Here is a 57,671-nt window from a genome sequence, read left to right on the forward strand (position 1 = left end):
CGACGCCCCGGGCGCCGCCGACCTGGCCGCCGAGCTGACCGGGCTCGGCGCGGAGGTCACCGTCGCCGCCTGCGACGTCGGCGACCGCGCCGCCCTCGCCGGCCTGCTCGCGGCCGTCCCCGACCGGCACCCGCTCACCGCGGTCGTGCACGCCGCCGGGATCGTCCGGGACGCCACCGTCCCGTCGACGACCCCCGAGCAGCTCGACGCCGTCCTGCGCGTCAAGGCCGACGGCGCGGCCCACCTGCACGAGCTGACCCGCGACCTGGACCTGTCCGCGTTCGTGCTGTTCTCCTCGGTCGCCGGGACGATCGGCGGCGCGGGCCAGGGCGCCTACGCCGCGGCCAACGCCTTCCTCGACGCGTTCGCCCAGCATCGGCACGCGCTGGGCAAGCCGGCGACGTCCCTGGCCTGGGGCCTCTGGGAGGAGGACACGGGCATGTGGGGACGGCTCAGCGAGGTCGACCGCGCCCGCCACACCCGGACGGGCGTCGTGGGGATGAGCGCCGAGGAGAGCCTGGCCCTGCTCGACACCGCCCTGGCCGACGGCGCCCCCGTGCTCGTGCCCGTCCGCCTCGACCTGGCGCTGATACGCCGCCAGGCCCAGGCCCACGAGGTGCCGGCCGTGCTGCGGCACCTCCTCCGCGGTGCGGCCCCGCGGCAGAGCGACACCACGGCTCCGTCCGACCTCGTCCGCAGGCTGGCCGCGCTCTCGGAGGCCGACCGGGAGCGGACGGTGCTCGACCTGGTGCGCGGCAACGTCGCGCTGGTCCTCGGGCATGCCGGCGCCGACCAGGTCGCCGCCGCGCAGCGGTTCCAGGACCTCGGCTTCGATTCGCTGACGGCGATCGAGCTGCGGAACCGGCTCTCCGCCGCCACCGGGCTGCGGCTGCCCGCCACGCTCATCTTCGACCACGCCGACCCCACGGCGCTCGCCCGCCACCTGCTCGCCGAGCTCGACCCGCCGGAGGCCGACCCGCTCACCCCGGTGCTCGGCGAGGTCGAGCGGCTCGAACGCGCGCTGCTGGCGGTCGCCGCGCAGGACGGCGCGGCCCACGAGACGCTGACCGGCCGGCTGCGAAGCACGCTGGAGCGGCTGGAGGGCCTGGACCGGCCGGAACGGCGGGGCGGGGTCGCGGTGGCGGAGGCGACCGAGACCGACCGGATCGAGGCGGCCAGCGCCGACGAGCTCCTCGCCTTCATCGACCGCGACCTCGGACGAGGCACCACCACGGGAGAACCAGTTGAACAGAGCGCTGACCAGTGAGCGGGGCCGCAAGGACCTGGCCCTGGAGCACTGCCGCCGGGTGAACGCCGGGGACGTGGACGCGATCCTGGAGCTGTACGCCGACCGTGCCACGTTCGCCGACCCCGTCGGATGGAACGTGCGGACCGGCCGGGACGCCCTGCGCGCCCACTTCGAGGAGGCGGTCGCCGCGGGCCTGCGGGAGGTCCCCGGCGAGCCGGTCGCCGGACAGGACGGCATGCACGCCTTCATCCCGGTCACCGCCGTGATGGACTACCTCCCCCGCGGACCCGTCTACGCCGAGCGGGGCTGGCTGGTCCCCCCGGCCGATCCCGCGGGCAAGCGCCTCAAGCGCCGCTGCATGCTGCTGCTCCAGATCGACGAGACCGGCCTCATCCGCGAGTCGCAGGCGTTCTGGGGAAAGTCCGATCTCGACGTCATCGGCTGATCCGCTCGGGCCGGTCGACCGAAACCTGGAGGTTCCGATGCCCGACGAGGCGTTCCGCAAGGCGATGGTGCAGGAGTACGCGCGACGGCTGAACGCGGGCGACGTCGAAGGCGCCCTGGACCTGTTCACCGACGACGTCGTCTTCGAGGACCCCGTGGGACGGCCGCCCACGGTGGGCCGGGAGGCCCTCCGCCGGCACCTGGTCCTGTCCGTCGAGAACCACGTCGAGGAGACGCCCGGGGAATCGGTGACGTCGATGTGCGGCCGGTTCGTCGTCACCCCGGCCAGGGTCGTCCTGCGGACGCCGGCGGTGATGAGTCTGTACATCATCGGCATCGTCGAGTTCAACGACGAGGGCCTGGGATGCCACGTCCGGGCGTTCTGGGGGATGACGGACATGACCGTCGGAGTGGCACGGCACCCCGACGCCACCGCCCAGGCCGACGCAACCCGCCAGCACGCATAACGACGCGCACGTAACGGCCGCCGCGTAGGGCGGCGCGCGTAGGGCGGCGCGCATGACGGCGGCGCGCATGACGGCGGCCCGCATGACGGCGGCGCGCATGACGGCGGCCCGCATGACGGCGGCGCGCATCACGGCAGCGCGCATCACGGCAGCGCGCTTGACGGCAGCGCGCATGACGGCCGCGCACGTAACGGCGGCGCGCATGACGGCAGCGCGCGTAACGGCGGCTGCGTAAGGCGGCGCTGGCGTGCGGCGCCGTTGCCGTCCCGCTCATGGCGAACCGCCCGGCGCATGCCGCCGGGCGGTCTGCCACGCGCCGGGCGTCAGGCGGGGTCAGGCGGTGTCAGGCGCCCAGCTCGCGGTCCAGCAGCGCGAACATCTCGTCGGCGGTCGCCTTCGTCAGGTCCGCCGAGTCCCCGCCCGGCTCGGAGCCGGCCACAGCCGGATCGCCGTACTTCCACAGCAGCGTCTGCAACCGGTCGATGAGGCCGCTGCTCCGCAGATCCTCAGGCGGCAGGGCGGCCAGCGCCGCCTCCAGGTCGTCCAACCGGCCGAACGCCGGAAGCGCGGCCCCCATGCCCGCCGGCAGCACCTCGCCCAGCAGCCATCCCGCCAGGGCGTCCGGAGTCGGATAGTCGAACACCAGCGTCGCGGGCAGCCGCAACCCGGTCGCCGCCCGCAGGCGGTTCCGCAGCTCGACCGCCGCGAGCGAGTCGAACCCGAGGTCCTGGAACGGGCGGTGCGGGTCCACCTCCTCCGGCCCCGCGTGCCGCAACGCGGCCGCCGCGTGCGAGCGCACCAGCGCCAGCAGCACCCCGTGCCGCTCGGCCTCGGGCCGCGCCGCCAGCTCGCGCCGCAGCGCCTCGACCGCCTCCGCCGCCTCCTCGCCGGATCCTCGCGCGGTCCCGATGACCTCCATCGCCGCGGGCAGCTCGTCGAACAGCCGCGTCCGGCGCTCCAGGGTGAACAGCGCCGCGAACCGCCGCCACGCGATGTCGGCCACCACCGTGTACGGGTCGTCCCGTTGCAGGATCCGGTGCAGGGCGGTGAACGCCGTCCCGGGCCGCATCGGCACGAGCCCCTGGCGCCGGGCGCGCTCGATGTGCGGACGGACCCGCCCCGCCTGCTCCGCCTCGTCGTCCGGAACGTCCCACATGCCCCACGCCACCGAGACGGCGTGGACGCCGCTCGCGCGGCGCCGCTGTGCCAGCGCGTCCAGATGGGCGGCCGCGGCCGCGTACGCGCCGTGATCCCGGCTGCCCCAGGTGGCGGCGACGGACGAGAAGTGGACGACGGTGTCACCGGCCCGCAGGCCGCCTCTCTCCTCGACGTCGAGCACGGCGCCCAGGCTCGCGCGCACCGCCTCCGCCAGAGCCTCCGGGGTGGTCTCGCAGAGCGGCGCCAGCGCGCCGGACGCCGTGGCGTGCACGAGCATCCTGATGTCGGCGTCGGCCGGAACGGAATCGACGACGGTCACGCCCGGCGTCTCGGACGCCGCCCCGGCGGGGTCGAGGACGAAGACGGGTTCCGCGCCATGCTCCGCCAGCCACCGCGCGACCCACCCGGCCGGGCCGTCCAGGCCGCCGTTGACGAGCACCGCACCGGCCGGCCGCCACTCCAGGCGCGGCTGGTCGGCCCCGAGCGGGTCCTCGACCAGCCGGCGACCGAGGACACCGGCCGGGCGCAACGCCATCTGGTCCTCGCCGTCCTCGCGGCCGAGCGCCTCCCGCAGGTGGACCGGGTCAAGGTCGGACGGCGCGGGCGGCAGGTCCACGAGCCCGCCCCAAACGGCCGGGTGTTCGAGCGCCGCCACCCGGCCGAGTCCCCACAACCGCGCCTGGGCGGGACGCTCCGGACCGCCGTCGTCGCCAGCCGAGACCGCTCCGCACGTCACCGCCCACAGCGACGTCTCCGCTCCGGCGTCCACCAGCGCCTGAAGCAAGGTGAGACTGGCCGTGAGCCCGCGGAACCCGTCCTTGCCCTCATCGAGCGCCAGCAACGACAGCACGCGCAGCGGCGGCGCGTCCACCGCGGCGAACCGCTCCCTAAGGGCGGCACCGAGGTCGGCCCTGCCCACCTCGGGGTCGATGTCGAGGTGGCTCACCCGGCAGCCGCCGGCGTCCAGCGCGGCCGCGCACGCCCGCGCCCAGTCGCCGGCGACGTCCCGCGGCCGGACGATCAGCCACGACCCCGCCGGCGGGCGACCGGCAGGCCCGGCGGCAACCCGCCGCCACTCGACGCGATGGCGCCAGGAGTCGGCCGCCGACCGGTCCCGGCGCTCCCGCCGCCACCGCGACAGGACGGGCAGGACCGCGTCGAGCGAAGACCTGCCGTCGTCGTCCTCGGCGAGCGCGAGTGCGTCGGACAAGGCCTCCGCGTCCCCGCGCTCGACGGCCGTCCAGAATCGGGCCTCCTCCTCGTCCTGCGGTCCGGGCACCGCGAGAGACGGTGTGCCGTCCGGGAGCCAGTACCGCTTTCGTTGGAAGGGGTAGGTGGGCAGGTCGATGAGGGTGGGTGGGGGGTCGGTGAGGAACCAGCGGGTCCAGTCGATGGGGGTTCCGGTGGTGAAGAGGGTGGCGGCTGCTCGGGTGATCTGGGTGAGGTCGCCGTGGTCGCGTCGCAGGGTGGGGGTTGTGGTGACGCGCAGGTCCGTCCGGTCGGCGCAGTCTTCGATCGCTGGAGTCAGGACCGGGTGCGGGGAGACCTCGATGAACACCCGGTAGCCGTCGTGCAGGAGGGTGGTGAGGGTGTCGGCGAAGCGGACGGGCCGGCGCAGGTTGGTGACCCAGTAGGCGGTGTCGAGCAGGTCGCCGTCTTGTCGTTGCCCGGTGACGGTGGAGTAGAAGGCGACCTGGGTGGCGGCCGGTTCGATGCCGGTCAGGGTGTGGGTGAGGTGGTCGGTGATCTGGTCGACCTGCGGGCCGTGGGAGGCGTAGTCGACGTCGATGACCCGGGCGCGCAGTCCCTGTTCCTGCGCTGCGGTCACCACCTGCTGGATCTGCTCGGGCGGGCCGGAGATGACGGTGGCCGAGGGACTGTTGACCGCCGCGACCTGCACCCCGTCCTGCACCCCGTCCTGCGCTGTGGTGTTGAGGAGTGTTTGGGTCTGCTCGGCGCTGAGGCCCAGCGAAGCCATCGCGCCGCCGCCCGACAGCTGCCGCAGTGCCTTGCTGCGCACCGCGACCACCCGCGCAGCGTCCTCCAAAGACAGCGCCCCGGCCACGCACGCGGCGGCGATCTCACCCTGGCTGTGCCCGACCACCGCAGCCGGAACCACGCCATGATCGGCCCACACCGCCGCCAAGGACACCATGATCGCCCACAGCACCGGTTGGACCACATCCACGCGAGCCAGGTCAGCTCCGTCGCCGCCGATCACCTGGCTCAGCGACCAGTCCACATGCGGCGCCAAGGCTTGTTCGCACTCGGCCATCCGCGCCGCGAACACCGCAGACTGCCCCAGCAGCTGCGCGCCCATGCCCACCCACTGCGAGCCCTGACCGGGGAAGACGAGTACCGGGCCCGGGCCGCTTTCGCCCACCACACCGGCCACCACATCCGGATGCACCTGACCCGACGCCAACGCCGCCAACCCCGGGCCTGGATCGCCGCCGACCACGACCGCGCGGTGCTCGAACACCGACCGCGACCTGACCAGCGACCACCCCACGTCGGCCGGCGAGAGCTCCGCATGCGCCGCCACATGCTCCGACAGACGCTGCGCCTGCGCGCGCAATGCCTCCTCGCTGCGTGCTGACACCACCCACGGCACCACACCAGCGCCCGCAGCAGCTCCCCGCCCGGAGTCTGCCTCAGGCTCGGACTCAGGCTCGGACTCAGGTTCGGGGGCCTCCTCCACGATCAGGTGCGCGTTGGTCCCGGAGAAGCCGAACGACGACACCCCCGCACGCCGCGGCCGACCGGCCTCAGGCCACGGCCGGGCCTCCGACAGCAGCCGCACCCCACCGCCATCCCACTCCACGAACTCCGACGGCTCATCGATATGCAACGACGCCGGCAACACCCCGTGCCGCAACGCCATCACCATCTTGATCACACCCGCCACACCCGCCGCCGCCTGCGTGTGCCCGATGTTCGACTTCACCGAACCGAGCCACAAAGGGCGCTCCTCGGCACGACCCTGCCCATAGGTCGCCAGCAACGCCTGCGCCTCGATCGGATCACCCAGCTTCGTGCCGGTTCCATGCGCCTCCACCGCGTCCACCTCGGACGAGGGCAGGCGGGCGTCGGCCAGTGCCCGCCGGATCACCCGCTCCTGGGCGACGTCGTTGGGTGCGCTCAGGCCGTTGCTGGCCCCGTCCTGGTTGATTGCCGACCCGCGAATCACCGCCAGCACCCGGTGACCGTTGCGCTGCGCGTCCGACAACCGCTCCAGCAGGAGCAGACCCACCCCCTCGGCGAAACCGGTCCCGTCCGCCGACGCCGCGAACGCCTTGCACCGGCCGTCCGGGGACAGTCCCCGCTGCCGTGAGAACTCGACGAAGACCGTCGGTGTGGCCAGCACGGTGACGCCTCCGGCCAGCGCGAGGTCGCATTCGCCTCGGCGCAGCGCGTTGCAGGCGAGGTGGATGGCGACCAGCGACGAGGAACAGGCCGTGTCCACCGTGACGGCGGGGCCCTCCAGTCCGAGGGTGTAGGCGACCCGGCCCGACACGACGCTGCCGAGGCTGCCGGTGGCGATGTAGCCTTCGACCTCGTCGTGGGGGCCGAGGCCGGTGTGGTAGTCCTGGCTGGAGATGCCCGCGAAGACGCCCGTCTCCGTCCCCTTCAGGGAGTTCGGGTCGATCCGGGCGCCTTCCAGCGCTTCCCAGGCGGTCTCCAGCAGCACGCGCTGCTGCGGTTCGGCGGCCAGGGCCTCGCGGGGGCTGATGGAGAAGAAGCCGGCGTCGAAGTCCGTGGCGTCGGGCACGAAGCCGCCGTGCCGCGTGTAGCTGGTGCCGGGGTGGTCGGGGTCCGGGTGATAGAGGTTCTCCAGGTCCCAGCCGCGGTCGGCCGGGAACTCGCCGATCGCGTCCCGGCCGGAGGACACCAGGTCCCACAGGTCCTCGGGCGAGCGGACGCCGCCCGGAAGGCGGCAGGCCATGCTCACCACCGCCAGCGGCTCCCGGGACCGCTCCTCGGCCTCGCGCAGGCGCTGACGCGTCCGGCCGAGGTCGAGGGTGACCCGCTTCAGGTACTGGCGGAGCTTGTCCTCCGTGGTCGACATCAGTCCTCGCTCCCCATGGCGGATCCCAGTTCCCGGTCGATGAGCTCGAACATCTCGTCGTCGGACGCGGACTCCAGCGCGCCGTCGTCGACGGCCGTGCCGTCCGCTCCGGAGTCGCTCAGGCGCCACAGCAGGGCCTCAAGCCGCTTGGCCAGCCGGCCGCGCGTGGGCCCGTCCGGGCCGAACCGGTCGATCAGCGCCTCCAGCCTGTCGACCTCGCCGAGGACGGGGGCCGACGGGTCCGCCTGCGCGGGGACGAGGCGCTCGCGCAGATGACCGGCGATGGCCGCCGGGGACGGATAGGTGAAGGCGAGCGCGGCGGGCAGCCGCAGACCGGTGGCCGCCGACAGCCGGTTGCGCAGTTCGACGGCGGTCAGGGAGTCGAACCCGAGGTCCTTCATCTGGGTGTCGGCGCGCAGCGCGTCCGGGTCGGCGTGCCCGAGCACGGACGCGGCGTGCGTCCGGACGAGGCCGAGCAGCATGGCCTGCTGGTCCTCGGGGGACAGCCCGGCGAGCTGCCCGGCCCAGTCGACCTTCCGGTGCCCGTTCGCGGCGGCCCGGTGGGCGGTGCCCGCGTCCGGCGCCAGGCTCCGCAGGAGGGGCGGCAGCGTGTCGGCCGGGCGCCCGGCGACGTCCAGGTCGGCCGCGACGAGGTGCGCCGTCCCGTGTTCGAGCGCGCCGTCCAGCAGCGCCAGCCCCTGCTCGGCGCCGAGCGGGGACATCCCGCCGGTCCTCATGCGGCGCAGGTCGGTGCCGGTGAGCCCGCCGGTCATGCCGCCTGCCGGTTCCCACAGCCCCCACCCGATCGACAGGCCCGGCAGCCCGGCGGCGCGGCGCCGGGCCATGAGGGCGTCGCAGTAGGCGTTCGCGGCGGCGTAGGCGGCCTGGCCGGGGCTGCCGGAGGTGGCGGCCAGCGACGAGAACACCACGAAGAGGCCGAGCCTGAGGTCGGCGGTCGCGGCGTGCAGGTGGGCGGCGCCGCCGGCCTTGACCCGCCAGACCTCGGCCATCCGCTCCGGGGTCAGGGCGGTCACCAGCCCGTCGTCGACGATGCCCGCGGCGTGCACCACTCCGGTCAGCGGATGCGCCGGGTCGATCCCGGCGACGAGGTCGCGCACGGCGTCCGGGTCGCCGACGTCGGCCGCGACGACGGTGACCTCCGCGTCCAGGCGGTCGGCCAGCTCCGCGGCGCCGGGCGCGCCGGGACCGCGGCGGCCCACCAGCGTCAGGTGCCGGACGCCCCAGTTCCGGACGAGGTGCTCGGCCACGAGCGGGCCCAGGGCGCCGGTGCCGCCGGTGATCAGCACCGTGCCGCCGGGGTCGATCGCGGCGGGGACGTCCAGGACGAGCTTGCCGGTATGGCGGGCCTGGCTCATGTGGCGGAGGGCCTCGCGGGCCCGTCCGAGCGGCCATGCCTGCACCGGCAGCGGGCGTAGCCGACCTGAGACGAACAGCTCGCGCAGCTCGGCGAGCATGGACGCGATCCGGTCGGGGGCCGCGTCGGTCACCAGGTCGAACGCCCGGTACCAGACACCCGGGTCCTCCCGGACGTCGGTCTTGCCCATCTCCAGGAACCGGCCGCCCTCGGCCAGCAGGCGCAGGGACGCGTCGGTGAACTCGCCGGCCAGGCTGTTCAGCACCACGTCCACGCCCCGGCCGCCGGTGGCCGAGCGGATCCGGTCCTCGAAGTCCAGGTCGCGGGAGGAGGCGCGGTGCGCCTCGTCGATCCCCATCTCCTCCAGCAGCGCGTGCTTCGCGGGACTGGCCGTCGCGTAGACGTGCGCGCCCAGATGCCGGGCGATCTGCACGGCCGCGCGGCCGACACCGCCGGTCGCGGCGTGGACGAGCACCGACTCGCCCGGCCGCAGCCCGGCCAGGTCGACCAGGCCGTACCAGGCGGTGAGGAACGCGACCGCGACACCGGCGGCGTCCCGGAAGTCCCAGCCGTCCGGTACCGGGACGATTGCGCGTGCGTCCGCCACCGTCAACGGACCGAACGCGCCGCCGAACAGGCCCATCACCGAGTCGCCGGGCGCCACGCCCGCGACGCCGGGCCCGACCTCCACGACCACCCCGGCGCCTTCGCCTCCGATGCCGCCGAACCCCGGGACCATGCCGAGCGCGATCAGCACGTCCCGGAAGTTGATCCCGGCCGCGCGGACCTCGATCCGCACCTGCCCGGCGCGCAGCGGCTCCAGCACCTCGGGGCAGGCCTCGGCCGACACGTCCTCCAGCGTCGAGGTGTTCTCCGCGGTCAGCCGCCACGCCCGTGCCCCGGCGGGGCCCGCCAGTTCCCGGGGCGCACCGGCCCGCACCAGGCGCGGCACCAGCACGCCGCCGTCGCGCACCGCCGCCTGCGGCTCGCCGGCGCCGAGGGCCGCCGCGACGGCGGTCGCGACGTCCGCGCCCTCGGCGACGTCGAGCAGGACGAACCGCTCGGGATTCTCCAGTTGCGCGCACCGCACCAGGCCCCAGACCGCCGCGGCGTCCGGGTCGGGGCGCTCCCCCACGGCGCCACGCGTGACGATCACCAGCGGCCGTTCGTCGCCGGGTCCGGCGCCGGCCAGCCGTTCCCGCACCCGCCGCAACGCCTCGTCCGCCGTGCCGACCTCGGCGACCAGCGGCTCGTCCGCGGGCACCGGGGCCGAGGCGGCCGGTTCCCGCGCCGGTGTCCACGCGACCTCGAACAGTCCGTCGACGCCGCGCGACGGGGAGCGGAACTGCGCGGGATCCGCGGGACGCAGCACGAGCCGCTCGACGCCCAGCACGGGAGCCCCTGCCGCGTCGGTCACCGTCACCCGGAGCCCGTCCGGCTCCACGGGGGTCAGCCGGACCCGCACGCTCCGCGCCTCCCTCGCCCAGAGCGACACCCCGCTCCAGATGAACGGGAGGTAGGCGCCCTCGCCGCCCGGTCCGCCCGGTCCGCCCGCCAGCAGCGCCGGGTGCAGCGCGGCGTCCAGCAGGGCCGGGTGGAGGGCGAAGCCGCCGGGCTCCCCGGCCTCCTCCGGCAGGACGACCTCGGCCAGCAGGTCCGCTCCGTCCCGCCAGACCGCGCGCATGCCCTGGAACGCGGGGCCGTACGCGTAGCCGGCCGCCGCGACGCGCTCGTAGAAGCCGTCCACCGGGAGCGGTTCGGCGTTCGCCGGAGGCCACTGGCCGCCGAGTGCCTCCGCCGTGCCGGACGGCTCCGGCGCCAGGACGCCCTCGGCGTGGCAGACCCACTGGTCGCCGGGACGGGAGAACAGCCGCATCGGCCGGCGCCCGTCGGCCTCGGGCGGGCTCACCACGACCTGGATCGGGAGGCCGCCGGAGGCGGCGAGCACCAGCGGCGCCCGCAGGGTCAGCTCCTCAACTCCGGAGCACCCCGCCTCGCCGGCCGCCCGGAGGGCGCACTCGACCAGCGCGGTCCCGGGCAGGAGGGCGGTGTCGAGGACGCGGTGCTCGGTGAGCCAGCCGCCGCCGTCGGCTGCGGGCAGCCGGCCGGTCAGGACGTGCGTGTCCCCGTCCGCGAGCCGCATCGCCGCGCCGAGCAGCGGGTGCCCGGCCGGGTCCAGGCCGAGGCCGGTGGCGTCGCCGGTCCCTCCCCGGGCGGCGGCGAGCCAGTGCTTCCGGCGCTGGAACGGATAGGTGGGGAGGTCGACGAGGCGGGGCGGCGGGTCGGTGGGGAACCAGGGGCTCCAGTCCACGTCGATCCCGCCCGCGTGCAGCCGCCCGAGGGCCTGCCCGAGGGCGGTGGCGTCCGGCCGCTTCCGGTCGAGCACCGCCAGCGCCCGCGCGTCGTCGACGGTGTGCTGCACCGCGGTGGCGAGCACCGGGTCCGGGCCGAGTTCCAGGAACACGCCGGTCCGGTCGGCGAGCCGGGCGACCGCCGGATGGAACCGCACCGGTTCCCGCACCTGCCGCACCCAGTACTCCGGGCCGGCGATCCGCGCGTCCGCCGCCTCGCCGGTCACGTTGCTGATCAGCGGGATGGACGGCGCGGCGAACGGCAGGCCGCCGATCGCGTCCGCGAACTCCTCCAGCATCGGGTCCATCAGCGCCGAGTGGAACGCGTGGCTGACCCGCAGCCGCCTGGTCTTGCGTCCCCGTTCACGCCAGCCGGCCGCGACGCGGTCCACCAGGTCGGCCGGCCCGGAGAGCACCGTGCTGTCCGGGGTGTTCAGCGCCGCGACGCTCACGCCCTCCGGGACCGCGACCTCGTCGATCCCGGCCTGGACGGCCACCATGGCGCCGCCCGCCGGCAGCCGCCCCATCAGGCTCGCTCGCGCCCCCACCAGCCGCGCGGCGTTCTCCACGTCCAGCACCCCGGCCACGTGCGCGGCGGCGATCTCACCGATCGAGTGGCCCACGACCGCGTCCGGCCGCAGCCCCATCGAGCCCAGCAGCCGCGCCAGCCCCACCTGGACGGCGAACAGGGCCGCCTGCGCGTAGGCGGTGTGGTCGAGGACCTCGGCGGGACCGGAGAACGCCACCTGCTTCAGCGGACGCTCCAGATAGGGGTCCAGCAGATCGCACACCTCGTCGAAGGCGGCGGCGAACAGCGGGAACCGCTCGTAGAGTCCCGCGCCCATCCCCACCCGCTGGGAGCCCTGCCCGGAGAACAGCCACACCTGCTCCCCGGCCACCGGTTCGACCGGCGTCCCGGCGGCCGCCGCCAGCTCCGCCGCCAGCTCCTCCCGCGCGGACCCGACCGCCACCGCGCGGTGCTCGAACGACGCCCGCGACCGCAGCAGCGACCAGCCCACGTCGACCGGTTCGCCCTCCACGCCCGCCAGCAGGGCCGCCTGCGCCTCCAGCGCCGCCCGGCTCCGCGCCGACACCACCCACGGCACCGCACCGGCCGGGCGCCTCTCGACCGGTCCCGTTCCGGCCGGCCCGGCCTCGTCCCCGGACGCGGCGCCGCCGGCCTCCTCGATGATCACGTGCGCGTTGGTGCCGGAGGCGCCGAACGACGAGACCCCGGCGCGGCGGGGGCGGTCGTCCCCGGTCCAGGGCACCGGTTCGGTCAGCAGCCGCACCTCGCCCGAGGACCAGTCCACGTGCGGGCTCGGCTCGTCGATGTGCAGGGACGCCGGCAGCGTCCCGTGCCGCATCGCCATCACCATCTTGATCACACCCGCCACACCCGCCGCCGCCTGCGTGTGCCCGATGTTGGACTTGATCGACCCCAGCCACAGCGGACGCTCCGGCGCGCGGCCCTGCCCGTAGGTCGCCAGCAACGCCTGCGCCTCGATCGGATCACCCAGCGTCGTCCCCGTGCCGTGCGCCTCCACCGTGTCCACGTCGGCCGTCGTGAGCCCCGCGGACGCCAGCGCCGCCGCGATCACCCGCTCCTGGGACGGGCCGTTCGGCGCGGTGAAGCCGTTGCTCGCGCCGTCCTGGTTGACCGCCGACCCGCGCACCACCGCCAGCACCCGGTGCCCGTTGCGCCGCGCGTCCGACAGCCGCTCCAGCAGCAGCAGGCCGACGCCCTCGCCCCAGCCCGTGCCGTCCGCCGCCGCCGCGAACGACTTGCAGCGGCCGTCGGGAGCCAAGCCTCCCTGCCGGGAGAAGCCGACGAAGAGCCCCGGGGTGGCCATCACCGCGACGCCGCCCGCCAGCGCGAGGTCGCACTCGCCCCGGCGCAGCGCGTCGGCTGCCAGGTGCACCGCCACCAGCGACGACGAGCACGCCGTGTCCACCGTCACCGCGGGCCCCTCCAGGCCGAGCGTGTAGGCGACCCGGCCGGGGACCGCGCTGCCCACGCCGGGCATCACGTAGCCCTCCAGCTTCGGGTCCCCGTCGGCCGCCCCGCTGGCGTAGTCGTGGTACATGACGCCCGTGAACACGCCGGTCGGCGTCCCCGCGAGCGAGGTCGGGGCGATCCCCGCCCGCTCGATGGTCTCCCAGGCGGTCTCCAGCAGCAGCCGCTGCTGCGGATCGGCCGCCAGCGCCTCGCGGGGACTGATCCCGAAGAACGCGGCGTCGAACTCCCCCGCCTCGTACAGGAACCCGCCCTCGCGGGTGCGGCTCGTCCCCGCCCGGCCGGGGTCCGGGGCGAAGAGCCGCTCCAGGTCCCAGCCGCGATCGGACGGGAAGCCGCCGATCGCGTCCCGTCCCGAGGCCACCAGTTCCCACAGGTCCTCCGGAGACTTCACGCCACCCGGGTAGCGGCAGGCCATCGACACGATCGCGATGGGATCGTCCGTGCGCGCGGCCGCTCGCGCCGGAACGGCCGGGGCCTTCACGCCGTCCAGCCGCATTCCCAGGTGCCGGGCCAGAGCCCGGGGGGTCGGATGGTCGAAGACGAGCGTGGCGGGCAGGCGCAGCCCGGTCGCCGCCGCCAGCCGGTTGCGGAGCTCCACGGCCGTCAGCGAGTCGAACCCGAGCTCCTCGAACTTGGCCTCCTCGCGCACCTCGTCCGGGGAGGCGTGGCCGAGGGCGGCCGCCACGTGCTCGCGGACGATGCCCGAGAGCGCCTCGGAACGCGCGGCGGCGTCCAGGCCGGCCAGCCGCGCGGCCAGGGCGGGCGCGCCACCGCCGGACGCGGCCCGCCGCCGGACCCGCCCCGCCAGGCCGCGCAGCGCCGGAGGCAGCTCACCGGCGGTGACGTCGGCGACGTCGACATCCGCGGCCACGACGTTGGCCTTCCCGGACCGCCGGGCCGCGTCCAGCAGGGCCAGGCCGTGCTCGGCCGACAGCGGGCGCATCCCGCGGAGCCGGGCCCGGTCGCCCCTCCTCAGATGGGCGGTCATTCCACTCGCCTCGGCCCACAACCCCCACGCCACGGCCATACCGGGACGGCCGGCGTCCGCGCGGCGGGCCATCAGCGCGTCACAGAACGCGTTGGCCGCCGCATAGCCCGCCTGCCCGGCGTTGCCGATGACGCCGGCCGCCGACGAGAAGACCCAGAAGAACTTCAGCGGGACGTCGCGGGTCAGCGCGTGGAGGTTCCACGCGCCGAGGGCCTTCGGCCGCCACACGCGCTCCAGGCTCTCCGCGGTCTGCGACGTCAGGACCGCGTCGTCGAGCGCCCCCGCCGCGTGGACCACGGCCGCCGGCGGGCGCCCGTCCGGGATGGACGCCAGGGCCTCCGCGAGCGCCTCCCCGTCGGCGACGTCCACCGAACGCACGCCGACGTGCGCTCCCAGGCCGCCGAGCCTCTCGCGAAGCTCCGCCGCGCCCGGCGCCCGCTCGCCCTGCCGCGACAGCAGCAGCAGGCGGCGCGCGCCGTGCCGCCGGACGAGATGCTCGGCCACCAGCCCGCCGAGCATGCCCGTACCGCCGGTCACCACCACGGTGTCGTCCTCGGCGAGCGGCACCGCCGAACCGGCGTCACCACCGGAGCCGGTCACCCGGACGAGGCGGGGCACCAGAACCCGGCCATCGCGCAGCCGCACCTGCCCCTCCCCCGCGTCCACCGCCCGCCGCACGGCGTCCGCCACGGCATCGGCACCGGAGTCGGCATCGGCGTCCACGAGCACGAAGCGGTCCGGATGCTCGGCCTGGGCGCTGCGCACCAGCCCTTCCACTCCGGCGCCCGCGAGTCCGCCTCTGGTGACGAACGCCAGCGTGACGTCCGTCAGCCGCGGTTCGGCGAGCCATGCCTGAGCCGCTTCGAGGACGCGCGCCACCGCGGCCCGCCCCTGCTCGGCGGCGTTCTCCTCGGTCCCGGTCGCGCCGACCTCCGCCAGCAGCACCGATGAGGACGGCGGGCCGGTCCGGAGCGCCGCGTCCACCACGCCCGCCCCCGCCGGCTCTGAACCGAGGACGACCACACCTTCGGCCGCGGTGTCGGTTGCGGTACCGGCCGCGGTACCGGCCGCGGCGAGCGGCGTCCAGTCCAGCGTGAACAGGCCGCTCGGGGCACCACCCGCGACGGCCGCCCGGAACCGCCGGCCATCGACCTGCCGCAGCCACAGTGCATCGACGGCCAGCACCGGCGCGCCCGCCGGATCGGACACCAGGAGGCGCAGCACACGCCTGCCCTCGTCCTGCTCCTCCCCCGGCGACAGGCGCACTCGCACGCTCCTGGCCCCGACCGCGTGCAGAGACACCCCGCTCCAGTCGAACGGAAGCCAGACCCGAGCGCCGCCGTCGCTTCCGTCGCCCTCGCTGCCGTCGCCTCCGCCGCTCGCGCCGCCGTTCGCGCCGCCGGAATGGTCGGCGAGCAGCGCGGGATGCAGCGCGGCGTCCAGCAGTGCGGGATGGATGCCGAACCCGTCCTCACCCCCGGCCGCTTCGGGCAGTTCGACCTCCGCCAGCAGGTCGTTCCCGTCCCGCCAGACGGCGCGCACGCCCCGGAACGCGGGACCGTAGCCGTACCCGGCCGCTGCCGCCCGCTCGTACAGCCGCTCGGCGTCCAGCGGCTCCGCGCCCGGTGGCGGCCACGCCTCCGGCGGCACCTCCCCGGACACGGGATGCGGCGCAAGGGTTCCCGAGGCGTGACACTCCCACTCACCGGCGGCCCCGCCGTCCGGCCGCGAATAGATCTGCACCTCGCGGCGGCCGTCCGCGTCCGCCGCCCCAACCGCGACCTGGACGCGCACCCCGCCCGATTCCGGCAGCGGCAGCGGCGCACGCAGCGTCAGATCGTCGATGCTCGCGCAACCGACACCGTCGGCGGCGCGCAGTGCCCATTCGACCAGGACCGCACCGGCCAGCACCGGCGTCCCCGACACCACGTGATCGCTCAACCACGACCCGGCGGAGGCCGCGAGACGACCGGTCAGCAGGAAGGCGTCGCCTTCGGCCAGCTCGACGGCGGCACCGAGCAGAGGATGCCCCGCCGCACTCAACCCGAGGCCCGTGGGATCGGCGGCCTTCAGCCAGCCCGTGGGCCAGAACCGCTTCCGCTGGAACGGATAGGTGGGCAGGTCGACGAGGGTGGGGGCCGGGTCGCTGGGGAACCAGCGGGTCCAGTCAACGCTGGTTCCGGCGGTGAAGACCGTGGCGGCCGCCCGGGTGATCTGGGTGAGGTCGCCATGGTCGCGTCGCAGGGTCGGTGCCGCGGTGACGCGCAGGTCCGCCCGGTCGGCGCACTCTTGGATCGGTGGCGTCAACACCGGATGCGGGCTGGCCTCGATGAACACCCGGTAGCCGTCGTGCAGGAGGGCGGTGAGGGTGTCGGCGAAGCGGACGGGCCGCCGCAGGTTGGTGACCCAGTAGGCGGTGTCCAGCGCGGTGGTGTCGATGCGCTGGCCGGTGACGGTGGAGTAGAAGGCGGTGTCGGTGGGGGTGGGGGTGATGTCGGCGAGGGCGTGGGTGAGGTGGTCGGTGATCTGGTCGACCTGCGGGCCATGCGAGGCGTAGTCGACATCGATGACCCGAGCGCGCAGCCCTTGTTCCTGCGCTGCGGTCACCACCTGCTGGATCTGCTCGGGCGGGCCGGAGATGACGGTGGCCGAGGGACTGTTAACCGCCGCGACCTGCACCGCGTCCTGCGCTGTGTCCCGCACCGTGTCCGGCGCCGCATCCGGCGCCGCGTCCCGCACCGCATCCGGCGCCGCGTCCCGCCCCATGTCCGGCGCCGCGTCTCGCGCTACGTCCTGCGCTGTGGTGTTGAGGAGTGTTTGGACTTGGTCGGCGCCCGCGCCGATGGAGGCCATCGCGCCGCCGCCCGACAGCTGACGCAGTGCCTTGCTGCGGACGGCGACCACCCGCGCAGCGTCCTCCAAAGACAGCGCACCGGCCACGCACGCGGCAGCGATCTCGCCCTGACTGTGCCCGATCACCGCCGCCGGAACCACGCCATGATCGGCCCACACCGCCGCCAGCGACACCATGATCGCCCACAGGACGGGCTGCACCACATCCACCCGGGCCAGCTCGGATCCGTCACCGCCGATCACCTCCGACAGCGACCAGTCCACATGCGGGGCCAAGGCCTGCTCACACTCGGCCATCCGCGCCGCGAACACCGCAGACTGCCCCAGCAACTCCGCACCCATCCCCACCCACTGCGAACCCTGACCAGGGAACACCAGTACCGGGCCCGGGCCGCATTCGCCCACCACACCGGCCACCACATCCGGATGCACCTGACCCGAAGCCAACGCCGCCAAACCCGGGCCTGGATCGTTGCCAACGACAACCGCGCGGTGCTCGAACACCGACCGCGACCTGACCAGCGACCAGCCCACCTCAACCGGCGAGAGCTCCGCACGCGCCGCCACATGCTCCGACAGACGCTGCGCCTGCGCACGCAGCGCCTCCTCGCTGCGTGCCGACACCACCCACGGCACCACACCAGCACTCTCGGCAGGCCCCCGCCCAGGCTCGGACTCAGGCTCGGGCTCAGGTTCGGGGGATTCCTCCACGATCAGGTGCGCGTTGGTCCCGGAGAAACCGAACGACGACACTCCCGCACGCCGCGGCCGGCCGACCTCAGGCCACGGCCGGGCCTCCGACAGCAGCCGGAGCCCGCTGGTCTCCCAGTCCACGTACTGCGACGGCTCGTCGATGTGCAGGGACGCCGGCAGCGTCCCGTGCCGCATCGCCATCACCATCTTGATCACACCCGCCACACCCGCCGCCGCCTGCGTATGGCCGATGTTCGACTTCACCGAACCGAGCCACAAAGGACGCTCCTCGGCACGACCCTGCCCATAGGTCGCCAGCAGCGCCTGCGCCTCGATCGGATCACCCAGCCTCGTGCCGGTTCCATGCGCCTCCACCGCGTCCACCTCGGAGGCCGCCAGTCCCGCACCGGCCAGTGCCGCGCGGATCACCCGCTCCTGCGAAGGACCGTTCGGCGCGCTCAGGCCGTTGCTGGCACCGTCCTGGTTGACCGCCGAACCCCGAATCACCGCCAGCACCCGGTGACCGTTGCGCCGCGCGTCCGACAACCGCTCCAGCAGGAGCAGACCCACCCCCTCGGCGAAACCGGTCCCGTCCGCCGACGCCGCGAACGCCTTGCACCGGCCGTCCGGGGACAGCCCCCGCTGCCGCGAGAATCCGGTGAACACTTCGGGTGTGGACATCACCGTCACACCACCTGCCAAGGCGAGCGTGCAGTCGCCTTGGCGGAGAGCGTGGACCGCCAGGTGCGTCGCGACCAGCGACGAGGAGCACGCGGTCTCGACCGTCAGCGCCGGGCCTTCGAGCCCGAGGGTGTAGGCGACCCGGCCGGAGAGGACGCTCGGGGCGTTGCCCGCGTACCCCTCGGTCACCCCTTCTCCACGCGCGCCGTCGCCGGTGGTGGCCGTCCCCACGTAAACGCCGGTCGGGGTGCCTTTCAGCGAGGTGGGCTGCACACCTGCCCGCTCCAGCAGCTCCCACGCCGTCTCCAGAAGCAACCGCTGCTGCGGGTTGGCGTCGAGGGCCTCGCGTGGGTTGATTCCGAAGAACGCCGCGTCGAACAGATCCGCGCCCTCGATGAACCCGCCCTCACGCACATACGACGTCCCCGGATGATCAGGATCCGGATGATAAAGCGCCTCCAAATCCCACCCACGATCCACCGGAAACCCCGAAATCACATCCCGGCCCGCCGCCACCAGACCCCACAACTCCTCCGGCGAACCCACACCCCCCGGAAACCGGCACGCCATCCCCACCACGGCCACCGGCTCCCGATACCGCTCCTCCACCTCGTGCAGGCGCTGCCGCGTGTCGTGCAGGTCGGCCGCGACCCGCTTGAGGTAGTCGACCAACTGTCCTTCAGTCGCCATTCAAGGTCACCCAGCCATGAGCACGGTTCGTGACGGCCCGAGTCCCGTTGCGGCCGGCGCGGCATTTCCGCAACCGCCATAAAAGCAGCGGCAGTCACATCCCGCGCCGATCGAAGGAATACGAACCCGTCCCCGCCGGTGAGCGCGCGTCACTTCCGGTGGGGTCCTCGCCGGCTCCATCGTTGATGGCGGTTCTAAAGCAGCACCAAAGGTCGGCGGAAGGCGATGCGGGTTCCGGCGTAGGCTCGGCACGGAGGCGGTCGCACACTCCGTGTTGCCGCATGATGTAGCGATGTAGCCGACGGACCACGTAGGTGAGGACAGGGTGATGAGTGCTGCCAAGAAACTGTGGCTCCGGCGTTTCCACGAAGGCCCGGAGGACGGCGTCCGGCTGATATGTTTCCCGCATGCGGGAGGCGCGGCGAGTTGTTTCCGCCAGTTCTCCGGAGACCTTTCCGCGAGGCTGGAAGTGTGGAGCGTGCAGTATCCGGGACGCCAGGACCGGCATCGCGAAGAACCGATCCCGGACATCCTCGAACTCGCCCGGCGCGTCTCCGATGTCGTCGGCGCCCTCGACGACCGTCCGTTAGCGCTCTTCGGACACAGCATGGGGGCCACGGTCGCCTTCGAGGTGGCCCGCCGGCTGGAGGCGGAGGGCACCCCGCCGGTCGCGCTGTTCGTCTCGGGTCGGCGCGCCCCGTCGATCCGGCGTCCGGAGAGCGTGCGCCGGCGGGACGACCACGGTCTGATCGCCGAGATCAAGTCCCTGGACGGCACCGACGCTCGCCTGCTGGAGGACGACGACGTCCTCCAGATGATCCTGCCGGCCCTCCGCGCCGACTACCGGGCCATCGACGGCTACGAGTACCGGCCCGGCGCCCCGCTCCGCGTCCCCCTCGTCGCGCTGACCGGGCAGGACGACCCCCGGACCGGCCGGAGCGACGTCGAGGCGTGGGCCGGTCACACGACGGGCGCGTTCTCCCTCCACGTCATGCCGGGCGGGCACTTCTTCCTCGACGCCCAGCACCGCGAGGTCGCCGAAATCGTGGCCGACGCGCTGTCCCGGACGGCCGCGGAGCCCCGGTCCGCAGCGTCCTAGGCCGAAGTGCGGCGGAGGCCAGGGGACGCCCCGACCCGGCTGAACCGACCCGGCCGGGTGGTTCCGGCCGGGTGGTTCCGTTGATCGGTCAGGGGCCGACGTCGCGGCGCCGGAGCCCGAGGTAGCCGCCGGCCAGGAGCGCCGCGGCCACGGCCGTGAGGGCGAGTACCGGGACGGCGGAGAAGTCGTCGGAGGGGAGCTGGGGGGCGTCCTCCAGCGGGGAGATCTTCCCCGTCCAGTCAGGCAGGTCGATCGCGTCGGCGAACATCGCGATGAACGTGCTGTACCCGACCAGCGCCCAGGCCACGACGGCGGCGAGCCGGGGCGCCCAGCCCAGGCACAGTGCCGCCAGGCCGACGAACAGCCAGACCGCGGGCAGGTAGGCGAGCGCCATCACCGTCATGCGCGGTATCTGGCCGGCGTCGGAGACGGCCAGCGCGTACCCGATCCCGGTCCCGAAGCCGGTCGCGACCATCATCACCGCCGTCCCGCCCAGCGGCACGGTGAGGTGCCCGGACAGCCAGGACGAGCGGCTGACACCGGTCGCGAGGATCGGCTCGGCCCGTCCGGACGTCTCCTCGGCGCGGAGTCGCAGCGTGCTGACGACCCCGAACGCCGCCGCCAGCAGAGCGTTGATCACGAAGGCGAGGGCCAGGAACGAGTCGATGAGGTTCGCGCCGCCGCCGAGCACGTCGGCGACCTTCGGGTTGTCGGCGACGAACTCCTCCGTGCTGTCCACCATCGACCCGAAGGCCAGGCCCATCAGCAGGACCCCGGCGGCCCAGGCGACCAGCGTCCACCGCTGGAGCCGCCACGCCAGCCCGGTCGGCGTGCCGAGGCTGGGGGACGCGGCGGCCCGCCCGGGGCGCGGCGGCAGCAGCCCGGCGGCGAAGTCGCGCCGCTCCAGCAGCGCGAACGCCGCCACGGTGAGCACCGCGGCGGCCAGCAGCGGGAACAGCAGCGGCCACCACCGGTTCTCGGAGTAGGGGAAGGTGCGCTGCGCCCAGCCGATCGGAGAGGCCCAGGACAGCGCCCCGTTCCCGACGTCCCCGATGGCGCGCAGCACGTACGCGGCGCCGAGCACCGCCGTGACGACCCCGTAGGCGGCCCGGACGCCCTCGAACACCTGGACCACGGCGGCCGTCAGCGCCGCGAAGAGCAGGCCGTACGCGGTCATCGCGGCTCCGACCAGCAGCGACCCGCCCGCCGGGAGGCCCGTCGCCACACCGGTGACGAACAGCAGCACGCCGGTGATGACGTTGGCCGTCAGCGCCAGGTACAGCGCGGCCACCACCGGGGCGCGCCGGCCGACCCGCGCCGACCGGATCAGCTCGGCCCGGCCGGTCTCCTCCTCGGTCCGGGTGTTCCGGCCGACCAGGAACATGTTCATCAGCGCGACCACGATCGCCACGTAGGTGAGGATCTCGAAGAGGACCTCCCCGCCGATGGTCTCAAGCAGGCGGGGCGGTCCGCTCATCGCGATGACCGCGGTGTTGTCGCCCATCGTCCGGCGCAGGTCCGCCAGATCCTGGGGGGTGTCGTAGAGCTTCTGGCTGCCGAGGGACTGGTAGCCGAACAGGAACACGATGCCGTACAGCCAGCACGGCAGCGCGCGCCGCTCGCGGCGCAGCAGGAAGCGCAGCAGCGCGCCCGCGCCGGTGGTGCCGCCTCCCGCGGGACGGGGCCGTGCTCGCTCGGTCGAGGGATGCTCTCGCGTACTGGTGGTCACTGGTCTTCTCTCCGTCCGGTTCTGGACCGTCCAACGCCGGGAAGGCGATCTGCTGCCGGTCGTCCGCGCTCACCGGAGCCGTTCCGCGGCCGTGGGGTGCGGCCGCCGGGGACGCCATGGCGGGCGGGCCGGCATGGCACCCGGGAACAGCGCCCGGAGCGGCGCGTCAGGACCGGTCGCGGCGGCGGGTCCGCCGGTTCGGGCGGCCCGCGCCGGTGCGGGCGGTCAGCGCTCCGCGTCCACCTTCTCCGCGTCCTGCGCGGGAAGCTCGTCCTGGTAGTGGCGCAGGAACAGCTGCTCCAGCGTCGGCGGGTGGCTGGCCAGGCTGCGCACGCCGGACTCGGTGAGCCGCCGCAGCACCTCGTCGAGCCGGTCGGTGACGACGTCGAACCGGACGCGGTTGCCGTCCACCTCCACGTCGTGGACGAACGGCAGGTCGGACAGCCCGCGGGGCGGCGCGGCCAGCTCGGCGTCGATGGAGGTGAGGGTCAGGTGCCGCATCTCGTCCAGCGACCCCGACTCGACGGCGACCCCGTTGCGGATGATGGTGACCCGCTCGCACAGCGCCTCGACCTCGGACAGGATGTGGCTGGACAGCAGGACGGTGCGGCCGTTCCGCCGCTCCTCCCTGATGCACTCCTGGAAGACCTCCTCCATCAGGGGGTCCAGGCCGGACGTGGGCTCGTCCAGGATCAGCAGTTCGGCGTCGGAGGCCAGCGCGGCGATCAGGCCGACCTTCTGCCGGTTGCCCTTGGAGTAGGCGCGGCCCTTCTTCTTCGGGTCGAGTTCGAAGCGCTCCAGCAGCTCGGTGCGGCGCTTCTGGTTCAGCCCGCCGCGCATCCGGCCGAGCAGGTCGATGACCTCGCCGCCGGAGAGGTTGGGCCACAGCGTGACGTCGCCGGGGACGTAGGCGAGCCGCCGGTGCAGTTCGGTGGCGTCCCGCCAGGGGTCGCCGCCGAGGAGGACGGCGGTGCCCGAGTCGGCGCGCAGCAGGCCGAGCAGCACGCGGATGGTGGTGGACTTGCCGGCGCCGTTGGGGCCGAGGAAGCCGTGCACCTCGCCGGCGCGGACGGTCAGGTCGAGGCCGTCCAGGGCGCGGGTCCGGCCGAAGGTCTTGACGAGACCGGTGACGGAGATCGGGGTGTCATGGGCGGCTGCGGGCATGGTGAGCACACCTTCGATGTCTGGGGTGAGAGGGGACGCACGGCGGGTGGACGCCCGCCGGCTCGTTCTGGCACGTGGGAGCGCGGCGATCGTGCCGCTCATGCGGGAGCGGGACGGGCGGCGGGTCGGAGCCGGCCTCGCGCGCCGCCGCCCGCGAGGTGGGGATGCGCCCGGCGCTAAGCACGGCCGCCCCCCTCCATCCGGTCGAGCGCCTCCTTGTTCCGCCCCACCAGGTCCGGGTCCATGATGTTGTCGGTGAAGATCTCCATCAGCGCCTTGGCGAGCCGCGGGTAGCCCTCCGCCGAGAGGGTGTCCTCGCCCAGCGCGCGCGACAGGTGCTCGTGGAGCGCGACGACCCCGAAAGCGATCGAGGTCATGGCCGCGGCATAGGCGTCCAGGTCGGTGGTGGCGGGTTTGGAGAGGCCCGGCGGCGGGGCCTCCAGCATCTCCTTCGTGAACTCGACCGACTCGTCGAAGAGTTTGGCCGCCGCGGGTGAGCCCTCCACGAGGGTACGGGCGAGGTACCGCCGGATCGGCACGCTTGCCCGGACCACGGCCGACAGGTAACCGGGATCGCCCGTGCCGGTGTCGAGCGCGTCCATCTTGATCCGACGGATCTCGCGCATGACGTGCTCGTCGCACACCTCGCGCAGCTTCTGCTTCGACCCGAAGTGATGCTGGACGAGGCCGGGCGACACCCCGGCGGCCTCCGCGACGCCCCGGATCGTCGTGCCCTTCAGGCCGTGCGTCGCGAACTGCTCCAGCGCCGCGTTCCGGATCCGCGCCCGGGCGGTCAGGTCCTCCACCGGGGGCTCCTGCGCCTCCCCTGCCACGATGCCCCCCTCGCCAGACTCTGGGACGCCGTTTGGACAATGTCCAATACAACTGTTCAGCTTCCAATTTCGTTGTACACCCGTGCGCAGGCGGAGGGCAATACCGGCGCCATCGATATTCGAGAAGATCTTTCATCAAGGTCGGCGAGCGCGCGTTCGTCCCGCGAGCACGCCGGAACGGGCGCGAGTACGGCCGCCGGTTCCCGGCGCGCCCGGCACGGCCGGAGCGATATCGCCGGTCCGGATCCGGCCCGCGGATCAAGATTCCCACTCCCGGCCATTCGGGAAGAAAACCGCTAAACCAGTTGAAGATGGTCAGACGCCCCTCATGCGTCCGCACCGCCAGCTGAGCCGAGAACGAACGCCAGGCATCCCAGCGGACAACTCGCCTGAACGAGTTCCTCCAGTTCGAGGAAGGTTCGCTGGTGGTCCAGTTCCACGCGGTGATCGTGGTGCGCAGTAGGCGACCCGCGCTGGACAGGTGGCCGTCGGTGGCCCAGTAGAGGTTCACTCGGGGTTCGGTCACCGGAATCGGCCAGAGCGACATCAACGTGGAGTGCTCGGCCATGATCGCGTGGTGCGGATCAAGGCGCTCGCTCAGCGCCTCAAGTCGCCGGCGTCGCTCGGCTACCCCGCCGGGGAGGGCCGTGTGCGGGTGCGGCTCCCTGGGAGAGTGGCCAGGACGGTGCGGAGGGCGATGCCGCCGATCAGCACGGTGATCGCGGTCAGGGTGAGGTAGCCGTAGGCCAGGTGTCCGGGCGGACGGAGGATGCCGCCGCCGCGACCAGGCAGCCGGCCACCGTGGGCAGGAAGTACCCCGGATGCAGCCGCTCGAAGGCGAGCGGTCCGTAGATCCACTGGCCGGTGAACCAGCCGCCGAGCAGCACCGTCAGGACGAGGAAGACGTCGAAGACCACGGTTCCGGCTCTGGGGGCGTAGGGAAGGAGGCCCTGTGCCGCGAGCAGCATCCGTCCGACCCACAACGGAGCCTGCCCGTCGTGCGCCGCGACCAATCAGGTGCCCGCCAACCCGGCGACGCCGAACGGCATACCGAAGAAGTTCAGCGGCACTCGGCGGACCACTGCGGCGGCGTGGCCCTCGTCACCGGCGGGCATGGCGGCTCCTTATTGTGCCGAAAAGTGCAGGTCAGCGCCAGAATCATGGCGCCGCGCCACTTCACCGGACATCGATCGGATCACCCGCGCCCTCGCGGCGAGGCTCGCGACGCGCAGTCCGGCCCCAGGGTGCCGCCCGGACGCGCCTCAGCAATCGGCGGAACCACCGGAGCGGAACCCGGTGCGGCCCCCGCCGCCTCGCCAGATTCGGGCGACGGTCATGCCGGTGAGGTGGAGGGTGAGAGCGGCGTCCAGTTCGGCCAGCACCCGAACCGTCCCGGCCGGCTCGGTCGTCTCCTGGGGATCACCGGTGTGAGCGTGCTGGACGGCGTTGGTGACCAGCGCCCCGGTCGCGTGCAACGGCCTGGATACGTCCTCGGCTCCGACGCCCGCCTCGGTCAGCCAGGATTTGAGACCGGTCGGACGGCGGCTCCGGTCGTCGCTCCGCCGATGCTTGCGGCCCCCGAGGCTGGGAACGACCGCAGTGGTCGCCGGCCTGGAAAGGCTGACTCAGCCGCTGATGCGCGGGGCGCCCAGGTGCGCGACGGTGGGGTTACGATGCGATCTGTTGGTCGCCGGTGTGGTTGACGGGAGGCCAGGCATGGAACCTCCGGCCGGGGGCGGCGGTGCCCATCAGGGCCTGCTGTACGGCTCGCCTGAGGAACTGCTGGGGGCCGCCGTCCCATTCCTGCGCCAGGGCCTGGCCGCCGGCAACGCGGTGGTGCTGGCGTGCGGCAACGCCGGCAACGCGCTGCTGGCGGAGGCGTTGCCCGGCCGCGAGCGCGGGGACGTCGTCCTGGTCGACCGCGCGCAGGTCTACACCCGGCCCGCCGGAGCAGTGGCCGCGTTGCGCAGGTTCGTCCGCGCCGACCTGCAGCCGCACGCGCGCGGAGTCCGGCTGGTCGGCGAGGTGGACTTCGGCGCCGACCCGGCGTCGCGGCGCGAGTGGATGGGCTTCGAGGCGATCATGAACGTGGTACTGGCCTCGGTCCGGCTGCGGTGCGTGTGCGCCTATGACACGCGGGTGCTGCCCGAACCGGTGCTGGACGCCGCGGCGCGTACCCATCCCGAGTTCCTCGCGCCCGCCGGGGCGGTGCCCAGCCCGGGATATACCGATCCGGCCGCCTTCGTCGCCGGCCTGCCGCCCGCGCGTCCCGATCCGCTGGAGAGGACGCCACCGGTCTACCAGCCGGATCCGGTGACCGAGTCCGGTCAGATCCCGGCGCTGCGCACTCGCCTGCGGTCGGTCCTGGACGGGCTCGCGATGCCGGCGCCGACGCGGTCGAACCTGCTCGCCGCGGTGTCGGAGACCCTGGCCAACGGCATGCTGCACGGCACGCTCCCGGTACGGCTGTGCCTGTGGGCGGACCCGTCGCGCCTGGTGTGCACGGTCACCGACCAGGGGTCAGGGTTCGACGACCGGATGCTGGGATACGGCCCTCCGGGGGGTGACCTGCACGGCGGCGCGGGACTGTGGCTGGCCCGCCGTTGCTGCGATCGGGTCGAGACCTTCCACGGTCCCGACGGGTTCACAGTGCGGCTGGTGCTCGCGCTGCCGGCACGGCCCCGTCCGGCCGAGATGGAGGGCACCCGCGCGCGGGTGGAGAACATGCAGCACAGGGCGAACGCGGCGGCCATCCGAGCCGACCGGCTAGGTAGAAAGGCCGGCCACCTGAGCCGACGAGCCGGACGGCTGGCCTAGAGGACGCCTACACCAGAGCCCTCCCGAGTATCGACCGCGGCATGCAACGAAGCCATCGCGACGCCCCCGCAACACACCACCCGGTGCTCGCGCCGCGCCGAGCACAGCCCGTCCTCAGGAAGAGGCAACGTCCCTGACACCTCAACCCACCCCCTCGCCGACAGGCAGATTGACGAGCATGCCGCCCGCACCACCGCACAGCAATCAACCACCGACGACGAGCAACCGACGCACTCGCCCAGGTCAGGGTCCTCCACCCTGTCCGTGGACGGCGCTCGTCCCGCAAGCGTGACGCTTCGCCTACAGCGGCACCAGGCAGCAGACCCACCTTGCGGCGTTCATCGTGGCTACGTGCACCTTGGTCCCAGCGCGTGTTCAGACGAAGGCGGCCCCAGCATTCGGCTACTGCCCGGCTGGGCCACCGGGTGCGCTACACCGTTCGACGTCAGTCGGGCAGCGCCACGGTGAGATCGACCTCGACAAGTTGTCCGGAGAAACCCAGTTGGGCAACGCCCAATAGCGTGCTGGCGGTAGTGAACGCCTCACCCAAGGCAGACTCGGTGAGCCGACGCCATACGGCTCCGAGGTCGTCCCTTTCGTCGCTCCGCACGTAGATCACCGACCGCACCACGTGTGACGGCTGGGCACGCGCCGCTGCCAGGGCAGCGAGCGCGTTCGCGATCACCTGGTCGACCTGCTTTTCGAGGGAACCGGCACCGACGAGGTCACCGTTCCGATCAAGCGGGCACTGTCCCGCCAGGTAGGCCGTACGCCCCGCCTCCACCACCGTGATGTGGTGATAGCCGGGCGTCTCATGCAGCGGCTCGGGATTGATGCGAGTGATCCTCTCAGCCATGGCCGCAAGTCTGACGAACGTGGTGGCAACACGCACCGCGTTTTCCCCTCCGGCAGGCGCACCTCAAGAACCGGAGATCTATGACGCTGCCGACAGGCATCCACTTGACAAACCGCGGGCCGCTCGACAACAAGATCGTGGGCGTGACGATGCGTGTCAACGTCCTGCAAGGAGCGATGGCGCCGGTGAGGTAATTGCCGGAACTGGCCGACGTGCCGCCGGTGGTGGCGGTCCTTGACCTCGCTCGGCCCGGCACCAGGGCCGTGACCTTGCCCTCTGTCCGGACGCCGGAGGGCCGTCCCGAGTCAGTTGAAGGTGTTCACTGGCGCGGTGTGGGCGGCGAGCAGTCGCAGGGCCGTCTCGGACGGGGAGCCCGCCTCGACCGTGTGGGCGATGAGGGCCTGGTCGGCGTCGCCGGGCGGGCGCAGCGTCTCGAAGCCGAGGTCGAGGCGGCCGACGACCGGGTGCAGGTAGACGTAGCGGCCGTGGGTCTTGTCCTTGAGGTGGTGCTCGGCCCACACTTCGCGGAACTCGGGGCTGGCGGCCGACAGCTCCTCGATGAGCGCGGACGTCGCCGGGTCGTCGGGGTGCCGGCCCGCGTCGAGTCGCAGGTAGGCGGCCACGTCGCCGGCCTTGCCGCGCCAGTCCTCGTACAGGCTGCGCATGCCCTCGTCCAGGAAGACCAGGCGGGCCAGGTTCCGCTCGCGGGGCGGCAGCGCGCCGAAGTCGGTGATGAGCGCCGCGGCCAGGTCGTTCCACGCCAGGACGTCGGTGTTGCGGCCGACGATGTAGGCGGGGACATCGCCGGTCGAGTCGAGCAGGCGGCGCAGACCGGGCCTGACCTGCTGCGGGGCCTCGGCGGCGCCCTCGGGCCAGGGCCGCGCCAGCCGGTAGAGGTGCTGCCGCTCCACCTCGTCCAGACGCAGGGCCCGCGCGACCGCGTCCAGAACCGCCTCGGAGAAGTGCAGCGTCCGGCCCTGCTCCAGCCGGACGTAGTGGTCCACGCTCACCCCGGCGAGCTGCGCCAGCTCCTCCCGGCGCAGCCCCGGGACACGCCTGCGCCCGCCGTAGTCAGGGAGGCCGAGTTCTTTCGGGTTCAAACGGGCCCTGCGTGACCGGAGGAATTCGCCGAGTTCCGCGCGCCTGTCCAAAGCCATGACTCGATTATCCCGTCCGGCCGGTGGCCTCAGCCTGGTCATGCGGTGCCCAGGCATCGGCCGCCACTGGGGCGGTGCCGCCGTCCCGGCCAGAGTGACGGCCATGGAGATCACCACCCGCCCTCTGGGCGACACCGGAATGGACATCACCGCCGTCGGCTTCGGCTCCTGGGCGATCTCGGGATCCGGCTGGCGGTTCGGCTGGGGCCCCACCGACGACGCCGAGTCGGTCGCCACCATCCGGCATGCGATCGCGTCCGGCGTGAACTGGATCGACACCGCCGCCGTCTACGGCCTCGGGCACTCCGAGGAACTGGTCGGCAGGGCCATCGCCGGGCTGCCCGCCGCCGACCGCCCGCTCGTCTTCACCAAGGCCGGCCTCGTCTGGGACCCGGACGACCCCGCGGCCGCGCCCCGCCGCATCATGCGGCCCGACAGCGTCCGGCGCGAGATCGAGGACTCGCTGCGCCGCCTGGACGTCGACCACATCGACCTGTACCAGGTGCACTGGCCCGACACCGGAGAGTCCCTGGAGTACGCCGGCGACGGGTCCGGCGCGGTCTCTCCCAACGCCACGCCGCTGGAGGAGTACTGGCAGGTCATGGCCGATCTGAAGGCCGAAGGCAAGGTCCGCGCGATCGGCCTGTCGAACCACTCGGTCGCCCAGTTGGAGGCCGCCGAGAAAGTCGCGCACGTCGACGCGATCCAGCCGGCGTTCTCGGCGATCAACCGGTCCGCCGCCCCCGAGATCGACTGGGCGCGGACGCACGGTACCGGCGTGATCGTCTACTCGCCGCTACAGTCCGGGCTGCTGACCGGCACGTTCTCCGCCGAGCGCGTCGCGAACCTGCCCGCCGACGACTGGCGGACCGGGCACGCCGACTTCACCACCGGCCTTCCCGCCAACCTGCGGCTCGCCGAGGCGCTGCGTCCCATCGCCGAACGGCACGGCGCGACCGTGGCCGAGGTCGCGATCGCCTGGACGCTGGCCTGGCCGGGCGTCACCGGCGCGATCGTCGGCGCCCGCCGCCCCGGCCAGGTCGACGGGTGGCTCGGCGCGGCCTCGGTCGCCCTCACCCCGGCCGACCTGGAGGAGATCGCGTCCGCCATCACCACCACCGGCGCCGGCACCGGCCCGGCCCGTCCGTGACCACCGAAGGAGAAGAGGTGGGCCTTACCGTCATCGCGGAGATGCTCGCGTCCCCCGGCCACGAGGACCGGCTCCGCACCGCCCTCGAAGCGATGATCGAGCCGTCCCTGGACGAGCCCGGCTGCATCGCCTACCGCCCCTACGTCGATCCCAACCATCCCGGCCGCATGGTGGTCGTCGAGGAGTGGACGGGCCCGGACGCTCTCGACGAGCATTTCGCCACCGACCACTTCCACCACGTCGAGAGGGTCCTGGAGATCATCCTGGCCGAGCCGATGACCGTCCGGAAGCTGGTCCGGGCCGCGGCCGCCTGACGAGCGGCGGACGGCCCTCGTCCGACGCGAGGGCCGTCCGCGGGCCGCAAGGCCGCAAGTCTGGGAGGCTCTCAGGGTGGTGTTCCGTTCGGGCGCCTCGGAACACCACCCAGCCGGGACGGCCACAGTGTTCCGCAACAGTCGCCACATTCGACCGGTTCGTACGCACCATGGCCGAGGCCAGCGGCATCCGTACCGGCCTGCCCAACCATGGCCGGACGGCTCGGTCTACGACCAGGATCCTGTCCGCGCAGCGGCCGATCAGCCCTTCAGCGGCGGGGTCGAGGACGGGGCGCGGCGCTTGCCGGTGGCCTGCTCGTAGTCGTAGCCCATCGCCAGGAGCGTGGGCTCGCTGAACGGCCTACCGAGTAGTTCGACTCCGACGGGCATGCCCTGGGCGGTGAAGCCGGCGGGCACCGACAGCGCCGGGTAGCCGCTGTTGGCCGACATCGCGCAGTTGCGGTTGGCGTTGGCGTCCGGGTCTTCGAGAGGCTGGGCCTGCTGGGTGATGGTCGGGTAGACCACGGCGTCCAGCCGGTACGCGGCGTACAGGTCGCCGAGCATCTTCTGGAACTTCGCCCGGTTCGCCAGCATCGTGGCGTACGACTTGGCCTGCGGCGTGCCCGCCTTGGGCGTGGTGCCGACGAGCGTCTTCAGGATCGCCAGCACGCTCGGCGTGACCTTCCCGGACGTGACGATGTCGGCCAGCGTCACCTTGTCGTACGGCGCCTCCTTCGCGGCGAGGCCCTTCGGGAACCTCATCCCGGGCGAGGCGAGGTAGGCGTTCAAGTCACGCTCGAACTCGCCCAGGACGACGCTCGCATCGTCCATCGCCGTGAGGAGCCCGGTCTGGGCACCGAGGTCCACGACGGTGGCGCCCTGGCGCCGCATGTCCTGCGCGGCGGCCCGGACGAGGTCGCTGGTCTGCTTCTGGTCGCCCTTGGCCAGGAACAGCCCGCTCATCACACCGATACGGCGACCGCGCAGCGCCCGGTCGTCGAGGCCGGAGACGTAGCTGCGCGGCGTCCTCCCCAGCGCCGCCTTGGTGACGGGGTCCTTGGGGTCGTAGCCGACGGTGGCGTCCAGGACGAGTGCGACGTCGCGGACCGACCTGCCCAGCGGCCCACCGGTGTCCTGGGTCTGCGACATGGGCATGATGCCGTCCCGGCTGGACAGGCCGAGGGTGGGGCGCAGCCCGACCAGGGAGTTGTGCGAGGACGGGATCCGGATCGACCCGCAGGTGTCGGTCCCCATGCCGATCGGGGCGAAGCCCGCCGCGACCCCGGCGCCCGTGCCACCGCTGGAGCCGCCCGGGTTGCGGGACTGGTCGTAGGGGTTGCGAGTCTGCCCGCCCAGCGAGCTGATCGTGGTGACGCCGAAGGCGTACTCGTGCAGGTTGGTCTTGCCGAGGATGATCGCGCCCGCGTCCCGCAGGCGCTTGACCTGGGTGGCGTCGTCGGGCGTCCGCGTGCCGGCCAGCGCCAGCGAGGCGTTGGTCGTGGGCATGTCGGCGGTGTCGTAGTTGTCCTTGACCAGGATCGGGACGCCGTGCAGCGGACCGCGGACCCGGCCGCGGCGCCGCTCGGCGTCCAGCCTGACCGCCTCCCGCAACGCCGCGCCGTTCAGGCTAATCACGGCGTTGACGCCGGGCTGACTCCCGTACGGCCCCTCGTAGGCGGCGATCCGCTTCTCGTACGCGCGGACCAGCTGAGCGGAAGTGACCTTGCCGGACGCCAGCCACCGGCTCAGGGTCTCGACCCCGGCATCGGTGACGTCCGGAACCCGGGCGGCGTCGGCGGGCGAGGGGAGCAGGGCAGGGCTCCCCGCGGCCAGCAGGACGCCGATGACCAGTGCCCCGGTACGCCGCCGGGCAGGACGGATGATGCGCATGCGTCTCCTTCGTTAGGCCCGCTAAGGAGATCAGGGAACTGTTGCGCCCGTGTTGCACCGATATGCCAGACGATTTAATGATCATCGCGACGCGGCCGTCCGGGGACGAAGGCATCGCGTCCGCCCGCCGTACCCTCGCTCGCCGGGAGGAGGCCATCCGCAGCGCCCACAGCCACTCCCCGCGACAGTGCACGGAACTGAACATCTGTGCACTCTGCAGTAACGACACACCCGTCCATGCCCCGCATCCTGATCTCACACGGGCCCGAAACCGCAGGTTCAGGGGGCACAAGCATGATGAAGAACTCGTCAAGACATCGACACTTTCCGCGCGCGTGGACGCGAAAAGCTGGAGCGGCTCTGGCATTGGCAGCCGCGCTCGGATCAGGCAGCGTCATCGTGGCGGATCCGGCCGCGGCCGGCGCGGACCGCTCAACGGTTCGAGCGCCGATCTGCAACGTGTACAACGGCTTCCGATACCAGGCTCCCGGGCACACGGAAGTGTACGTAGTGATCGACGGCAAGCTGCACTGGGTCCCCGACGAGATCACTTACCACAATCTGTGGGCGACCTGGGACGGGCTCAGATCCGGCATCCCGAACTGCGAATCCGGGGACCAACTGGCCTTCGGCGCCTACCTCGCCCGGGAGGTCGAAACAGGCATGGTGTACCTCCTGGGCCGCACCAAGCGCTGGATCCCGAACATGACGATCTTCAACCAGTACAGTTTCAACCCGGCCGCGATCAAGGACAGGGGCCGGGACTTCCTCGCGATCTACGACCGAGGCCCCGACATCCCCGCACGTGTCTGAACCAGGACAGGCTAACCCGCGCAGCCCAGCCAGGTCTGCGGCCACTCAGCCGCACCGCAGACTTTGCTCCGCCTCCCACCTACAGCATTGGCGCAGCGCACCGACTACGGGACCGAAACCCGCGCGCTGGCGCTCGCCGACCCCAACACCATCCAGGCGCGCAACAAATACCCCCGGCAATCGCCCCGACCACGAGTGTTCCTGCGAGCCGCTCGACCTTCCGGGTGGCACCGAGGAATTCACACCGCCGCTGACCCACAGCGTCCAATATTCACACGAACCGCGACCCCGCATTTCGAGTCCTTAGACCCGCTAGGGCGTCTCTTCGCTCGTGTGCGAGGCCGATTCCGGCTCAGCGTTTCTTGTGCCAGAGACTGCCCGTTCGCTTAGGACGGCAGTTCTCCGTCGGTAAGACGCTCGACCTGATCTCGGACGCGACGCCCCAGCCTGCTCGATCACGACGACACCGCAGGCGTCCAGGCGGCACGGTTGGTGGCCGGCATGTTGCGGTCATGGTGTGCCGGGCGTGCCGGAGGTCTCGGCACGCAGGCGATGGGCCAGCAGCATTCCGCCGGCGGCGAGGAGTCCGGTCAGTACAAAGACGCCGAGCAGCGTGGTCCGCATCGAGGTGCTGTGGTCCTTGCCGAAGGCGATGGCCGCTCCGCCGAGTCCGGCGATCACGGCCGTGGCGAAGGTCTGGGCGAGTTGCAGGGCGCCGCTCGCCTCGCCCTGCCGTTCCGCGGGAGTCTGCTGGAGCGTCTGGGTGGTGGAGGCGTTGAACCCGATGCCCATCCCCAGTCCGCCGATCGCCCAGCCCAGCAGGGCCGTCCACGACGGAAGCACGCTGGACACGGTCGTCACCGCGATCAGCGCGACTCCGGCGGCCAGGACGGCGAAGCCCGCCACCGTGGCGGCGACGCGCCCCGCGCCGCCGGCGTCCCGTCGCGCCTGTAGTGCCGAACCGGCGACCCAGGTGATCGCTCCGGCCGACAGGCCCAGCCCGGACGCGGTGGCGTCCATGCCCCGCAGTTCCTGGAGGCCGAGCGGCAGGAAGGCCTCGGTCCCGAAGTAGGCCCCGCACAGCAGGGCGCGGACGGCGACTCCGGCTCCCAGCCCGCGGCGGGCGGCCAGCGTTCCCGGGGGCGTCACCCAGCGCAGGGCGGGGACCATGATGGCGATGCCGATGGCGGCCAGCGCGACCAGTGCGGCGGCGTTGGTCAGCAGCAGTGCCTGGAGCAGGACGCCGGTTCCCACGGTCAGCAGCACGGCGCTGCCCAGCGGGCGCTTCCACCACGGCAGCACGGGGCGGGCCGCCGCGGTGTCATCAGGCCGCCGCAGCGCCCGCAGCGGCGGCAGGGTGAGGACGGCCGCGACGGCGATGATCGGCAGGATGAGCAGGAACACCGACCGCCACGTGGTCCGCTCGGCCAGGGTGCCGGTGATGGCCGGGCCGATGAGCGACGGGATGGTCCACGCCGACGACAGGAGGGCGTACATCCGGGCCCGCAGGTGCTCGGGGTAGGCGAGACCGATCATGGTGTAGGCCATGGCCATCACGGCGCCGACGCCGAGCCCCTGGCCGAAGCGGCCGACGAGGAACAGGGGCCAGGTGGGGGCGGCGCCGGCTACCGCGCAACCCGCCGCAAGAGTCAGCATGCCCCAGGTCATGGGACGCGGCGGACCGCGCCGGTCAGCGGCCCGACCGGCGACGACGGTGCCGATGACGTTGGCCAGCATGAGGGCCGAGAGGCCCCAGCCGTAGGCGCCCAGGCCGTCCAGGTCCTCGGCGATGCCGGGCAGCACGGTCGCCACTCCGAGGGACTCGAAGGCCACCACGCCGACCGAGAGCAGAACGCCCAGGGTCAGCGCCCGGTAGGTGCCGGCGAACACGCTTCCGGCGGCGGCCGGGGGCGACGTCGCGGTGTTGTGGACGGTCTGGTCCGCGGATCGGGCCAATGGATCTTCGGCGCGACGGGACATGACAGCCTCCATTAAGTTTCGTTCCGGATCGGAACGTAACGGTTATACTGCTCCCATGGCCCACTCGACAAGCCGGAGCCCGGACAGGGCCGCGTCCTCGGCCGGCGGACGCCCCCGCGACGCTCGAATCGACGAGGCGGTCCGGCGCGCGGTCGTCGAGATCCTCAACGAGGTCGGTTACAGCGGCCTGACGATGGAGGCGGCGGCGGCCCGCGCGGGGACGACGAAGCCCGCCATCCGCCGCCGCTGGCGCTCCCGCCAACAGCTCGTCATCGACGCGCTGGCCTCCACCGTCGGCACCGCGCCGACGCCCGACACCGGCTGCACCCACTGCGACCTCATCGCCGGGATCAGCACGCTCAGCGAGGCCTTCACCACCGCTATCGGCCGCAAGGCCCTGCCGGCGCTCGTCGCCGACCTCGCGGACGACCCCGCCCTCGAACGCCACTTCTTCGAGCTGTTCTTCCATCCGCGCCGGGCGACCACCGCGGCGGCGCTCCGCCGCGGTATCGAGCGGGGTGACCTGCGCCCCGACGTGGACATCGATCTTCTTCTGGACATGCTCGCCTCGACGACCTACTACCGCGTGCTCTTCGGGCATCTCCCCGTCACCCCCGAGCTCGCCCAGGACGTCGTGGCCGTGATCATGTCCGGCGTCGCCACCGCCCAGTGGCGTGACAACCACACGACCGGCTGAGCCGGCACGGGCTTCAGGAATCCGCCAGCTGGCAGGAGCACCGAGGGAGGCGGAGAAGTACGAGGCCTCCTATGGGAGAAAACGCTTCGGACGGCGCGATCGCCCTCACATCGGTCGGCGACCATCGGGCGGAAGGTCTTCTAGATATCGAGGCTCGCCCGCGTCGCCGATAGCATCCACGGCCTGATCGCCGTCCGCATCTGGACAATTCTTGCGCGGCCTGGACGCCGCTTCCCTCACAAAGCCCAAAGCAAGCCCGAGTGCTCGAATTAGGCCAACCGTTCCCATGCCGAGGACCTCGTCGAACTCATCGCCGCCCCACAGCACCACGCCGAGATCATCTGCGGATGACAACGGCGCAGCCAGGTGATTCATGACACGTTGCGCCGCGGACTCGCGGATAGGAGCGGATTCGCAGTGTCAAGTGTGGCGATTCGTTGCTCGGCTCAACGATTTCGTCGCCCGGCGCTGATGGCGGTTCTAGTGGGTCATGCCAGGGTCACGAAGCCTGTTCGGCCTTGCGGCCCACGCCTGCGTAGCACCATTGGCGGTCGGCGCGGGGCGGGATTGTCGTGCCCGGGTCGGGGCGCCACATCGACAGGGTGGTGAGACCGGGTTCGATGAACTCGAAGCCCTCGAACAAGCTCGCCACGTGGGCTCGGCTGCGCAGTGTGATCTGGGAGGTCGCCCTCGCGTACACCGCGCCCGCGTCCCGGACGCGACCGTCGGCGTCGAAGTCGCCGGTCACGTGCGATATCACCAGGTGGCTGCCCGGGGCCATCGCGTCCCGGAACCGCGCGACGATACCGGGCGGGTCGTCCTCGTCTCCGATGAAGTGCAGGACCGCCAGCATCAGGACGGCGACGGGCTCATCGAAGTCGATCAGCCGGTTCACCTCGGGGTCGGCGAGGATGTCGCCGGGACGGCGCGCGTCGCCCTGGACGACGGTCACCTCCGGTGTGTCAGCCAGCAGCGCCCGGCCATGCGTCAGGACGACCGGCTCCCGGTCGACATAGACGACATGCGCCCTGGGAGTGACCTGATGGGCGATTTCGTGCACGTTTCCCTGAGTGGGAAGGCCCGATCCGATGTCGATGAACTGGCGGATCCCGTGTTCGGCCAGGAACCGTACCGCACGCCGCAGGAAGGCACGGTTCTCGCGTGCCAGGAACGGCGTGTCCGGCGCATGGCGAATGATTTCGTCCGCGGCCTCCCGGTCGACGGCGTAATTGTCTTTGCCGCCGAGAAGGTAGTCGTACATCCGCGGGACGTTAGGGGTGTAGGGATCGATGGTGTCCAGTGTCTTCTCCCGGCCCGGCGGGTGGGCAGGCCCGCTCGGGGTCCAGTCCATGCGTGTCGCAAATCGTGCACGTATATGAAAGCATCGAATCAACCCGTGGACAACCCGATCGAAGACCCCCACACCGGGAGTGCGTACATGCCCAGCCACAGCAGCGGTCATCCACAGATTCCTGGTCCGTCCGCCCTGGACGACGGTGCCGAAGCGGTTGCCGCGGCCGGCGGGTTGCACAACTATCAGTTGCAACTGCACGCCGAATACGGTTCTGTGGTGCGCTTTCCACTGCCCGGGGCCGGTGCGGCGGTGTCGATCGCCGATCCGGTGCTGCTTGAGGCCACCGCGAAGATCAACAAGCGGCCGGAGAAACTCTTCGAGTTCCTCGCCCCGCTGCAGGAGGCGGGCAACCTGCAGACGATCCCGGCCGACGAGCACGGCCCGTGGCGCCGGGTGATGCTGTCGGTGCTGGCCGGACGTCCCTCACACGAGGCGCACTTCGCGCAGTTCGCCGCGCTGACCACCGAGCTCGCCGACCGCTGGGCGGGCCAGGACGGCCCGATCTCCCTGCAGAAGGACTTGAGCGAGCTGTCGCTGCACATGATCTGCCAATACGCGCTCGGGGGCGGCCTGGAGTCCGCGGGGTCCGCCGGACGGGTCGTGTCCGCGTTCGAGACCGTCCTGACCGAGTTCATGTCCCAGGAGGGGCCGGGGAAGGACAGGGCCGACGAGGCGCTGGCCTACCTGCGCGCGACCGTGGACAAGGTGCTCGCCGCGCACCGCGAGCGCGACACCGCCGAGCAGGCCGATCGCAGCGACCTGATCGCGGCGCTGCTCGCCGCGGGCGAGTCCCCTGCGCGCATCCGCGACACGGTCCTGATGACCATGCTGGCCGCGCACCACACCACCGGCGTCGCCATCTCCTGGACGCTCTACCTTCTGGCCAAGCATCCGGACGCGGCCGCCCGCGTGGCCAAGGAACTGGACGACGTTCTGGGCGACCGCGCCGTCCCCGAGTACGGCGATCTCAAGCGGCTGACCTATCTGGACATGGTGCTCAGGGAGGCCATGCGGTTGTACCCGCCCGGCCCGTACGGCGCTCGGGAGGCCACCGAAGACCTCGTGCTGGGCGACTACACCGTCCCCGCGGGCACGACGATCTTCTATCCGTTCTGGGCCGTCCACATGAACCCCGAGTACTGGCCGGACCCGCAGGTGTTCGACCCGGAGCGCTTCACGCCCGAGGCGTCGGCGAAACGTCCCCGGCTGGCCTACATCCCGTTCGGGATCGGGCCGCGCAGCTGCGAGGGGGCCGTCCTGGCGACGGTCGAGGCCGAACTGGTGCTGGCCTCCCTGCTCAAGCGGTTCCGTCTGGAGCTGCCTGCCGGGCAGACGGTCACGCCTATCGAACGCTTCGTGCTGTGGGCCGCCGAAGACATCCACGTGACGCTCACACCCCGGGATCCAGCGAACTCGCCCCGGACGTAACCGGGGAAGCCTGACCTCACCTCAAGGCCGTCCGGCACAGATCGATCGCAAATCCGTCGGCGACAACACCACCGCCTCAACCTCGGTCCGTCCCTCGATGCTGGCCTTGAGGAGCCGGTGGAATCCATCGAGCACCACCAGCCGGCCGTTGTGCTCGACCAGATGGATCGGATAGTTCAGGTCGCTGGCCATCACCCGCCGCAGATGATCGGGATACCGCTGCGGATCGTCACGGACCTGCCGCGGCGCGACCCGGAAACGCTCGCCGTTCAACTGCCACAACGGCAGATCGAACAACCACGCCAACTCCTGGACGGCAACGCGCCGCACCGGAAGCTCAAGCCGCCACAACCGCTCGATCTTCCAGGGCACCAACGGCAGCGTCTGCTTGAGCACCTCCGGCATCATTGCCAGCAGTTCGTCCCTGCTCACCCTCGGCGCGACACGATCCGACCCCACAACGTCTCCCCTCTAGAGCCGAGCACATGACTGAGCTTCACCCCGACTTGCCGCGAGAGTCTGACATTCCGCGGGATCGCGGGCGGTTTAACGGCTCGGTGGGAGTCGTCGGCGGCGGCCCTGCGCGACAAGGTGACCTCCGTCGGGCAGGGGCGCGAGGGCTTCCGCCGGGGGTGATCAGGTGGTCGGTGAGGTGGTCGTCGGGTCCTGGTAGTTCGATCATGCCGAGGGCCACCTGGGCACCGGCCGCCTTTCCGCCGGCGGTGTCGGCATAGGAGTGCGCCGTCAGCCCCTGGGCGGACGTGATGGCGAGCGTCGCGGTGTCTCCAGCGGACGGATCAGGGCCCGAACGCGGATCTGCCCCTCGGCGGCGGCCGAAGGCTTGTGTCAGGCTCAGAGAGCGAGCGTTATCGCTGCCGTTAGGAAGATGACCGTGTCGATGATGTCCATAAGGCGAGCGTAAGCACCGTCTCGCATCGCTGTTACCGAAAATCGGTAGACAAATCACCATGACGCGATCGCACATTATGCGAACACTTTCGCAGTTTCCGCCAGGTCCACTCCGGCGCGCTCAGCGTTTCGAACGACTTTGAACATCTTTGCCGTTCATGGCTGTTGAGCGGCCCAAGGCACCCGGCGGGTGGCGACGCTCTGGCGCGTATCTCCGATCACGCGTAGCGAAACCCCGGGGGCTGTTGGTGCTCGCCGCCGCGGCGGTCGCCGTGCGTCCGGTCGGAGAGGACGGGCGCGCCATGCCGACGATGATCGGGCATGTCGCTGAGGAGCGGTACAAGCAGTCGGTAACCGAATGGCAGGCGCTGAAAGCGTGTCTCCCAAGGGCTTGTCGGCTTGCGCTCGCGGACGGATACTGGCGCTCACGGCATGATCCCTTGATCGGGAGCCTGTCGCATTCCGCTCCCCCGAAAGCTCCCCGCACTTTCGATGCCGCGTGCTGATTCCTTGATCACATCGCAGAGAGTGACAAAGGGACGATGGACGACACCCGCGCAGCCGAAGCGGCCGACGATCCGCTGCGCCCGCAGTTGCTGCTTCTGATGGCCGGTGCGGTCATCGGCGTCGTGCTCCTGGGCGCGGCGCTGGTCATCGACCTGACCGGCGCCAACGATGTGCGGACTCCGGCCGTGCCCACGATGCCCTCCGGAGGCCTGCCCACGATGCCCTCGCAGGGCGTGCCGACGATGCCGAATCTGCCCACCCTCTTCCCGACCGCGCCGCCCGGCGCGACCGGGGCGCCCACGGAACTGCCGACGAACCTCCCGACGAACCTGCCGAGCATCCCGCAGATCCCGGGAGGTGCACCATGACCACCGGTCCTGGCGACACCGGGCCGCCGCGCCGCTGGTCCCCGACCGTTCCGGGCGGCGGGCATCACGGTGCCGCGGGCGGGCCGCCGCAGGCTTCGGGCGTGTCCGCGGCGCGGGCGGCGGTGCGGAGCGCCGTCCGCGACGACGCGGAGGCTCGTGCGCGGGCGCTGCTGGTCGTCCGGCTGACGATCGCGCTGTACCTGGCCGAGCTGCTGCTCAACCTCCTCCGCCCGCACGTCCAGCCGCACGAACCCGCGCTGTCGATCTTCGAGCGGACGACGCGCCTGTCGGGGTCCGTCGGACGGCTGCTGGCCACGCCGAGGACCGTGTTCTGGCTCGTCCTCGCCGGCATCGTGGCCGGCGTCCTGCTCCAGGTGCTGGTCATGGCCACGCGTCCGGACGAGCGCCGGGCCCGGACGCTGACCTGGCTGACCGTCGCGGTGGTCCTCGGCCCGTTCGGGCTGATCCCGCTCACCGTCATCGCCGAGTATCCGCTCCAGGCGCTCGCGTGCGTGCCCGGCACCGCGTTCGCGCTGGCGCTGCTGCACTTCGGCCAGCGGTTCTCGCGGATACCGGCGATGATGCTGCTCGCGGCGTTCGCCTGGGGCGCGCTGGTCGTGTTCGGTCTCGGACGGGCCGCGAGCAACCTCGCCTTCGGCACCCTCTACGGCTTCATGGGCGATGGCGCCCAGAGCGACCTCACGCGGCTGGCCGAGCGCCAGTACGACGCGCTGGACGTGGTCGTCGTCCATTCGGGCGTCGTCAACGCGCTGGTCGTCGCGGCGGGCGTCGCCCTGCTGCTGGTGCTGTTCCGGCATCGCGTCACCGACGCCGTGACCGGTCTGGTCGTCGGCGCCGCCATCGGCCTCGGCTACAACCTCGTCGAGAGCACGCTGATCATCCGCCTCTTCGGGACGCTCAGCGCGTTCACCGGCACGACGGGCGGGTTCGAGTACTGGGTCCGCCAGTCGATCGGGCTGCTCGGCGGGCAGGTCGCGTTCGGCGCCGTTCTCGGCGCCGGGTTCGGCCTGGCGGCGCAGGCGCGGCGGCGCGGCGGGCGCACGCGTGCCGCGCTGGCCGGCCTGGCCGCGGCGATCTGCGGCGCCATCGCCACCGAGACGCTGGCCGCCTGGCTGTCGCGCATCGTCCACGATCACGTCTCCGTCGGCGGTCCCCTCGACACGCTGGTCGTCTCGCCGTTCCTCTGGCTGCTTCCGCAGGCGCCGTTCATCGTCGTGGCCGTCCTGCTCCTGGCCGTGGGGACGCGCGCCAGAGCCGCCGCCGCGCGTGACGCAGTGGCGGCCGAGGCTGCGTCCGGCACGGCCATCACCCGGTGGGAGGCACCGTTCCTGGCCGACCCGGCACTGCGGTTCTGGAGCCTGGTCAGCACGGGACGCCTGTACGGGCGGGGCTCGGCTCTCGCCCTGCGGCGCCTGCAACTCGCCCAGCTCGACCTCGCAGCCTGGCGCTGGCAGCACCCGGGAGTCCTCGACGGGCCCGCCAAGGAGGAGGGCGACAGGTTGCGTGCGAGAGTGATGCTGCTGAGGACGCGTCCGGGCATCCGTCCGGCGGCGGCGCCCCGTCCCGGGCAGGTGACGCCATGACCCGCCGTCCCGCGCGCCGCGCGACCCTGCACCTGTTCGGCCTCCTGCTGGGGACATTGTTCGCGGCCCTCCTCATCCTGCCCCTGACTCCGCAGCAGGCATCCGCCTGCGACGTCAGCTACGCGTACAGGCCGTCCATCGACCTGGAGCACTTCGGTCGCACGCGCACCTGCTCGACGGGCACGTCCCTCGTCGGCGTCGCCCTGGTCTCCGTCGTCACGGTCGGGGCTCTGACAGCCACCGGGTTCCTGGTCTACCGGCGCGGTGCCGCGACGGCGGGCACTCCGCCGGGACGGTCCGCGCCCGCGCCCGCGCTGGCCGCCTACCTCCAGGCGACGGGCCTCCCCCTGCCCCCGCCGAACCGGCCGCCCGCAGGCGGATACCCACCACCGGCAGGCGGGCCCCCACCGCCCGCAGGCGGATACCCATCACCAGGCGGATACCCGCCTTCCTATGGGCGCCCTGGAGGCGGCGATGCCGCACCGCCCGGGTAGGCGCGCCGCCGATGGTCGGTGGCGGAGGCTGGTCGCGCTGTGCGCCGCCGCCCTCCTCGCCTCCATCGCGGCCGCCCCCGGCGCGTCGGCCACCCGTCCCGCCTCGCCGCTCGGGACCGAACGCGCCGCCGGGACGTCCGCGACCGAGAGCGCTGCCCAAGCACCCGCGCCCGACCCGAAGCATTCGCTCGACCTGGGCGACCCCGGCCTCCTCTGGACGCCCCGAGGCGAGATCATCATGGAGTGGATCGCCGGGGAAGGCGCGTTCGGCGATCTCGCCGCCACCTACGCCGCCACCTGGCTGTCCCTCGACGTGCCCGGCCTGTCGGCCGAGGAGCGCACGAAGTACGCCCAGGAACTGGACAGGATCCTCCGTGCCAACTGGGGCAAGAGGGAGGAGGCGAACACCGGGGTCTCCATCACCACCGCGCAGGCGATCAAGAAGAGCAACCCGAGGCTGTATGAGGAGTTGCTGAAGAACGGTCAGATAAAGGCTGACAGCGTCCTGCTGCAAACGGTGGGCCGGAACTGGTCGCAGGCCCCGGACAAGAACAACGGACTGCTCGCGCTGCACGCCGAGGTCATGGCGCTCAAGGCGCAGGTCTGGGCGAAGTACATCGTGGCGGCGCTGAAGGCGGGGAAGTCGGAGGCGGACATCGCGAAGTCCCTCCGCACCCTGGACCAGGAACTGATCAAACTGGGCGAGGGCCCGGCCTACCGGAAACGGCTGGAACAAGCCTTCACGTCCTCGGACGGCGTCAGCGTCAGCTCCTCGCGGCTCTCCAAAGGGGACTTGGTCGTCCGGCAACCGTGCGCAGGCAGATGCAGCACGATCGCCGAGGACGTCGACTATGTCGTCCCCACCCAGAAGCTCTCGGACGTCGTCGTCGGCCTCGCCTACGCGCAAGCGGCGATGCGCTTCATCGACCGGGCGGCCGCACAGAACGACGAGGCACAGGCAACCACGTGGGTGAACAACCTCCAGACCGTCGCGAAAAGGCTCCAGGAGTACTACACGGCGAACCAGAGCGGGAGCCTGGACAAGGTCGCGCGGGCGCGCGGGGCTTGGCGCCTGATGAACGAGATGCTCAAGCAGGAGGATTTCCAGCTGCGCTTCAACCAGCGACCGAAGGCGATCGCCACCAAGGTCCACGGCGTGCGTTACGCGCTGCAAAAGAACATCGGCGAGTCGGAGCAGCAGGTCCAGCAACGAGCCGACCAGGCGCGGAAAGAGGCGGAGAAGGCGAAGAAGAAGGCCGCCGAGAACGCCGGGGCGAACCCGACGTGCGCGGTGTCGATGGCTCGTCCGCGCACGGGACCTGCGATGGCCGTCTTCGCACCGGCCCGGAGATGCGGTGGCAGTGGAAAGGAGGGCGGGCTCATCGAGGGGCTCGCTTCCAGCGGCCTCGGCGGCGTCGACTTCACCACGTTGCAGATGCGCTACATGTCCGACGACGGGAGCGGCATCAAGTACGCCTTCTCGGCACAGGCCGCGTCTCCCGGCCTCAGCCAGGACTTCGGAGCCGGCCTCGACGCCTACGTGAACAGCACCGCCGATCTGCGGACCTGGCTGGTGCTGGATCCGGACAAGTTCTGGGTCAACCTCAACCCCGACGAGCCGGAGCGCATCATCGATCCCGCGCTCGGGCAGACGAACGCCGGGAAGGCCCTGCTCGAAGCCGACTACCAGATGAAGCGCACCGAGGGGAGGCTGCTCGATCCGAAGACCGATCTGGGCGCGAGGTACTGGGACGAGGTGGAGGGCACGTGCGTCTCCTCGCGCTCCTGGATCGTCCCCGGCGATGTCGAGGTCCGGGAGAAGGGCTCGTCCCTCTACGTCCTGAAGGCCGAGCTCTCGGTGAAGACGAAGGCGGACCGCATCGCCAACGCCGGGAAGCTGGCGTGCACCCCGGATTCGGCGAGCGAGGCGCACAACGAGCAGTTGGAACGGCGGCTGGTCCTCCCCGAGGTCATCAAGGCCGTCAACACCGCGCCCGAGTACGCACCGATACGCCGCGCCTTCCTGGCGCGCGTCATCGCGCAGTGGATCCGCGAACGGCACCGGAGCGGCCACCGGACGTCCTTCGACGGCCTGATCGACTCGGGCGACATCGGCCCGGCGAAGCTGGACGACGGCTGGCGGCCGCGGCAGGTGTACGACTCCTTCGTCCACTCCGTGCAGAACGGCGATTTCAGCTACACGCAGACCGAGGAGCGGGGCGGCGTGAGGTACGTCCGGCACATGACGATCGGGGGCGTCGACTTCAGCAGGATCCCGATGAACGGAGTCAGCGCAGCGCAGATGGACCAGCGGCAGCCGCGGCTGTCGGAGACGGTCGACGCGTCCGCGGACCACCCCGCCACGGCGTCCGACGGCTCGGTCTGGCTGGGCGACGGGGTGACGATGCCCAAGGAGGGCCTGTGGACGCGGACGTCGGGGAGCGTGCGCGCGTTCGCGTCCGGACGCACCGGCATCGCCGTCATCATCGTGGGGGCGTTCGTCGTGGTCACCTTCGGCCTCCGCGCCGGTTCCGCAAGGACGCGTCGGACCTCCTGATTCCCTCGGAGGAGACCGTGTCGCCGGCGGCCGCCTCGCGGAGGCGGTCAGGGCAGGCGCGGGAGGTTCGCGCAGTTGCCGGGCGCGGACCGGCCGTTGAGGCGGTCCTTGAGCCAGGCGATGGCGTCGCCCTGGTCGGTCAGCAGCGGAGCCAGGTGGTTGGTCAGGAGCCCGTCGCCCAGGTTGGGCAGCGAGACCGGCCGGTAGGTGACCTTGGCGCCCTTGGCGCACCAGTCGGCGGCCAGCCGGCGCGACTGGGCGTGCACCACGATGTCGTCCAGGACGCCGGTGGTGACGCGGACGGGCGCGGCGGGCCGCAGCGTCCCGATGCGTTCGCGCGCGAGGACCTGCTGCGCGGTGGGCGTGGTCGCGATGATCTGCCCGAGCGAGCGGCCGTCGGTGGTCCACTGGCCGCTTCTGGAGAAGCCGTAGCGGAGGATGGCGTCACCGACGCACATGGTGGACAGGTCCTTGAGCGCCGCGCGGCCCGTGGCGCTGATGTGGCCGTCGACGACCTTCTTCAGCGCCGGGTAGTTCTGCGAGAGGCCGTTGATCGACCACCCGAGGGCGCCCGCGAGGGCACTCCCCTCGATGCCCTTGATCACGGCGGCGAGGTCGGCGGGAGGAGCACCGGCGTAGGCGCCGGCGAGGTGCAGCTCGGGCGCGTAGCGGGGCTGGAGCTCGGCCGCGGCGGCACTCGCGCCGCCACCCTGGCTGTACCCGTACAGGCCGATCCGGGACGTACCGGTCAGCGAGGTGCCGGGCAGCCGGAACGCGGCGCGGGCGGCGTCCAGAAGAGCGTGGGCCTGGTCGAACCGCTCGGCGTAGGTGTGGACGCGGTCGGTCGCGCCGAGCCCGACGTAGTCGGTGACCACGACGGCGACGCCCTCGCTGAGCAGCCGGTAGATCCCGATGTCCTCGTAGCCGGCCGAGATGGTCTGGCCGTTGAAGGTGAGCGGGTTCTCCAAGGCCAGGGACGGCGCGCACTGGTCGCCTTGGCCCATGGTGCCCGTCGCCAGCGCGACCAGCGGCCGCGGTCCGCTGCCCCGCCACTTCGCGGTCGGCTCGACATAGGCGCCGGTGACGGCGACCGCCTTGCCGTTGGCGTCGGTGGACTTGTACATCAATCGGATCGCCTTGCCGGGCAGCGGCCCCTTCACGTCGGACAGGGTCAGCGCGAGCGGCAGCCGCTCGGTCCGGATGAGGGCGCCGTTACGGTCCGGGAGCCGCTTCGGCGGGTCGTAGAAGGCGGGGATCGTCACGCCGCGCGACACCTCCCGGGGGACCGCCGCCGCTGACGCGGTCAGCGGGGCCACCAGCAGGACGGCGGCCGTCAGCCCTCCGGCGGCGGGCAGTATCCGGCCGCCGGCCACCGAGCCGGGCACGGCGATCCCGAACCACCGGCGGCGCGCCCCGGTCCGACGAACGGCATCGGTGGGACGTTCGGCGGCGACCCGTGGCGTCCCCTGGCCGTCTCGCGCATCCCCCGCCGCGTCCTGCGACCCCGTCCTACCTGTCATCGGCCCACCCATGTTCCCCGCCAGTAAGTTTCTGATGGGTAACATAAGGGATCACTTACGGACGCCGCAAGAGTCTCGTCAGGACGATTTTCACTTTCTTAAGCCCCCGCGCCCCGGCACTACCTGCGGGGATGTCGCGAGGAACTCCTCCATTGCGGTTCTGGCGTCTTGTAGCGCGGCGTGCATGGAGGGGATGCCGGTCGTGGCCTCGCCCACGATGCGGATCCGGTACGCGGTCGCATCGGTCGGCGTTGCTCGCGGCGGCGGGGCCGGTAGCACGCCGTGCGAAACGAGGACGGGCCCGTGGGTCGGAACGGTTCTCCGGCCGTTCGGTCCGTCCACCACCAGGTAATCCGTCGCTATCCGCCGGACGCGGTGCCGGAGCAGGATGCGGACTCGGGGGTTCTCCGTCAGGCGGGTCTCGGTGAGCATCCTCGCCCGGGGCCCGACCTCGGGTGCCAGCGCCTCCCGCGCGGTGATGATCTGCACCTCGCTACCGTGAGCGGCGAGATGGTCGGCGACGGCCATCGCGGTCTGGTCGGCGCCCCAGATCGTGCATCGCTCCGGCGGTACGGACGGCTGCCGCAGCCAATGCCTGATGTCGATGACGTGCGGCAGGTCGGCTCCGTCGACGTCCGGGACGCGCGGTCTCCCGCCGGTGGCGATGACGACGTTCTCGGGACGGAGCCTGGCGATGAGGTCGCCGTCGCCGTTGGTACCGGCGCGGACGGCGACGTCGAGGCGTTGCAGTTCGCTCGCGTACCAGTCGATGACGCGGCGGTATTCGGGGTTGCAGGTGAGTCCGGCGGCGAGGAGGAACTGGCCGCCCAGCTCCGCGTCGCGTTCGATGAGGTGGACCTTCCGCCCGTGCTCGGCGGCGAGGCGGGCCGCCTCCATTCCCGCGGGGCCGCCCCCGATGACGACCACTCCGCCCGTGCGTGGCTGGTGCCGCGGCCGCCGGGACGGCTCGCGGGTGAGCGCGCCCGCGTCCGGGTTCACCGTGCACGGGACGGGCGCGCCGCCGTGCAGGCTGTCGATGCACAGATTGCAGGCGATGCAGGGACGGAACGGGGCGCCGTCGAGCACGCGGCGGGGCCAGCGCGGATCGGCGTGCAGCGCACGCGCCATGCTGACGAAGTCGGCCTTGCCGCCGGCAACGATGTCGTGCGCGACGTGCGGGACGTTGATCCTGCCCGCGACACCGACGGGCGGGCCCAGCCGCCGGTAGGGCGCGGCGTGTTCGGCCAGCAGGCCCGGTTGCCACTCCCCCGGCTGCACCATCCACTGCGCGGCCTCGTAGTTGCCCGCCGAGACGTCGATGAAGTCGAGGGCTCCGGCGGGGAGCGAGCCGATCAGCTCCAGGGTCCGTGCCGCGTCGAGCCCTACGGGCACGCCTTCAAAGGCGGAGATCCGGATGCCGATGGCGAGTTCCGGCGCCGCGTCCCGGACGGCCTCCAGGACGAGTGCGAGGAAGCGGAGCGGCTCGCCGAACTCGTCCGACCGGAGGTTGGTCATCGGCGAGAGGAATTGGTGCACCAGGTAGCCGTGCGCGGCGTGGACCGACAGGACGTCGACGCCCGCGTCGCGGCAGCGGGCCGCGGCCGCCGCGTAGGTCTCGATGAGGTCGTGGATCTCCTCCCGTCCGAGGACGCGCGGCATGTCACCGCCCGCGGGGAGACACGGGACCGCGGAGGGTGCGACGGGAGGCGCTCCGCTGATCCGACGCCGCACAGTGCGGCCGCCGTGGTTGAGCTCGACGCCCGACTTCGCGCCGTGGCGGTGCGCCGCGTCCGCCATGGCCGCGAGCCCGGGGACGTGGCGCGCCTCGGCCACGCCGAGCTGGCGCGGACGCCCTTTGCCGTCGGCACGGACGTAGGCGGCCTCGCTGAAGACCAGAGCCGCTCCGCCTTCGGCCCGCGCCTCCAGGTAGCCGAGGTAGGCGTCCGTCGGTTCGCCCTCGGCCGTGCAGTAGTTGCGCTCCATCGGCGCGCAGACGATCCGGTTCCTGAGCTCGACCGGGCCGATGGCCAGCGGCTCGAAGAGCGCCGGATACCTCACGGCGCGGGCCTGTCCCCGGCGTCGGGTCCGGCGGCGCGCTCGCACAGGATCTCCAGCGCGATGCCGTAGCCCCGCCAGCCGAGACCGGCGATGTAGATGGTGGCGAGGTCGCGGAACAGGTCGACCGCGTCCCGTCCTTCATGGCGGTAGAGCTGGGTGATGTGGACGATGGCGAGCGGCAGCCCGGTGTCGGAGAGCGCGTCGCGCAGCGGTTTCCCGCCGGGTGTCAGGCCCGCGGGATTGACGATCAGCGCGTCGAGCCCGTCTTGGCGGTCGTGCAGCCAGTCCAGGAGTGCCCCTTCATGGTTGGACTGGACGTGGGAGACGCGGGCTCCGACGCGTTCCGCGGTCGCCTCCAGGTCCTGGACGATGTCGGTGAGCGTGTGCGTCCCGTACCTTTCGGGTCGACGCTTTCCCAGCCTGTTGAGGTTCGGTCCGTTGAGGACGCCGACGTGCATCAGGTCTCCTGGTTCGCGGGGGCGGGACGGGCGCCGCCGAGCCTGCGGTAGACGAGCTCAGGCGCCGCTCCCGTCTCGTGTTCGGCGTGAGCGGTGCGGTCGCGGATCAGGTGGTGGTCGGGAGAGAGGGCGCAGGCCGGGTCCGTGCGGGAGGCGTCGCCGGTCAGCGCGAACGCCTGGCACCGGCAGCCGCCGAAGTCGGTCTCGCGGAGCGCGCAGTCGCCGCACGGCCCGCTCATCCAGCCGGTCCCCCGGTAGGCGTTGAAGGCGCCGGACCGCTCCCAGATCCACGCGAGCGAGTGGTCGCGCACGTTCGGCGGGTTCAGGTCCGTCATCGCGTAGGCGGCCGGGCACGGCAGGGCGGTGCCGTCGGGCGCCACGGTGATGGACCGGGCGCCCCAGCCGCCCATGCACGGTTTCGGGACTCCCTCGTAGTAGTCCGGGAGGACCCACACGAGCTCCGGGCGCCGGGACCGTGCCCGGTGGTCGGCGACCACCTGCTTGGCACGGTCCAGTTGCTCGCGGGTGGGAAGCAGGGCCTCCCGGTTGCGCAGGGCCCAGCCGTAGAACTGGGTGTTCGCCAGCTCGACGCGGTCGGCGCCCCAGCGCTCGCCCAGTTCGATAATCTCCGGCAGGCGGTCGAGGTTGCGCCGGTGCAGGACGACGTTCAGGCCGAAGGGCAGCCCGGCGGCGCGGATGACCTCCGCGGCCTGTTCCTTCGCCGCGTACGAGGGGCGTCCCGCGATGAGGTCGGAGTTCGCGCGGTCGGCGTCCTGCACCGAGAGCTGGACGCTGTTGAGCCCGGCGGCGGCCAGCGCGTCCAGCCGGGCGGCGGTGAGGCCGAGGCCGCTGGTGACGAGCTGGGTGTAGACGCCGGCACGGTGCGCCGAGGCGACGATCTCTTCGAGGTCGGGACGCAGGAGCGGCTCGCCACCGGAGACGTGCGCCTGGACGACGCCGAGATCGGCGGCCTCGGCGAAGACCCGCGCCCAGTCGTCCGCCGCCAGTTCGGTGCTCTTCCGGACGAGTTCGAGCGGGTTCGAGCAGTACGGGCAGTGCAGCGGGCAGGCGTGCGTCAGCTCGGCGAGCAGCGCCCACGGCGCGGCGGGTCCGGTCATGTGAGCCATCCCTCCGTGCGGACCCTCGCGATGAACTCGGGCACGTCCCGTTCCAGCGGGGCGTCCGGGAAGTCGGCGGCGAGGGCGGCGATGATGTCGGCGACCGTGCGGCGGCCGTCACAGAGGCGCAGGATGCGTCCGCCTTCCGGGCTGAGCAGGACGGCGCGTTCGGGCATCAGCAGCAGCTCGGCGCGGCGGATCCGGTCATAGCGGAGGATGACGGAGGGAGCGAGCGCGGGCCGCGTCTCCCGCGCCGCCGCCGTCGAGGGGGCGCGCTCAACCGGCATCCGCGGCTCCCGTGTCCGGGGCGGCCACGTTCGCGGCTCCCGCGTTCGGGGCGGCCACGTTCGGGGTGGCTGCGCGCTCGACCGCGTCCAGCAGGGACCAGAGCACGTCGCACTTGAACGTGAACGCGGCCAGCACGCGTTCCTGGTCGGCGCGCGTCTCCGCCCACCGGTGCACGAGCGCGAGGGCCTCGTCGGCGTCGCGGCGGCCCTGCTGGACGCGGACCTGGAAGTAGCGCAGTCCGTCCGGCTCGCTCCAGGGGTAGTGGCGTTCCCAGGCGCCGATTCTGGTGACCATCAGGTCGGGTGCGAAGAGCTCGGTGAGGGACGAGGCGATCGCTTCCAGGGGCGTGCCGAGGCGGCAGAAGTTCACGTAGCCCTCGACGGCGAGCCTGACGCCGGGCAGGACGCCTTCCCCCGACAGCAGGAGGACGCGGTCCAGGCCGACGGCCTCGCCGAGGCGCAGCCACCGCTCGATGCCGCCGGCGTCGCCCGGCTCGTCGCCGTCCCGGCCGTCGTGGTCGTGGATGCGGCGGATCCAGCTGCGGCGGAGTTCCCGGTCGCCGAGCTTGGCGAGGATGAGCGCGTCCTTGATCGGGATGTGCCGCTGGTAGTGGAAGCGGTTCAGCGCCCAGCAGCGCAGTTCCTCCGGCGCGAGCAGGCCGTCGTGCATGCGCAGGTTGAACGGGTGCCGGTGGTGGTAGCGCTCGGCGGCGATCTCGCGGAGCCGGTGCTCCAGTTCGCCGGGCGCCCACGGCCGGGGACGGGCGGTCCTGTGCGGGGCGTGGGCCGATGCCGTGCTCACAGTTCGATCACCGTGCCTTCCGATGCGACCTCGATGCCCTGCCCGGCGAGGACGCGGTGGCCGTCGTGCCCGGGGTCGACGAGCGGGTTGGTGTTGTTGAGGTGGGTGTAGAGGCGGTGCGCCGCGGGCAGGTCCCGCAGCCGTTCCGCCGTGCCGTCCGGGCCGCTGATCGGCAGGTGCCCCATCTCGGTGGCGGTCCGCTCCGTGAACCCCGAGCGGCGTGGTTCGTCGTCGTCCCAGAACGTCCCGTCGACGATGACGCAGTCCGCCGCCGCAAGGGCGCGGTCGAGCCCGGGCGGCCAGTCCGCGACCGCCGGGGCGTAGACGAGTGTCTTCCCGCTGCGGCGATCGGTGACCTGCAACGCCACCGACCAGGCGCCGTCGCGGATGCCGAGGTCGGCCGCGTAGCGGGGGCGCTTCCCCGAGACCCTGACGGCCCGGAACTCGACGTCGTCGCCGTCTCCGAGGCGGACCGGCTCGTCCTCCGAGAGCTGCGACCAGCGCAGCCCGGCGTACGGGGCGAGGATGCGGTCCAACCCCAGGCCCCGCGCCACGGCCTCGCGGACGGTGGCGGTGGCGGCGACGTGGATGCCGGACGCCTCGCGCAGCCGCGGCAGTCCGAGCGTGTGGTCGAGTTCGGCGTCGGTGAGGATCACCCCGGCGAGCGGGGTCTGCCGCCGTCCCGGACCGGGCCGCAGGTCGCCGCTCGCCTCGATCTGCTCGGCGATGTCCGGTGTCGCGTTCACCACGTACCAGCCCGCGCCGGACGCCTGGACCGCGATCGAGGCGTGCAGGCGGCGCCACGACGGGTGCGCGCGGACGGCGGCGCATCCCCCGCATGCGCAGTTCCACTGGGGGACGCCGCCGCCCGCGGCGGTGCCGAGTATGCGCACCCTCATCGGCGTGGGATCAGAGCTCGGCGCCGAAGTAGGCGGTGACCTCCAGCGAGGTCTCCACCACCTGGTAGTCGGGCGTGGACCATGAGGCGCTCCGCTCGGCGGCCGCGTCCTGAGCCCGGGTGTCGGGGACGTCGGTGTGCGCCGTCTCGGCGTCGGGAACGTGCGGGATCATCTCTGCTCCTTCGGTGTGGATCGGGATCGGGCAGGGCCCGGGGCCCGGCGGCCCCGGGTGTCACTGGACGACGATCTTCCCGGTGCTCTGCGGGAAGACGGGGTCGTTGTAGAAGTACTCGCCGCGCTTCGTGAAGGTGTGCGTGAAGGACTGGCCGGGCTTCAGCCGCCCGGTGTTGAACACGTGCTCGAAGAACGACGCGGCGCCGTGCGAGTGCTCGTTGCCGGACGGGTTGACGAACGTGACCTCGGTGCCCACCGGAACCGTCATGTGCTGCGGGGACATGGCGTTCTGCGCGACGGTGTTCTCCTCGGTGCCCGGTGCTCCGGCGGCGGCGTTCCAGACCCGGCCGAGGGTGACGGTGTTGCCCGCGTCCGCGCCGGCGACGGCCGCCGTGCGGATCTGGTTGCGCTTGGACGGCGGGGTGGGCGCGGGCGCCGGGCCGACCTTGCCGTGCAGTCTGAACGCCCACAGGTGGTCGCCCTTGGGGATGTCGGGATAGGGCAGCCCGCTGCCGCCGGCGAACACCGCGACGTACTGCTCGCCGTCGATCTCGTAGGTGACCGGGCTGGTGTGCACGCCCGCCCCGCACTGCCAGCTCCACAGGTCGCGGCCGGTCGCGTCGTCCATCGCGTGCAGTACCCCGTCGGGCCCGCCCTGGAACATGACGCGCCCGGCCGTCGTGAGGATGCCGTTGCCGTGGGCGAGCGACCACTCGCCCTCCTTGCGCCACACGGGCCGGTTGGTGCGCGGGTCGACGGCGACGATGCCGCCGGAGAAGTACTCGCCGAGCGGACGGGCGGTGTTGACGCGCCCGCCGTTGGTGTTGGAGTAGGACGAGTTGATCAGCCCGTACCCGACGTAGACGAACCCGGTGTGCGGGCTGAACGACATGTACGACCAGTCCGCGCCGCCGCCGGCGCCGGGGAACAGGATGGTCGCGTCGTCCCAGAACGGGGTGAAGATCTCGCCGGTCGGGTAGTACGGGACGGGCCGGGTGGTGTCGTGGTAGCTCGGCGCCTGGTGGACGAAGGGCGCGCCGCCCGGAAACGGCTGCGTCGGCCAGGTCTTCTGGCGCGGGTCCTGCGGGACGGGCCGCTCGGTGATGCCGTGCACGCCCTTGCCGGTCTCGCGGTCCAGGATGTAGAACATCCCGACCTTGCTGCCGTACACGACGACCTTGCGCGTGCGGTGGCCGATCTTCAGGTCGATCAGCACCGGGGCCATGACGTTGTCGAAGTCCCAGATGTCGTGGTGGACGGACTGGAAGTGCCAGCGCCGCTTCCCGGTCTTGGCGTCGATGGCGACGATGCAGTTGGCGAACAGGTTCGTCCCGCCGCGGGTGGAGCCGTTGGTGCGGGGATAGGGGTTGCCGAACGTCCAGTAGACGAGGCCGAGCTCGGGGTCGACCGCCGGGTGGATCCAGCAGACGGCGCCGCCGGTCCGCCAGCTGTCGCCCTCCCAGGTGTCGTTGCCGTACTCGCCGGGGCCGGGCGGGCCCCAGAACGTCCAGGCGATCTCGCCGGTCCGGGCGTCGAGGGCGTAGGCGCGGCCCCGGGCGCCGGCGGTGCTGCCCTCGGTGCCGACGTAGATGAGGCCGTCGAAGTACACGATGGCGCCGGCGAGGCCGCCGCGGTTGCCGCCGCACTGCCCGTTCTGCGGATCGCAGCCGGGGTCGCCCTCGCCCGCGACCAGCAGCTCCCGCTGCCACACGACGGCGCCCGTCCGCTGGTCGAGCGCGTAGACGATGTTGGCGCCGGAGGTGGTGAAGACCAGCCCCTCACCCAGCCCGACGCCGCGCATGTTGGTCTGCTGCGAGCCGACGTTGGTCTTCCACTTGACCGCGCCGGTGCGGCCGTCGACGGCGAACACGTTCTGCTGGCCGGTCTGGACGTACAGCACGCCGTCCTTGGCGACGATCGTGCTCTGCTGCGACCGGCCTGAGGTGCTGCCGCCTTCCAGGTTGACGTGCCAGGCGCCGCCGAGGTGCCGGACGTTGCCGCGGTCGATCCTCCTCAGCGTCGAGTGGTTCTGGTTGCCGAGGTCGCCGCAGACCTTCGGGAAGTCGCGGCCCGTGGCGCCGAACGCGGCCGGCTGGGGCGGGACGGGCAGCGCGAGGCGGGACGGGGCGGCGCCGGCCGCGGGAGCGCGAAGCGGCGTGAAGGCGACGGTGCCGCCGACGACCGCCGCCGCGCCGGTCAGGAAGTTCCGCCGGTCCATACTGTCTCCCAACTTACGGTCCACCAGACGGACCTCAGGGTCCGATCGACGGGTGACACGGTAAGCCGCATCCGACACTCTGGCAATAGTCGACACCTCGGACGCCGTCCGCGCATCGGCAAGTTCACCAGTCGTGTCGGCGGAGGTGCCCTTCGCCGGACGGTGGCGGCCCACGTCCGGGTATTGCCTGACGCGGGAGCGGCATGAGATCGTCCCAGAACCTCTAGATGGTTCGATTAGACCGCTAGACGGTCCATCGGACGAGAACGCCGGAAAGGACCCCACCCCATGAGGAGACCCTCCTCCCGCCTGCTCACCGCCGCCGGCGCGGCGATCGGCACGGCCGCCGCGCTGGTCGCCGCGACGCTGTCCACCGGGCTCCCGGCCACGGCCGGGCCCCTCACCCGGCCGAAGGACTCCGGCGCCCAGGAGCTCGGCGATCCCGTCTACGGCGTCTGCCGCGGCACGAACCCGCGCTGCTACCACGACTGGGGCAACTTCGACCCCGCCAAGGGCTACAAGATCCTCGTCTACAGCCGCACCGCCGGCCCCCGGCACGCCAACCTCGGCCCGGCGCTCGGCGCGGGCCTGAACCCGCCGCTCGCCGACGCCAACGTGGCGCAGAAGGCGCTGGTCAAGATGGGGCAGGACAACGGCTTCGGCGTCGACTGGACCGAGGACGTCGCGCAGCTCGCCTCGCCGTCCACGCTGTTCCGCTACAACGCCGTCGTCTTCATGAGCACCACCCGCGACACCCTGGACGACGCGGCCCAGACCTCGCTGCGGCAGTACATGCGCGGCGGCGGCGGCTTCGTCGGCATCCACAACGCCTTCGGCACCGAGTACAACTGGCCCTGGTACGAGGGCCTCCTCGGCGGCGCCAACTTCTACGATCACGGGCCCGCGCAGCCCGGGACCGTCCAGACCGTCGACCGTAGGGACGCCTCCACCGCCGGGCTGCCGGGCCGGTGGGACTTCGCCGACGAGTGGTACAACCTCGTCCCGTTCCCGAGCCAGGTGCGCTTCCTCGCCAGCGTGGACGAGAAGACCCTCGCGAAGGGCGTCGCGGGCAACATGAACCACCCGGGGCACGGCTCCCTCCATCCCGTCGCCTGGTGCCAGTACTACGACGGCGGCCGGGCGTGGCTGACCACGCTGGGCCACGACGCCAAGGCGTTCACCGACGACGGCTCGGCCTTCGCCGGGGCCAGGCAGTTCCAGAGCCTGGTGCTGAACGGCATCGAGTCCGCGATGGGCAAAAAGCCCTTCTGCCGCTGACCCGCACCCCGCTGACCCGCACCCCGTCGACCCTCGCCCCGCCGGCCCGAACGGAACCGGCGGGACGAGGGGGCCGCGCCTCATCGGGGCGCGGCGCGGCCCCCGGGCTCCGCCGCCACCTACAGCCCCAGGTAGATGCGCCGGACCTGGACGTCGTCGCGCAGGTCGCGGGAGGTGCCGACCATCGCGACCTCGCCGTTCTCCATGACGACGCAGTCGCTGGTCGCCTCGAAGGTCAGCTTGGCGTTCTGCTCGACCAGCAGCAGGCTGAGCCCCTCCTCGCGGAGCCGCAGCAGGACCGCGAGGATGCCCTCGACGAGCTTGGGCGACAGGCCCATGGACGGCTCGTCCAGCAGGATCAGCCGGGGGCGGGCCATCAGCGCCCGGCCCACGGCCAGCATCTGCTGCTGCCCGCCGGAGAGCGCGCCGGCGAGCCGTCCGCGCATCTCCCCCAGCACCGGGAACAGCTCGTACACCTCGGCGAGCGACTCCCTGGTGCCCGCGCCGCGCCAGGCGCGGGCGTAGGCGCCGAGCATCAGGTTCTTCTCCACGGTGAGGCCGGGGAAGACGTGCCGGCCCTCGGGGACGTAGCCGATGCCGTGCCGGACGATCTCGCGCGCCTTGACCTTGGTCAGGTCCACGCCGCCGAAGGTCACGCGTCCCGCGCTGCGCGGGACCAGTCCCATCAGCGCCTTGAGCGTCGAGGTCTTGCCGGCCCCGTTCGCGCCGATGATCCCGACCGACTGGCCGGGCTCCACCGTGAAGCCGATCGAGTTGACCGCGCAGACCCCGCCGTAGTGGACGGAGAGGTCCTCCACGGTCAGGGTCGCCGGCGCCGGGCCGGGCTCAATCCTCTCGGCGGTCTTCTCACCGTCGCGGGCGGTCGTGTCGGCGTTCATGAGGTCACCTCGGTGGTCGGCAGCGGCATGTCGGCCATGGCGGAGTCCCCGAGGTAGGCCTCGATGACCGCGTGGTCCGCGACGACCTCGGCGGGGGTCCCCTCGGCGATGACGGACCCGTTGGCCAGGACGGTGACCCGCTCGCACAGCGACATCACCAGGCCCATGTTGTGCTCGATGAGCACGACGGTGACGCCGCTGCCGCGGATGGAGCGGACGATCTCCGAGAGCTGGCGCACCTCCTCGCCGTTGAGGCCGGCGGCGGGCTCGTCCAGCAGCAGCAGGCGCGGTGCCCCGGCCATCGCGCGGGCGATCTCGATGCGGCGCTGGATGCCGTAGGGCAGGGAGCCGGGCCTCGCGGCGGCGAACTCGGTCAGCCCGAACCGGTCGAGCAGGTCGTCGGCCTGCCGGTGCAGGCGGCGCTCCTGCCGCCAGACGCCGACGGGCCACAGCGCGTACTTCCAGATCGCGTACGTCCGGGACCGGTCGAGGGCGACGAGCAGGTTGTCCCGGACGCTCAGCTCGCCGAACAGCCGCAGGTTCTGGAAGGTCCGGGCCAGGCCGTGCCGCGAGAGCCGGTACGGGCGGGAGCCGGAGACGACGTGCCCGTCGATCAGGACCCGTCCGCCGGACGGCCTGTAGAAGCCGCTGACGATGTTGAACAGCGTGGTCTTCCCCGAGCCGTTCGGCCCCACGATGCCGCGAATCTCGCCGCGCTCGACCGTGAGGGACACGTCCCGCAGCGCCTTGAGCCCGCGGAACTGCTTGGCGACGCCGCTGATCTCCAGCATGGGCCGCGAGTCACCGGTCTCCCGGCCCTGGTCGCCGACGCCCTGGTCGCCGGCGGCCTCGTAGGGGCGGAACTCCCGGAGCACCGACCGTTCCGCGGTCCTGCCGAGCCGGCGGTCCAGGAGGGCCTTGAGCCGGGTAGGGACGCCGGCGAGCCCGGTGGGCGCGAACACCACCATGAGGACGACGACGATGCCGAAGCCGAGCTGCGCGTAGGTGGGGTAGTCCACGAGCTGCTCGCGGATCAGCGTCAGGCCGACGGCGCCGACGACGCAGCCGACGAGGCTCTGCCGCCCGCCGATCACGACCATCGCCAGCAGCAGGAACATGTTGGCGATGTTGAACGTGTCGGGGGCGATGTAGCGGATGAGCCCCGCGTACAGCACGCCGGCGAGGCCGCCGAAGACGCTGGA

Annotated in this window: 41 protein-coding genes (1 of these 41 running past the window's edge); 16 read left to right on the forward strand and 25 right to left on the reverse strand. The window is 72.4% G+C overall.

The genetic code is table 11. From position 1 onward, the window contains the following. The 4 genes from E1300_RS08890 to E1300_RS49910 all read left to right on the forward strand — a co-directional run. Window positions 1–1,267: beta-ketoacyl reductase (locus E1300_RS08890; RefSeq protein WP_131756402.1), on the forward strand; the 1,267-nt coding region annotated here is incomplete at its 5' end. Then, the gene (locus tag E1300_RS08895; protein ID WP_207399566.1) at window positions 1,245–1,694 is read left to right on the forward strand and encodes a nuclear transport factor 2 family protein; all 450 of its coding nucleotides are present in this window, start codon (window positions 1,245–1,247) and stop codon (window positions 1,692–1,694) included. The genes E1300_RS08890 and E1300_RS08895, both read left to right, overlap by 23 nt. Window positions 1,695–1,731: 37 nt before the next feature. Beyond that, on the forward strand, window positions 1,732–2,160 hold the full coding sequence (locus E1300_RS08900; protein ID WP_131756403.1) for a nuclear transport factor 2 family protein: 429 nt from the start codon (window positions 1,732–1,734) through the stop codon (window positions 2,158–2,160). Between the two features lie 52 nt (window positions 2,161–2,212). After that, complete coding sequence (locus E1300_RS49910) at window positions 2,213–2,395, forward strand: hypothetical protein (protein ID WP_165502749.1); 183 nt, start codon at window positions 2,213–2,215, stop codon at window positions 2,393–2,395. Between the two features lie 108 nt (window positions 2,396–2,503). Here E1300_RS49910 and E1300_RS08910 read toward each other — a convergent pair whose 3' ends face one another. Both E1300_RS08910 and E1300_RS08915 read right to left on the reverse strand, forming a co-directional pair. Next, window positions 2,504–7,387, reverse strand: coding sequence for a type I polyketide synthase (locus E1300_RS08910; protein WP_131756404.1), 4,884 nt, complete (start codon window positions 7,385–7,387; stop codon window positions 2,504–2,506). Next, a complete protein-coding gene (locus E1300_RS08915; RefSeq protein ID WP_131756405.1) occupies window positions 7,387–19,038 on the reverse strand; it encodes a type I polyketide synthase in 11,652 nt (3,883 codons plus the stop codon). Before E1300_RS08915 ends, E1300_RS08910 begins: the two co-directional genes overlap by 1 nt. Before the next feature lie 328 nt (window positions 19,039–19,366). Between E1300_RS08915 and E1300_RS08920 the strand changes: the two genes are divergently transcribed. Further along, window positions 19,367–20,137 carry a thioesterase II family protein gene (locus E1300_RS08920; protein WP_207399567.1) on the forward strand — a complete coding sequence of 257 codons (771 nt, stop codon included), beginning with the start codon at window positions 19,367–19,369 and terminating at the stop codon, window positions 20,135–20,137. Window positions 20,138–20,225: 88 nt separating this feature from the next. Here E1300_RS08920 and E1300_RS08925 read toward each other — a convergent pair whose 3' ends face one another. From E1300_RS08925 to E1300_RS08945, 5 genes are all read right to left on the reverse strand, one after another. Beyond that, the gene (locus E1300_RS08925) at window positions 20,226–21,866 is read right to left on the reverse strand and encodes an ABC transporter permease (protein WP_207399568.1); all 1,641 of its coding nucleotides are present in this window, start codon (window positions 21,864–21,866) and stop codon (window positions 20,226–20,228) included. Between the two features lie 225 nt (window positions 21,867–22,091). Next, on the reverse strand, window positions 22,092–23,030 hold the full coding sequence (locus E1300_RS08930) for an ABC transporter ATP-binding protein (RefSeq protein WP_131756407.1): 939 nt from the start codon (window positions 23,028–23,030) through the stop codon (window positions 22,092–22,094). A 176-nt stretch (window positions 23,031–23,206) separates the two neighbouring features. Next, window positions 23,207–23,863, reverse strand: coding sequence for a TetR/AcrR family transcriptional regulator (locus tag E1300_RS08935; protein WP_165502750.1), 657 nt, complete (start codon window positions 23,861–23,863; stop codon window positions 23,207–23,209). Between the two features lie 725 nt (window positions 23,864–24,588). Next, window positions 24,589–24,831: a TDT family transporter gene (locus tag E1300_RS08940; RefSeq protein WP_131756409.1), complete on the reverse strand. Its 243-nt coding sequence runs from the start codon at window positions 24,829–24,831 to the stop codon at window positions 24,589–24,591. A gap of 294 nt (window positions 24,832–25,125) precedes the next feature. Beyond that, window positions 25,126–25,338, reverse strand: a complete 213-nt coding sequence (locus tag E1300_RS08945; protein WP_131756410.1) for a hypothetical protein — start codon at window positions 25,336–25,338, stop codon at window positions 25,126–25,128. 241 nt (window positions 25,339–25,579) lie between these two features. On the opposite strand from E1300_RS08945, the gene E1300_RS08950 reads away from it, so the two are divergent. Continuing rightward, complete coding sequence (locus tag E1300_RS08950) at window positions 25,580–26,680, forward strand: anti-sigma factor RsbA family regulatory protein (protein ID WP_165502751.1); 1,101 nt, start codon at window positions 25,580–25,582, stop codon at window positions 26,678–26,680. 445 nt (window positions 26,681–27,125) lie between these two features. Here E1300_RS08950 and E1300_RS08955 read toward each other — a convergent pair whose 3' ends face one another. Continuing rightward, window positions 27,126–27,536: a RidA family protein gene (locus tag E1300_RS08955; protein ID WP_131756412.1), complete on the reverse strand. Its 411-nt coding sequence runs from the start codon at window positions 27,534–27,536 to the stop codon at window positions 27,126–27,128. A gap of 305 nt (window positions 27,537–27,841) precedes the next feature. Beyond that, entirely contained in the window at window positions 27,842–28,693 is an 852-nt protein-coding gene (locus E1300_RS08960) for a helix-turn-helix transcriptional regulator (protein ID WP_131756413.1), read from the reverse strand. Window positions 28,694–28,796: 103 nt separating this feature from the next. On the opposite strand from E1300_RS08960, the gene E1300_RS08965 reads away from it, so the two are divergent. Together E1300_RS08965 and E1300_RS08970 are read left to right on the forward strand one after the other, a co-directional pair. Beyond that, a complete protein-coding gene (locus E1300_RS08965; protein ID WP_242619026.1) occupies window positions 28,797–29,843 on the forward strand; it encodes an aldo/keto reductase in 1,047 nt (348 codons plus the stop codon). 17 nt (window positions 29,844–29,860) lie between these two features. After that, window positions 29,861–30,157, forward strand: coding sequence for a putative quinol monooxygenase (locus E1300_RS08970; protein ID WP_131756414.1), 297 nt, complete (start codon window positions 29,861–29,863; stop codon window positions 30,155–30,157). A 261-nt stretch (window positions 30,158–30,418) separates the two neighbouring features. On the opposite strand, the gene E1300_RS08975 is transcribed toward E1300_RS08970, so the two are convergent. Next, a complete protein-coding gene (locus tag E1300_RS08975; protein ID WP_131756415.1) occupies window positions 30,419–32,047 on the reverse strand; it encodes an amidase family protein in 1,629 nt (542 codons plus the stop codon). Between the two features lie 294 nt (window positions 32,048–32,341). Between E1300_RS08975 and E1300_RS08980 the strand changes: the two genes are divergently transcribed. Then, window positions 32,342–32,860 (forward strand): hypothetical protein, encoded by a 519-nt coding sequence (locus E1300_RS08980; protein ID WP_131756416.1) that lies wholly within the window; start codon window positions 32,342–32,344, stop codon window positions 32,858–32,860. A 510-nt stretch (window positions 32,861–33,370) separates the two neighbouring features. Here the strand turns inward: E1300_RS08980 and E1300_RS08985 are convergent. After that, entirely contained in the window at window positions 33,371–34,840 is a 1,470-nt protein-coding gene (locus E1300_RS08985; RefSeq protein WP_131756417.1) for an MFS transporter, read from the reverse strand. Between the two features lie 55 nt (window positions 34,841–34,895). Between E1300_RS08985 and E1300_RS08990 the strand changes: the two genes are divergently transcribed. Then, window positions 34,896–35,537: a TetR/AcrR family transcriptional regulator gene (locus E1300_RS08990; protein WP_131756418.1), complete on the forward strand. Its 642-nt coding sequence runs from the start codon at window positions 34,896–34,898 to the stop codon at window positions 35,535–35,537. Window positions 35,538–35,642: 105 nt separating this feature from the next. Here the strand turns inward: E1300_RS08990 and E1300_RS08995 are convergent, their stop codons facing one another. Together E1300_RS08995 and E1300_RS09000 are read right to left on the reverse strand one after the other, a co-directional pair. After that, window positions 35,643–35,912: a hypothetical protein gene (locus tag E1300_RS08995; RefSeq protein WP_131756419.1), complete on the reverse strand. Its 270-nt coding sequence runs from the start codon at window positions 35,910–35,912 to the stop codon at window positions 35,643–35,645. 124 nt (window positions 35,913–36,036) lie between these two features. Continuing rightward, a complete protein-coding gene (locus E1300_RS09000) occupies window positions 36,037–36,888 on the reverse strand; it encodes an SAM-dependent methyltransferase (protein WP_131756420.1) in 852 nt (283 codons plus the stop codon). Between the two features lie 87 nt (window positions 36,889–36,975). Here E1300_RS09000 and E1300_RS09005 point away from each other — a divergent pair, with 87 nt between their 5' ends. Then, window positions 36,976–38,319: a cytochrome P450 gene (locus tag E1300_RS09005; protein WP_131756421.1), complete on the forward strand. Its 1,344-nt coding sequence runs from the start codon at window positions 36,976–36,978 to the stop codon at window positions 38,317–38,319. 21 nt (window positions 38,320–38,340) lie between these two features. On the opposite strand, the gene E1300_RS09010 is transcribed toward E1300_RS09005, so the two are convergent. Beyond that, window positions 38,341–38,751 carry a ParB N-terminal domain-containing protein gene (locus E1300_RS09010; RefSeq protein ID WP_131756422.1) on the reverse strand — a complete coding sequence of 137 codons (411 nt, stop codon included), beginning with the start codon at window positions 38,749–38,751 and terminating at the stop codon, window positions 38,341–38,343. Between the two features lie 1,019 nt (window positions 38,752–39,770). Between E1300_RS09010 and E1300_RS09015 the strand changes: the two genes are divergently transcribed. Genes E1300_RS09015 through E1300_RS09030 form a run of 4 tightly spaced genes read left to right on the forward strand, consistent with a single transcriptional unit; the run spans window position 39,771 to window position 44,758 of the window. Next, window positions 39,771–40,103: a hypothetical protein gene (locus tag E1300_RS09015; RefSeq protein WP_131756423.1), complete on the forward strand. Its 333-nt coding sequence runs from the start codon at window positions 39,771–39,773 to the stop codon at window positions 40,101–40,103. Further along, window positions 40,100–41,707 (forward strand): PrsW family glutamic-type intramembrane protease, encoded by a 1,608-nt coding sequence (locus E1300_RS09020; RefSeq protein ID WP_131756424.1) that lies wholly within the window; start codon window positions 40,100–40,102, stop codon window positions 41,705–41,707. Before E1300_RS09015 ends, E1300_RS09020 begins: the two co-directional genes overlap by 4 nt. Beyond that, a complete protein-coding gene (locus E1300_RS51385) occupies window positions 41,704–42,201 on the forward strand; it encodes a hypothetical protein (RefSeq protein ID WP_207399570.1) in 498 nt (165 codons plus the stop codon). The genes E1300_RS09020 and E1300_RS51385 overlap by 4 nt, the downstream gene beginning before the upstream one ends. Further along, window positions 42,161–44,758: a hypothetical protein gene (locus E1300_RS09030; protein WP_165502752.1), complete on the forward strand. Its 2,598-nt coding sequence runs from the start codon at window positions 42,161–42,163 to the stop codon at window positions 44,756–44,758. The genes E1300_RS51385 and E1300_RS09030 overlap by 41 nt, the downstream gene beginning before the upstream one ends. 47 nt (window positions 44,759–44,805) lie before the next feature. Here E1300_RS09030 and E1300_RS09035 read toward each other — a convergent pair whose 3' ends face one another. The 9 genes from E1300_RS09035 to E1300_RS09075 all read right to left on the reverse strand — a co-directional run bounded on the left by E1300_RS09035 (window position 44,806) and on the right by E1300_RS09075 (window position 54,292). Next, a complete protein-coding gene (locus tag E1300_RS09035; RefSeq protein WP_131756426.1) occupies window positions 44,806–46,278 on the reverse strand; it encodes a lipase family protein in 1,473 nt (490 codons plus the stop codon). Window positions 46,279–46,368: 90 nt separating this feature from the next. Beyond that, a complete protein-coding gene (locus tag E1300_RS09040) occupies window positions 46,369–48,336 on the reverse strand; it encodes an oxidoreductase (RefSeq protein ID WP_131756427.1) in 1,968 nt (655 codons plus the stop codon). Next, window positions 48,333–48,794, reverse strand: a complete 462-nt coding sequence (locus E1300_RS09045) for a type II 3-dehydroquinate dehydratase (protein WP_131756428.1) — start codon at window positions 48,792–48,794, stop codon at window positions 48,333–48,335. Before E1300_RS09045 ends, E1300_RS09040 begins: the two co-directional genes overlap by 4 nt. Continuing rightward, on the reverse strand, window positions 48,794–49,912 hold the full coding sequence (gene pqqE / locus E1300_RS09050) for a pyrroloquinoline quinone biosynthesis protein PqqE (RefSeq protein WP_131756429.1): 1,119 nt from the start codon (window positions 49,910–49,912) through the stop codon (window positions 48,794–48,796). Before pqqE ends, E1300_RS09045 begins: the two co-directional genes overlap by 1 nt. Beyond that, on the reverse strand, window positions 49,909–50,199 hold the full coding sequence (pqqD, locus tag E1300_RS09055; protein WP_131756430.1) for a pyrroloquinoline quinone biosynthesis peptide chaperone PqqD: 291 nt from the start codon (window positions 50,197–50,199) through the stop codon (window positions 49,909–49,911). The genes pqqE and pqqD overlap by 4 nt, the downstream gene beginning before the upstream one ends. After that, window positions 50,189–51,001: a pyrroloquinoline-quinone synthase PqqC gene (gene pqqC, locus E1300_RS09060; protein WP_131756431.1), complete on the reverse strand. Its 813-nt coding sequence runs from the start codon at window positions 50,999–51,001 to the stop codon at window positions 50,189–50,191. Before pqqC ends, pqqD begins: the two co-directional genes overlap by 11 nt. Beyond that, the gene (pqqB, locus tag E1300_RS09065; RefSeq protein WP_131756432.1) at window positions 50,998–51,900 is read right to left on the reverse strand and encodes a pyrroloquinoline quinone biosynthesis protein PqqB; all 903 of its coding nucleotides are present in this window, start codon (window positions 51,898–51,900) and stop codon (window positions 50,998–51,000) included. Before pqqB ends, pqqC begins: the two co-directional genes overlap by 4 nt. Before the next feature lie 10 nt (window positions 51,901–51,910). Continuing rightward, on the reverse strand, window positions 51,911–52,072 hold the full coding sequence (gene pqqA / locus E1300_RS09070; RefSeq protein WP_131756433.1) for a pyrroloquinoline quinone precursor peptide PqqA: 162 nt from the start codon (window positions 52,070–52,072) through the stop codon (window positions 51,911–51,913). A 60-nt stretch (window positions 52,073–52,132) separates the two neighbouring features. Continuing rightward, window positions 52,133–54,292, reverse strand: a complete 2,160-nt coding sequence (locus E1300_RS09075; protein WP_131756434.1) for an outer membrane protein assembly factor BamB family protein — start codon at window positions 54,290–54,292, stop codon at window positions 52,133–52,135. 288 nt (window positions 54,293–54,580) lie between these two features. On the opposite strand from E1300_RS09075, the gene E1300_RS09080 reads away from it, so the two are divergent. Beyond that, entirely contained in the window at window positions 54,581–55,570 is a 990-nt protein-coding gene (locus E1300_RS09080) for a ThuA domain-containing protein (protein WP_131756435.1), read from the forward strand. A 119-nt stretch (window positions 55,571–55,689) separates the two neighbouring features. On the opposite strand, the gene E1300_RS09085 is transcribed toward E1300_RS09080, so the two are convergent. After that, entirely contained in the window at window positions 55,690–56,469 is a 780-nt protein-coding gene (locus E1300_RS09085; protein WP_131756436.1) for an ABC transporter ATP-binding protein, read from the reverse strand. Further along, window positions 56,466–57,671 carry the 3' portion of a branched-chain amino acid ABC transporter ATP-binding protein/permease gene (locus E1300_RS09090; RefSeq protein ID WP_131756437.1) on the reverse strand. Its footprint extends 651 nt past the window's final position, so 1,206 of the gene's 1,857 nt are visible here — the last part of the coding sequence; its start codon lies off the right edge, out of view — the gene reads right to left on this strand; the stop codon is at window positions 56,466–56,468. Before E1300_RS09090 ends, E1300_RS09085 begins: the two co-directional genes overlap by 4 nt.

Origin of the sequence: Actinomadura fibrosa (genome assembly GCF_900659615.1) — a bacterium.
In the GTDB taxonomy this organism is placed as follows: Bacteria; Actinomycetota; Actinomycetes; order Streptosporangiales; family Streptosporangiaceae; genus Spirillospora; species Spirillospora fibrosa.

What these genes read in the sequence shown, in the direction of transcription:
- E1300_RS08965 (WP_242619026.1), top strand. Translation starts at nt 28,797, where the DNA reads ATGGAGATCACCACCCGCCCTCTGGGCGACACCGGAATGGACATCACC.
- E1300_RS08995 (WP_131756419.1), bottom strand. Translation starts at nt 35,912, where the DNA reads ATGAATCACCTGGCTGCGCCGTTGTCATCCGCAGATGATCTCGGCGTG.
- E1300_RS09005 (WP_131756421.1), top strand. Translation starts at nt 36,976, where the DNA reads ATGCCCAGCCACAGCAGCGGTCATCCACAGATTCCTGGTCCGTCCGCC.
- E1300_RS09015 (WP_131756423.1), top strand. Translation starts at nt 39,771, where the DNA reads ATGGACGACACCCGCGCAGCCGAAGCGGCCGACGATCCGCTGCGCCCG.
- pqqE (WP_131756429.1), bottom strand. Translation starts at nt 49,912, where the DNA reads ATGACCGGACCCGCCGCGCCGTGGGCGCTGCTCGCCGAGCTGACGCAC.
- E1300_RS08920 (WP_207399567.1), top strand. Translation starts at nt 19,367, where the DNA reads ATGAGTGCTGCCAAGAAACTGTGGCTCCGGCGTTTCCACGAAGGCCCG.
- E1300_RS09085 (WP_131756436.1), bottom strand. Translation starts at nt 56,469, where the DNA reads ATGAACGCCGACACGACCGCCCGCGACGGTGAGAAGACCGCCGAGAGG.
- E1300_RS08985 (WP_131756417.1), bottom strand. Translation starts at nt 34,840, where the DNA reads ATGTCCCGTCGCGCCGAAGATCCATTGGCCCGATCCGCGGACCAGACC.
- E1300_RS09035 (WP_131756426.1), bottom strand. Translation starts at nt 46,278, where the DNA reads ATGACAGGTAGGACGGGGTCGCAGGACGCGGCGGGGGATGCGCGAGAC.
- E1300_RS08940 (WP_131756409.1), bottom strand. Translation starts at nt 24,831, where the DNA reads ATGCTGCTCGCGGCACAGGGCCTCCTTCCCTACGCCCCCAGAGCCGGA.
- E1300_RS09080 (WP_131756435.1), top strand. Translation starts at nt 54,581, where the DNA reads ATGAGGAGACCCTCCTCCCGCCTGCTCACCGCCGCCGGCGCGGCGATC.
- E1300_RS08915 (WP_131756405.1), bottom strand. Translation starts at nt 19,038, where the DNA reads ATGGCGACTGAAGGACAGTTGGTCGACTACCTCAAGCGGGTCGCGGCC.
- E1300_RS49910 (WP_165502749.1), top strand. Translation starts at nt 2,213, where the DNA reads ATGACGGCGGCGCGCATGACGGCGGCCCGCATGACGGCGGCGCGCATG.
- E1300_RS09000 (WP_131756420.1), bottom strand. Translation starts at nt 36,888, where the DNA reads ATGGACTGGACCCCGAGCGGGCCTGCCCACCCGCCGGGCCGGGAGAAG.
- pqqD (WP_131756430.1), bottom strand. Translation starts at nt 50,199, where the DNA reads ATGCCGGTTGAGCGCGCCCCCTCGACGGCGGCGGCGCGGGAGACGCGG.
- E1300_RS09045 (WP_131756428.1), bottom strand. Translation starts at nt 48,794, where the DNA reads ATGCACGTCGGCGTCCTCAACGGACCGAACCTCAACAGGCTGGGAAAG.
- E1300_RS08980 (WP_131756416.1), top strand. Translation starts at nt 32,342, where the DNA reads ATGATGAAGAACTCGTCAAGACATCGACACTTTCCGCGCGCGTGGACG.
- E1300_RS08900 (WP_131756403.1), top strand. Translation starts at nt 1,732, where the DNA reads ATGCCCGACGAGGCGTTCCGCAAGGCGATGGTGCAGGAGTACGCGCGA.
- pqqA (WP_131756433.1), bottom strand. Translation starts at nt 52,072, where the DNA reads ATGATCCCGCACGTTCCCGACGCCGAGACGGCGCACACCGACGTCCCC.
- E1300_RS08990 (WP_131756418.1), top strand. Translation starts at nt 34,896, where the DNA reads ATGGCCCACTCGACAAGCCGGAGCCCGGACAGGGCCGCGTCCTCGGCC.
- E1300_RS51385 (WP_207399570.1), top strand. Translation starts at nt 41,704, where the DNA reads ATGACCCGCCGTCCCGCGCGCCGCGCGACCCTGCACCTGTTCGGCCTC.
- E1300_RS08910 (WP_131756404.1), bottom strand. Translation starts at nt 7,387, where the DNA reads ATGTCGACCACGGAGGACAAGCTCCGCCAGTACCTGAAGCGGGTCACC.
- E1300_RS08960 (WP_131756413.1), bottom strand. Translation starts at nt 28,693, where the DNA reads ATGGCTTTGGACAGGCGCGCGGAACTCGGCGAATTCCTCCGGTCACGC.
- pqqB (WP_131756432.1), bottom strand. Translation starts at nt 51,900, where the DNA reads ATGAGGGTGCGCATACTCGGCACCGCCGCGGGCGGCGGCGTCCCCCAG.
- E1300_RS09030 (WP_165502752.1), top strand. Translation starts at nt 42,161, where the DNA reads ATGGGCGCCCTGGAGGCGGCGATGCCGCACCGCCCGGGTAGGCGCGCC.
- E1300_RS08955 (WP_131756412.1), bottom strand. Translation starts at nt 27,536, where the DNA reads ATGGCTGAGAGGATCACTCGCATCAATCCCGAGCCGCTGCATGAGACG.
- E1300_RS08975 (WP_131756415.1), bottom strand. Translation starts at nt 32,047, where the DNA reads ATGCGCATCATCCGTCCTGCCCGGCGGCGTACCGGGGCACTGGTCATC.
- E1300_RS09020 (WP_131756424.1), top strand. Translation starts at nt 40,100, where the DNA reads ATGACCACCGGTCCTGGCGACACCGGGCCGCCGCGCCGCTGGTCCCCG.
- E1300_RS09075 (WP_131756434.1), bottom strand. Translation starts at nt 54,292, where the DNA reads ATGGACCGGCGGAACTTCCTGACCGGCGCGGCGGCGGTCGTCGGCGGC.
- E1300_RS08950 (WP_165502751.1), top strand. Translation starts at nt 25,580, where the DNA reads ATGGAACCTCCGGCCGGGGGCGGCGGTGCCCATCAGGGCCTGCTGTAC.
- E1300_RS08930 (WP_131756407.1), bottom strand. Translation starts at nt 23,030, where the DNA reads ATGCCCGCAGCCGCCCATGACACCCCGATCTCCGTCACCGGTCTCGTC.